At 61.7% G+C, this 45,174-nt stretch carries 35 protein-coding genes and 1 pseudogene (1 of these 36 running past the window's edge); 19 read left to right on the top strand and 17 right to left on the bottom strand.

Going from position 1 to position 45,174, the window contains the following annotated elements:
- The first annotated feature begins 213 nt into the window (after nt 1–213).
- From HNP33_RS05405 to HNP33_RS05395, 3 genes are all read left to right on the top strand, one after another.
- Nucleotides 214–3,123, top strand: coding sequence for an aconitate hydratase (locus HNP33_RS05405; protein WP_184706068.1), 2,910 nt, complete (start codon nt 214–216; stop codon nt 3,121–3,123).
- Nucleotides 3,124–3,348: 225 nt separating this feature from the next.
- Nucleotides 3,349–6,135 (top strand): putative bifunctional diguanylate cyclase/phosphodiesterase, encoded by a 2,787-nt coding sequence (locus HNP33_RS05400; RefSeq protein WP_184706066.1) that lies wholly within the window; start codon nt 3,349–3,351, stop codon nt 6,133–6,135.
- Nucleotides 6,136–6,229: 94 nt separating this feature from the next.
- Nucleotides 6,230–7,447, top strand: coding sequence for an FAD-dependent monooxygenase (locus HNP33_RS05395; protein WP_184706064.1), 1,218 nt, complete (start codon nt 6,230–6,232; stop codon nt 7,445–7,447).
- Nucleotides 7,448–7,593: 146 nt separating this feature from the next.
- Here HNP33_RS05395 and HNP33_RS05390 read toward each other — a convergent pair whose 3' ends face one another.
- Both HNP33_RS05390 and kynA read right to left on the bottom strand, forming a co-directional pair.
- Nucleotides 7,594–8,871 (bottom strand): MFS transporter, encoded by a 1,278-nt coding sequence (locus HNP33_RS05390; protein WP_233464397.1) that lies wholly within the window; start codon nt 8,869–8,871, stop codon nt 7,594–7,596.
- A 238-nt stretch (nt 8,872–9,109) separates the two neighbouring features.
- Nucleotides 9,110–9,970 (bottom strand): tryptophan 2,3-dioxygenase, encoded by an 861-nt coding sequence (kynA, locus tag HNP33_RS05385; RefSeq protein WP_184706062.1) that lies wholly within the window; start codon nt 9,968–9,970, stop codon nt 9,110–9,112.
- Between the two features lie 106 nt (nt 9,971–10,076).
- Here kynA and ada point away from each other — a divergent pair, with 106 nt between their 5' ends.
- The 3 genes from ada to HNP33_RS05370 all read left to right on the top strand — a co-directional run bounded on the left by ada (nt 10,077) and on the right by HNP33_RS05370 (nt 13,136).
- Nucleotides 10,077–11,204, top strand: a complete 1,128-nt coding sequence (ada, locus tag HNP33_RS05380) for a bifunctional DNA-binding transcriptional regulator/O6-methylguanine-DNA methyltransferase Ada (RefSeq protein WP_184706060.1) — start codon at nt 10,077–10,079, stop codon at nt 11,202–11,204.
- 100 nt (nt 11,205–11,304) lie between these two features.
- Nucleotides 11,305–12,030, top strand: coding sequence for a 2OG-Fe(II) oxygenase (locus tag HNP33_RS05375; protein WP_184706100.1), 726 nt, complete (start codon nt 11,305–11,307; stop codon nt 12,028–12,030).
- 131 nt (nt 12,031–12,161) lie between these two features.
- Nucleotides 12,162–13,136, top strand: coding sequence for a DNA-3-methyladenine glycosylase 2 (locus tag HNP33_RS05370; RefSeq protein WP_184706058.1), 975 nt, complete (start codon nt 12,162–12,164; stop codon nt 13,134–13,136).
- Nucleotides 13,137–13,214: 78 nt separating this feature from the next.
- Here the strand turns inward: HNP33_RS05370 and HNP33_RS05365 are convergent, their stop codons facing one another.
- Nucleotides 13,215–13,796: a helix-turn-helix domain-containing protein gene (locus HNP33_RS05365; protein ID WP_184706056.1), complete on the bottom strand. Its 582-nt coding sequence runs from the start codon at nt 13,794–13,796 to the stop codon at nt 13,215–13,217.
- 65 nt (nt 13,797–13,861) lie between these two features.
- Here HNP33_RS05365 and HNP33_RS05360 point away from each other — a divergent pair, with 65 nt between their 5' ends.
- Nucleotides 13,862–15,298, top strand: coding sequence for an L-lactate permease (locus HNP33_RS05360; protein WP_184706054.1), 1,437 nt, complete (start codon nt 13,862–13,864; stop codon nt 15,296–15,298).
- Here the strand turns inward: HNP33_RS05360 and HNP33_RS05355 are convergent.
- The 5 genes from HNP33_RS05355 to rtcR all read right to left on the bottom strand — a co-directional run bounded on the left by HNP33_RS05355 (nt 15,279) and on the right by rtcR (nt 21,552).
- Entirely contained in the window at nt 15,279–15,968 is a 690-nt protein-coding gene (locus HNP33_RS05355; protein ID WP_184706052.1) for a PolC-type DNA polymerase III, read from the bottom strand. The genes HNP33_RS05360 and HNP33_RS05355 overlap by 20 nt on opposite strands.
- A 21-nt stretch (nt 15,969–15,989) precedes the next feature.
- Nucleotides 15,990–17,306 (bottom strand): kynureninase, encoded by a 1,317-nt coding sequence (gene kynU, locus HNP33_RS05350; protein ID WP_184706050.1) that lies wholly within the window; start codon nt 17,304–17,306, stop codon nt 15,990–15,992.
- Between the two features lie 71 nt (nt 17,307–17,377).
- Nucleotides 17,378–18,055 carry an arylformamidase gene (gene kynB / locus HNP33_RS05345; RefSeq protein WP_184706048.1) on the bottom strand — a complete coding sequence of 226 codons (678 nt, stop codon included), beginning with the start codon at nt 18,053–18,055 and terminating at the stop codon, nt 17,378–17,380.
- A gap of 14 nt (nt 18,056–18,069) precedes the next feature.
- Nucleotides 18,070–19,437 (bottom strand): amino acid permease, encoded by a 1,368-nt coding sequence (locus HNP33_RS05340; protein WP_184706046.1) that lies wholly within the window; start codon nt 19,435–19,437, stop codon nt 18,070–18,072.
- A 498-nt stretch (nt 19,438–19,935) separates the two neighbouring features.
- The gene (gene rtcR / locus HNP33_RS05335) at nt 19,936–21,552 is read right to left on the bottom strand and encodes an RNA repair transcriptional activator RtcR (RefSeq protein ID WP_184706044.1); all 1,617 of its coding nucleotides are present in this window, start codon (nt 21,550–21,552) and stop codon (nt 19,936–19,938) included.
- A gap of 284 nt (nt 21,553–21,836) precedes the next feature.
- Between rtcR and HNP33_RS05330 the strand changes: the two genes are divergently transcribed.
- The 4 genes from HNP33_RS05330 to rtcA are packed head-to-tail and all read left to right on the top strand — an operon-like array spanning nt 21,837 to nt 25,736.
- The gene (locus tag HNP33_RS05330; protein WP_184706042.1) at nt 21,837–23,054 is read left to right on the top strand and encodes an RtcB family protein; all 1,218 of its coding nucleotides are present in this window, start codon (nt 21,837–21,839) and stop codon (nt 23,052–23,054) included.
- 57 nt (nt 23,055–23,111) lie between these two features.
- Entirely contained in the window at nt 23,112–23,747 is a 636-nt protein-coding gene (locus tag HNP33_RS05325; protein WP_184706040.1) for a zinc-ribbon domain containing protein, read from the top strand.
- Nucleotides 23,748–23,778: 31 nt separating this feature from the next.
- The gene (locus HNP33_RS05320) at nt 23,779–24,609 is read left to right on the top strand and encodes a hypothetical protein (protein ID WP_184706038.1); all 831 of its coding nucleotides are present in this window, start codon (nt 23,779–23,781) and stop codon (nt 24,607–24,609) included.
- A gap of 41 nt (nt 24,610–24,650) precedes the next feature.
- Entirely contained in the window at nt 24,651–25,736 is a 1,086-nt protein-coding gene (gene rtcA, locus HNP33_RS05315; protein WP_184706036.1) for an RNA 3'-terminal phosphate cyclase, read from the top strand.
- Between the two features lie 36 nt (nt 25,737–25,772).
- On the opposite strand, the gene HNP33_RS05310 is transcribed toward rtcA, so the two are convergent.
- The 7 genes and pseudogenes from HNP33_RS05310 to HNP33_RS05280 form a co-directional block, all read right to left on the bottom strand.
- Nucleotides 25,773–26,093 carry a YkgJ family cysteine cluster protein gene (locus HNP33_RS05310; protein WP_184706034.1) on the bottom strand — a complete coding sequence of 107 codons (321 nt, stop codon included), beginning with the start codon at nt 26,091–26,093 and terminating at the stop codon, nt 25,773–25,775.
- A 96-nt stretch (nt 26,094–26,189) separates the two neighbouring features.
- Nucleotides 26,190–27,150, bottom strand: a pseudogene (gene proX / locus HNP33_RS05305) (glycine betaine/L-proline ABC transporter substrate-binding protein ProX).
- 168 nt (nt 27,151–27,318) lie between these two features.
- Entirely contained in the window at nt 27,319–28,362 is a 1,044-nt protein-coding gene (gene proX / locus HNP33_RS05300) for a glycine betaine/L-proline ABC transporter substrate-binding protein ProX (RefSeq protein ID WP_184706032.1), read from the bottom strand.
- 79 nt (nt 28,363–28,441) lie between these two features.
- Complete coding sequence (gene proW, locus HNP33_RS05295) at nt 28,442–29,704, bottom strand: glycine betaine/L-proline ABC transporter permease ProW (RefSeq protein WP_184706030.1); 1,263 nt, start codon at nt 29,702–29,704, stop codon at nt 28,442–28,444.
- Nucleotides 29,701–30,993, bottom strand: a complete 1,293-nt coding sequence (gene proV, locus HNP33_RS05290) for a glycine betaine/L-proline ABC transporter ATP-binding protein ProV (RefSeq protein WP_184706028.1) — start codon at nt 30,991–30,993, stop codon at nt 29,701–29,703. Before proV ends, proW begins: the two co-directional genes overlap by 4 nt.
- Nucleotides 30,994–31,621: 628 nt before the next feature.
- Entirely contained in the window at nt 31,622–31,945 is a 324-nt protein-coding gene (locus tag HNP33_RS05285) for a hypothetical protein (RefSeq protein WP_184706026.1), read from the bottom strand.
- 39 nt (nt 31,946–31,984) lie between these two features.
- Nucleotides 31,985–32,596 (bottom strand): TIGR00645 family protein, encoded by a 612-nt coding sequence (locus HNP33_RS05280; RefSeq protein ID WP_184706024.1) that lies wholly within the window; start codon nt 32,594–32,596, stop codon nt 31,985–31,987.
- Between the two features lie 459 nt (nt 32,597–33,055).
- Between HNP33_RS05280 and acs the strand changes: the two genes are divergently transcribed.
- Nucleotides 33,056–35,056 (top strand): acetate--CoA ligase, encoded by a 2,001-nt coding sequence (gene acs / locus HNP33_RS05275; protein ID WP_184706022.1) that lies wholly within the window; start codon nt 33,056–33,058, stop codon nt 35,054–35,056.
- 559 nt (nt 35,057–35,615) lie between these two features.
- Nucleotides 35,616–36,083: a LapA family protein gene (locus HNP33_RS05270; protein WP_184706020.1), complete on the top strand. Its 468-nt coding sequence runs from the start codon at nt 35,616–35,618 to the stop codon at nt 36,081–36,083.
- A 181-nt stretch (nt 36,084–36,264) separates the two neighbouring features.
- Here the strand turns inward: HNP33_RS05270 and HNP33_RS05265 are convergent, their stop codons facing one another.
- Nucleotides 36,265–36,570: a c-type cytochrome gene (locus HNP33_RS05265; protein WP_184706018.1), complete on the bottom strand. Its 306-nt coding sequence runs from the start codon at nt 36,568–36,570 to the stop codon at nt 36,265–36,267.
- Nucleotides 36,571–36,666: 96 nt separating this feature from the next.
- On the opposite strand from HNP33_RS05265, the gene HNP33_RS05260 reads away from it, so the two are divergent.
- The gene (locus tag HNP33_RS05260; RefSeq protein WP_184706016.1) at nt 36,667–36,906 is read left to right on the top strand and encodes a TIGR04438 family Trp-rich protein; all 240 of its coding nucleotides are present in this window, start codon (nt 36,667–36,669) and stop codon (nt 36,904–36,906) included.
- A gap of 274 nt (nt 36,907–37,180) precedes the next feature.
- Complete coding sequence (gene ilvD / locus HNP33_RS05255) at nt 37,181–39,046, top strand: dihydroxy-acid dehydratase (RefSeq protein WP_184706014.1); 1,866 nt, start codon at nt 37,181–37,183, stop codon at nt 39,044–39,046.
- Nucleotides 39,047–39,189: 143 nt separating this feature from the next.
- On the opposite strand, the gene HNP33_RS05250 is transcribed toward ilvD, so the two are convergent.
- Nucleotides 39,190–40,197, bottom strand: a complete 1,008-nt coding sequence (locus tag HNP33_RS05250; protein WP_184706012.1) for a zinc-dependent alcohol dehydrogenase family protein — start codon at nt 40,195–40,197, stop codon at nt 39,190–39,192.
- Between the two features lie 187 nt (nt 40,198–40,384).
- Here HNP33_RS05250 and HNP33_RS05245 point away from each other — a divergent pair, with 187 nt between their 5' ends.
- The 4 genes from HNP33_RS05245 to mgtA form a co-directional block, all read left to right on the top strand.
- Nucleotides 40,385–40,762 carry a winged helix-turn-helix transcriptional regulator gene (locus HNP33_RS05245; protein ID WP_184706010.1) on the top strand — a complete coding sequence of 126 codons (378 nt, stop codon included), beginning with the start codon at nt 40,385–40,387 and terminating at the stop codon, nt 40,760–40,762.
- Nucleotides 40,763–40,898: 136 nt separating this feature from the next.
- Entirely contained in the window at nt 40,899–41,921 is a 1,023-nt protein-coding gene (locus HNP33_RS05240) for a Bug family tripartite tricarboxylate transporter substrate binding protein (protein ID WP_233464396.1), read from the top strand.
- A gap of 341 nt (nt 41,922–42,262) precedes the next feature.
- Complete coding sequence (locus HNP33_RS05235) at nt 42,263–42,466, top strand: hypothetical protein (protein ID WP_184706008.1); 204 nt, start codon at nt 42,263–42,265, stop codon at nt 42,464–42,466.
- A gap of 212 nt (nt 42,467–42,678) precedes the next feature.
- Nucleotides 42,679–45,174 carry the 5' portion of a magnesium-translocating P-type ATPase gene (gene mgtA / locus HNP33_RS05230; protein WP_184706006.1) on the top strand. Its footprint extends 249 nt past the window's final position, so only the first 2,496 of its 2,745 coding nucleotides appear in the window; it begins with the start codon at nt 42,679–42,681; its stop codon lies off the right edge, out of view.

Below are 45,174 nucleotides of genomic sequence, written 5' to 3'. Positions count from 1 at the left end.
TCACCGAGCTGGGCACGCCCCAAACGGTGGCCGTGGCATAACTACGTCTGGGGTTTGGGGAGACTCAGTCTCAAACCGATTTATGCAACAAAGCCGTTGGATAGCGGCAATGCCATGTCACATATTGGGGCGACATGCAGATGTTGCCACTCACGAGTAGACTGTTCATTTGAGAATAGTCTGTGGCATCGCCAAAGCAAAACAGGAGCAACGATGAAGTCGAGCAACCCTCAGCCAGGCAAACATGCATTTGCCTCCACTTTGAAGCCTCTGTCGCTGGGCAAGGCCGGCAAGGGCAGTTTCTATTCGCTGCCGGCACTTGCCAAGCAGTATCCCAACATCAAACGGTTGCCAGTTTCGCTGCGCATCGTGCTGGAGTCGGTGCTGCGCAACTGCGACGGGCAGCGTGTGCTGCCAGAGCATGTGGAGCAACTGGCCAACTGGATGCCTCGAGCGAACCGCACCGAGGAAATTCCCTTCGTCGTGGCGCGTGTGGTGCTGCAGGACTTTACGGGCGTGCCACTGCTGGCAGACCTCGCAGCCATGCGCAGCACCGCGGATCGCCTGGGCAGAAAGCCCAAGGCCATCGAGCCCCTGGTGCCTGTAGACCTGGTAGTGGATCACTCGATCATGGTGGACTACTATGGCAACAAGAATGCCCTTGACCTGAACATGAAGCTGGAATTCCAGCGCAACAATGAGCGCTACCAGTTCATGAAGTGGGGAATGCAGGCTTTCGATACGTTTGGCGTGGTGCCACCAGGCTTTGGTATCGTGCACCAGGTCAATCTGGAGTATCTGGCGCGGGGCGTGCATCATACGAAGGATGGTGTGTACTACGCCGATTCGCTGGTCGGCACCGACAGCCACACCACGATGATCAATGGTATTGGTGTGGTGGCCTGGGGTGTGGGTGGTATTGAGGCCGAAGCGGCCATGCTGGGTCAGCCGGTATACTTTTTGACGCCCGATGTCGTGGGCTTTGAGCTTACCGGAAAGCTGCGCGAGGGGGTGACGGCGACCGATCTGGTGCTGACTGTGACCGAGATCCTGCGGCGCGAAAAGGTCGTGGGCAAGTTCGTCGAGTTTTTTGGCGAGGGCACGCGCAGTCTGTCGGTTCCCGATCGCGCCACCATTGGCAACATGGCACCCGAATATGGTGCAACCATGGGCTTCTTCCCGGTCGACAACAAGACCCTTGATTATTTTGAGGGCACGGGCCGCACCAAAGCCGAGATCGAAGCATTCGAGGCCTATTTCAAGGCGCAAGGCCTCTTTGGTGTGCCCAAGGCTGGAGAAATCGACTATTCCCAGGTCGTCAGGCTCGATCTGGCCACAGTCGCTCCCAGCCTGGCTGGGCCCAAGCGTCCACAGGATCGCATCGAGATCGGGCATGTGGCGGACAGGTTTCAGGAACTGTTTACTGCGCCGATTGCACAGAATGGCTTCAACCTGCCTGCGGACAAGCTGGCGCAGCGCGTCAGGGTGCATATCAATGGCGAGGGTGAAACCGCCGAGCCAGAGGCCAAGCCTGTACCTGCCGGTGCCCCGCGCAACGTCGTGGAGATGGTGGCCAACACCCCCAATGTGGAAGATGCACCGGGCAGCCTGCGCACCGATGAGGCGCAGGTGGAAGCACAGGAGCGCGGAGGGATCGATCTGCACAATGGCGATGTGCTGATTGCGGCCATCACCAGCTGTACCAATACCTCCAACCCCAGCGTCATGCTGGCCGCAGGCTTGTTGGCCAAAAAAGCCGTGCAGGCGGGGCTTTCCGTCAAGCCGCATGTCAAGACGTCGTTGGCGCCGGGCTCGCGTCTTGTGACGCTGTACCTCACGGAGTCGGGTCTGTTGCCTTATCTGGAAAAGCTGGGTTTTGCGATAGCAGGCTATGGCTGCACTACCTGTATTGGCAACGCGGGCGATCTGCTGCCCGAGTTCAATGCCGCCATTCAGCAAAACGACCTGGTATGCGCTGCGGTACTGTCCGGCAACCGCAACTTCGAGGCCCGTATCCATCCCAACATCCGCGCCAATTTCCTGGCGAGCCCGCCTCTGGTCGTGGCATATGCCATTGCTGGCAATGTGCGCAAGGACCTGATGACCGAGCCGGTCGGCAAAGGCAAGGATGGACGCGATGTGTATCTGGGCGACATCTGGCCAAGCACCGATGAGGTGCACAAGCTGATGAAGTACGCCATGAACGGCAAGGCCTTCCGAGCCAACTACGAGAAGGTCACCAGCGAGCCTGGCAAGCTCTGGCAAAAAATCAAGGGAGTGACGGGTGCCACCTATACCTGGCCCCAAAGCACCTATATTGCCGAGCCTCCGTTTTTCAAGAGCTTTCAGCTTGAAGCGCAGCGTGAGGATGCGCAGAACCCCGACCGATACGCCATACACAGCGCCCGCATCATGGCATTGTTTGGCGACTCCATCACAACCGACCATATCTCGCCTGCTGGCTCCATCAAGGAGACATCGCCCGCTGGGCAGTGGCTGCTTGCCAATGGCGTCAAGAAGGTTGATTTCAACAGCTATGGCTCGCGCCGCGGTAACCATGAAGTGATGATGCGGGGTACCTTTGCCAATGTACGCATCAAAAACCAGATGCTGCCGGTCAAAGCCGATGGCTCGCGGGAAGAAGGAGGCCTCACCATCTACCAGAACTCTGGTGAGGACCATGGCCAGAAGCTGTTCATCTACGACGCAGCCATGCGCTACATTGCGGCCAATACGCCTACCGTGGTATTTGCTGGCGAAGAGTATGGCACCGGATCAAGCCGCGATTGGGCGGCCAAGGGTACGCAATTGCTGGGCATCAAGGCGGTCGTGGCGCGCAGCTTTGAACGCATCCACCGCTCCAACCTAGTGGGCATGGGTGTATTGCCGTTGCAATTCCTGCCAGGAGAGAGCTGGGAGACCTTGCAGCTGCGTGGCGATGAGCAGATCGACATCCTTGCGGACCCATCCCTTGCACCACGCAGCAAGGCCACATTGGTAGTGCGCCGCGCCGATGGCACCAAGACCGAGACGGAACTGGTGTTGCGAATCGATACGCCTATTGAGGTGGAGTACTACAAAGAGGGGGGTATACTTCCTTTTGTGTTGCGGCAGCTACTGTAAGTAACTGCTTGCAAAATAACCTAACCGGGCCCGTTCTAGCAGGGCCCGTTTGCGTTTGATAGCAATTGCTGGTCAAATGCCGCTATTTACTTTACCTTTATTTACCCTCCTCGGTAACCGATGGCACGTCCTTACACCCCCTTATCGCTTGGTCGGCGCCTGTGGGATACACATACGCGTGTCATGCTATGCCTGCTGGCTGGGGGTGTTTTATTGGCCGGTTTGATGGCTTCGGATACCCAGGGCATCAGTTTTGCCGCCGCTCTGGGTACCTGGATACAGCTGCTGGCGCTTCTCGCGGCGTTGGCCACCATAGGCTGGGGAGCGCGTCTTCTCTGGCAAGGCGCTTCTGGCGGGGCGCCTATCGGGCGACCATTGTGGGTGTGCAGCGCAGTGGTTCTTGCCGTCTATACGGTATTTGCAGCACTCCCTGTCAGCCAGACAGAAGCCATAGAACACGCCCAATCCTGGTCGGTCATTGCGGTCAATCTACTATTGCCTATAACTCTATTGATTATTTCAATAGACGTCAGGCATCCTGCGGGGCAAGAAGGGCCGGCGGCCAGTACCGAGCGCTCGGGCAGCCTTCAATTGCGCAGCAATGCCGGTGTGCTGGTCATGCTGGCGGGGCTGGCGCTGGTGGTTGCCATTGCTTCGCGTCTGCTGGTCGTCGTCAGTTGGGTGCAAGCCTATGTATTGCCTGCGTGCATGTTGCTGTGCTGTGCCAAGGCCTGGGTGGATTCACGCAATCTGGTGGGACGATCCAGCCGCTGGCCGGTGCGCAGCATGACGGCTGCCGTGGTTCTGGCCGCGTTGGCGCAGGGTGCGCATTCCCATGCGCCTCTGGCGTTGTCATTCATGGAGGCTGCGTGGTGTTACGCGCTGTCGGTGATGGCCCTGGTTTTGCTCATGGCGTCGGTGCGGCATACCCTGGTGGGCTGGGCATCTGCCCATCCCGAGCGCCTGCAGGGGGCCGAGTGGCTGGAGCAGGCGCCCATAGGCATGGTGCGTGTCGATGGCGCAGGCATCATCGTGCATGCCAATCAGACGCAGCTGGAATGGCTGGGAGTCAAAAGCTTGTCCGGCCAGCCTTGGGTGCAGGCACTGACCCCTCCGCTGCGCGACCAGGCTCCGGAATGGATGGAGCGCCTGCGCGCTGGCGAATCGCTGGCCTTTGAGCAGAGTATTGAAACGCCGCATGGCGTGCGCCACCTGCAAACGGATTTGATGGTGGCCCCGCAGGGGTTTGATGACAACGCGTTTCTGCTGCTGTCGCACGATGTATCGATGCAAAAGCTGATGGCAGGCCGCATGCAGGAGCAGCAGTCGCAACTGGTGTCTCTGGTCAGTGCCATCCCGGATCTGGTGGTGCTCAAAGGTGTGGATGGCCGCTTTCTGCATTGCAACCAGGCTTTTGAGCGCCTGGTGGGTCTCAAGCACTCGCAGATCATTGGCAGAACCACCACGGATCTGGCGCTCGACGCCTACCTGCCCTCGGAGGTGGAGACCGACCTGCAGGCGCGCCACTCCCTCTCACCCGTGGTGTATGAAGAGACCCTGCGTTTTGCAGATGGTGGTTACCAGGGGCGTTTCGAGATCACCAAGTCTGCGATCCGCTCGGCCAGCGGTGAGGTCACCGGCTTGCTGTGCATCTGCCGTGATCTGGCCGAACGCAGCCATGCGCGCAAGGAAATCGAGCGGCTGGAGTTCTTTGATGTGCTCACGGGCCTGCCCAATCGCCGCATGCTGATGGAGCGGCTGGAATGGTCGATTCGGGCGTGCAAGTTGCGGGCCAGTTTTGCTGCGCTGTTGTTCATTGACCTGGACAATTTCAAGGATCTGAACGATTCGCTGGGCCACCAGCAGGGGGACCGCCTGCTGTGCGAAGTGGGCAAGCGCCTGATTGCCAGTGTGCGCAGCGGCGATGTGGTGGCCCGTTTTGGTGGTGACGAGTTTGTCGTGCTGGTGGAGCACCTGGGAGGCGTGCGCGAGCAGGCCGAGAACCATGTGCGTGGTGTGGTCGAACACCTGATCAGCCGCTTCAATCAGCCCTTCAGCCTGGATGGCAGTGCCCACTACAGCACGCCCAGCATTGGCGTAACGGTGTTTGGTGACAACGATGTGCACAGTGCCGAAGAGTTGCTCAAGCGTGCGGACATGGCCATGTACCAGGCCAAGTCGGCAGGGCGCAATACCCAGCGGTTTTTTGATCCTCAAATGCAGGCGCAGGTCAATGCCCGTGCGCATCTCGAATCAGACTTGCGCCATGCCATTCACGATGGCGAGTTGCAGGTGTACTACCAGCCAGTGATGAATGGCCATGGCCAGCTGCTGGGCGCAGAGGCTCTGGTGCGCTGGCGCCATCCGGGGCGGGGCCTGGTCATGCCGATCGAATTCATCGATCTGGCCGAGCAGACTGGGCTCATTGTGGATTTGGGCACCTTCGTCATGCGCACAGCTTGTGAGCAGTTGGCGGCGTGGGCGGCCAATCCTTCAACCCAATGCCTCACGATCGCGGTCAATGTGAGCCCGCGTCAATTCCGCAACGCGGGTTTTGTGGATGAAGTGCTGGCAATTGTCGACGAAACTGGCGCCGACCCCTCCAAGCTCAAGCTGGAGCTGACCGAGAATCTGCTGCTGGGCGATGTGAACGAAACCGTCTGCCGCATGCGCGAGCTCAAGGAGCGCGGCGTTGGCTTCTCGCTGGATGATTTCGGCGTCGGCTATTCATCGTTGGCCTACCTCAAGCGCCTGCCCCTGGATCAGCTCAAGATCGACCGCAGCTTTGTCAACGATGTGCTGAGCGACGTGAACGACGCGGTCATCGTGCGCACCATCCTGGCCCTGGCCCACAATCTGGAACTCGAAGTGGTGGCCGAAGGCGTGGAGAACGCAGGCCAGGTGGATTTCCTCGTCAGCAATGGCTGCGAGCGCTTTCAGGGTTACCACTTTGGCAGACCAGTGCCGATCAGCGAATTCGAGCGCCTGCACGGCTTTGCACCCTGCGCATAAACGCCTGCCGGTCTTTCATCCGCTCCTTTGAGCAATTTGCTGCGTCTTCAGGCTGGCTCAAATGCTTGGGGCCTGATCCCGGCACAATGGGGGCATGCAAGAACAGATTCTGATTGCGGGTGGGGGTATCGGCGGGTTGGCGGCAGCGTTGGCGGCGAGCCTGGCCGGTACGGAAGTCCGGCTGTATGAACGTGCCCCTGTCTTCGGCGAAGTAGGGGCTGGTGTGCAACTGGGGCCCAATGTGGTGCGCCGCCTGCAGGCCTGGGGTCTGCAGAAGGCTCTGCAGGCAACGGCTGCTTTCCCGCAGGCGCTGGTGTCGCGCCACGCGGTCAGTGGCGAGGTGCTCGCGCGGCTGGATCTTGGGGCTGATGCCATCGCTCGCTACGGCGCTGCCTATGCCACCATTCACCGCGCCGATCTGCATCAGCTGCTGCTTGATGCCGTGCAAGCGCGCGACGGCGTGCACCTCAACCTGGACAACCCCGTCGATTACCACGAAGACAATGGCGAGGTTGTCACCATCACCACCAAGAGCGGCAAGAAGATCGAGGGTGACGCGCTGGTGGGGGCTGATGGCGTCTGGAGCCGTACCCGCTTGCGCATGCTGCACGATCAGCCGCCACGCCAGACCGGGCATCTCGCCTACCGCGCCATGGTGCGGCAGGCCGATCTGCCGTCTGGGCTGCGTACGCAGGATATCACCGCATGGATGGGGCCACGCTTTCATGCGGTGCAGTACCCGGTACGTGCTGGCGAGCTGCAGAACCTTGTCATTATTACCGAAGGCGCGCCACCTGATGACCTGGAAACCTGGGAGCATGCGGCCAATGCAGCGGATCTGCAGCGCAGTCTGGCTGGCGCGCACCGGCAGTTGCAGGAACTCGTGCAGGCCGCGGTTGCCGCAAGTGAAAACCAGTCGCCGTGGCGCCTGTGGCCGCTGGTAGAGCGTGCCCCCGTTGCTGGCCCGCATGAGATGGCACAAGGCCTGGTGGCGCTGCTGGGCGATGCAGCGCACCCCATGCGGCCCTACCTGGCGCAGGGCGCAGCCATGGCGATCGAAGACGCTGCCGAACTGCAGCGTGCGCTCACCATGCACGACCTGGAGTTGCCCCTGCGACTGCGCCGCTATGCGCTCAATCGGTGGGAGCGCAATGCCAGAGTGCAGGCGCGTGCCATCCGCAATGGAGAAATCTTCCATGCCCGCGGCCTTGTGGCCCTCGGCCGTGACACGGCTCTGCGTGCCCTGGGCGCGCGGCTGATGGATGTTCCCTGGCTGTACCGGGGCGATGGCTCGTCAGCGACGATGCTCTGACGGGTGTCTGCCTTTCGGGACGCATGCCTTTGCTTTAGAAATCATAGCTATAGGCGCTCACATCTATTGAATTTCAAAGGCGCATGGCTTTGAGGCGCACTATTTGCAGGCGCGCATAGCTATCTTTTCGGCAAGCGGTGCTCCGCCTATTTGCCGCCTTGCTGCGCCAGCAGGGGTGATTTGGGCAGAAAGCGGAAGCACAGGCAGCCCAGCATGAGCATGGCGGCCACAAAAAGCATCACATATTCATAGGTTTCCGCCTGGTGGTGCTCGGCCCAGGCTGCGACCTTGCCCGATCCCCATTGCATCAGCGCCACGCCCAGAAACATGGCCATGGTGTAGACCGAGAGGGCGCGGCCCGTGGTCTCCTTGGGGTAGGACGAGCGCACATCGGCATACTGCAGCACCGAGTAGCCCGATGCCAGGCCCATCAGCAGGATCAGGGCTACCGTGGCGATTGGATGGTGCACAAAGGCCAGGGCACAAAAAATGCTGGCCATCACGGTCGCGCCGATGATGATGCGGCGGCGGCGCTTGGCGGGGCCCGGGTCAAAGCGGCCAAAGATGGAGGGCACGAACAGCGATATCACCGACACCACCAGCGCCACGTTGCCTGTAGCAACCAGGCTGAGGCCGTAACGGTCGATCAGCATCGGGCTCAGCCACAGGCCGCGCACGGTCAGAAACGATGCATAGCCGACCATGCCCATCAGTGCAATCGCCCAGGTGTGAGGCACCTTCAAAAGGCCGCCAAAGCCTTTGACGGCATTGATCCAACTGGGTTTGGGCAGATCATCGCTGGGCAGCCGCGGCTCGTGCACGCGCCAGAAGATCGCCAGCCACGACAGCGCGCACAGCACTGCCAGCAGCCCGAAGCCAAAGCGCCAGCCCTGGTGCTGCACCAGCCAGGCCAGCGGCGTGCCGGTGAACAGCAGGCCCAGGCCGCCAACCCCCATGCCCACGCCCGACATAAAGGCAAAGCGATCACTGGGAAAGTGGCGCGAGATGAACATGGTGCAGGCCAAAAACGCGGGCGAACAGCCAATGCCGATCAGCAGTTGCCCCAGCATCAGCCAGTGGTAGCTGGGTGCTGCGGCAGAAATGGCCGAGCCCGCAATCGCCAGCGGAAAGGCCGTGAGCACGGTTTTGCGCAACCCGTACAGATCCATTCCCACGCCCATGAACAGTTGCGTGACGCCAAAGGACAAGCCAAACAAGCCGGCAAATGCGCCCAGCGACTCGGCGGACAGCCCGAAATCCGTTCGCAAGCCGTCGGCAATGATGGAGGTGACGGTGCGGAACGCCTGGCTCAGCGCAAAAGCCGATAGCAGCGTGAGCAGCATGGCCCACAGCACGGTGGGGGATGCGGGCGGCTGGGCGGCTGCGGACGCAGCGTGGGATGGGAGTTGGTTGTTGTCAGGCATGGCACAGGCAGGCATTGGCGTGGCAGCGGCGTCGCCAAACGCACTTTGCTATGTAAAAAATAGCAATTGGTGCTTATCAGGCGGTTGCTGGAGGCTGGAAATGCTGCAATCGCACATGCATACTATAGGCCAGACCCGCTGGGTTTGCAGCCCGCGCATGTCACATGCGGCAATCCTGGCAGGAGCGGATGCGGGCGCGAGGCAATGAGCAAAGGCTGCACGCAGCGCCGCAGGGAGCTCACAAATCCGTGCGCAGGCTCCAGATTTCGGGGAACAGCACGACATCGAGCATCTTCTTGAGGTAACTCACGCCACCCGTGCCGCCTGTGCCGCGCTTGAAGCCGATCACCCGCTCCACAGTCGTGAGGTGGCGGAAGCGCCACTGGCGGAAAGCATCTTCGATATCGGCCAGCTTTTCACCCAGCTGGTACAGATCCCAGTACTGGTGTGGATCGCGGTAGACGGTGATCCAGGCCTGTTTGACGCCTTCGCTCTCTGTGTAGGGCTGGGTCCAGTCGCGCTGCAGGGCTTGCTGCGGCACGGCAATGCCTTCGCGCGCCAGCAATTGCAGGGCAATGTCGTACAGCGACGGCGATTCGTAGGCCCGTTGTACCTGCTCCAGCAGATCGGGGCGGTGCGCATGGGGCCTGAGCATGGCTGCATTCTTGTTGCCCAGCGAAAACTCGATGCAGCGGTACTGTGCGCTCTGAAAGCCGCTCGAATTGGCCAGATAGGGCCGCATGGCGGTGTACTCTGGCGGCGTCATCGTCGAGAGCACGGTCCACGCACCCACCAACTGCTCCATGATGCGCGAAACGCGCGCCAGCATTTTGAAGGCCTCGGGTTTGGTATTGACCGACGGATTGGCAATTGCCTGCATGGCGGCGCGCAGCTCGTGCAGCATCAGCTTCATCCACAGCTCGCTCGTCTGGTGCTGCACGATGAACAGCATTTCGTCGTGCGCGGGCGACAGCGGGTGCTGGGCGTTCAGGATCTCGTCCAGGTGCAGGTAGTCGCCATAGCTCATGTCTTTGCTGAAATCGAGCTGGGCGCGCTCTTCATGCACAATGGATTCGGGCTTGCTGGTGGTGTCTCGCATGGTGTGTGTGGCAATGAAGCGGCTTGAATTACAGCGCAAGAATGGCACTGCATCAGAGAGCCGCAAGGCCTAAAGTGGCTGCATCGATTGTACTGAGGTGATTCGCATGAAACCGTCTGCCATTCTCACTTCCGCCTCTGAGCGGGCACAGCAAACCCAGGCTGATCCGCGCTGGGCCGATGTGTGCGCCCGCAATGCCGGTGCCGATGGCCGCTTTGTCTATGCTGTGCGCAGTACCGGCGTGTTCTGCAGGCCCTCGTGCAGCTCGCGCCAGGCCAAACCCGAAAATGTCAGCTTTTTCGACTCTCCTGCACTGGCCCAGGCAGCGGGCTACCGCGCCTGCAAACGCTGCCAGCCCGACGCTCCGTCCAAACCCGGGCATGCGGCGCTGATGGCCCAGCTGTGCCACTGGATTGCCACGGCCGAGGAGGAGCCCAACCTGGCCGATCTGGCCGAGCGCGCGGGCATGAGCCCCTTCCATCTGCAGCGGGTTTTCAAGGCGGCGGTGGGCGTATCGCCCAAGGCTTACGCCAAGGCCCAGCGCCGCGAGCGCCTGCAAGCGGCGCTGGGCGACGCGCAGGAGGCGCCGCGTGTCATCGATGCCATCTTCGATGCCGGTTTTGCCAGCACCGCGCAGCTCTACCGCGACAGCCAGGCCGTGCTTGGCATGACGCCGCGCCAGTACCGCACCGGCGGCGCGGCCCAGCACATTCGCTTTGGCGTGGGCGAATGCAGCCTGGGGCCCATTCTGGTGGCTGCCACGGAGCAGGGCATTTGTGCCATCTTGCTGGGTGACGATGCCGATGCGCTGGTGCAGGAGCTGCAGCAACGCTTTCCCAAGGCGCAACTGGCAGGGGGCGATGCGGCGTTCGAGCGCTGGATGGCGCAGGTCATCGGCTTTGTGGACGAGCCCACGCGCGGGCTGGCGCTGCCGCTGGATGTGCGGGGCACGGCCTTTCAGCAGCAGGTGTGGCAGGCGCTGCGCCGCATACCGGTGGGCAGCACCGTCAGCTACAGCGAACTGGCGCGCACGCTGGGCATGCCGCAGGCCAGCCGCGCGGTGGCGGGCGCGTGCGCCGCCAATGCGATTGCGGTGGCCATTCCTTGCCACCGCGTAGTGCGCAGCGATGGCGAGATCTCCGGCTACCGCTGGGGCGTGGATCGCAAACGCGCGTTGCTGCGGCACGAGGCAGAACTTGCTCCCCAGGCCCTGCGGGTGGCGCGCCATGGCTAAGCGGGCGGCCAGCGCTGGCCAGGCTGCCTTGCCTCTGGGTGATGAGGAGGTATTTGAAGAAAAAATGCCTCCCACGCCCATCCATAAAGCGCCGGTTGCCATGAATTTTGAAGTGGGCGAGTTGGCCCGCCGCCTTGCCCACTACGACTGGCCCGGAATTTGCGCGCAGGTGGACAGCCAGGGCTGGGGCCTGCTGCCGGGTTTGCTGGATGCAGGGCAGTGCGCCCAGCTGGCCGGAATGTATGACGAAGCGGCGCATTTTCGCAGCCGCATTACCATGCAGCACCATGCTTTTGGCCGGGGCGAGTACCAGTACTTTGCCTACCCGCTGCCAGCACAGGTACAGGCCATGCGGGGCGCGCTGTATGCCCGCCTGCAGCCGCTGGCCGAGCGCTGGCGCCAGTTGCTGCAGCTACAAGCCACCCCCTGGCCTGCTACGCACGAGGCCTTCATCGCCCAATGCCATGCGGCGGGCCAGGTGCGGCCCACGCCATTGCTGCTGCGCTATGGTGCGGGCGATTACAACTGCCTGCACCAGGATTTGTATGGCGAGCTGGTGTTTCCGCTGCAGGTGATCGTGCTGCTGTCGCAGCCAGGACATGATTTTGAAGGGGGCGAGCTCGTGCTGACCGAGCAGCGCCCTCGCATGCAATCGCGTGTGCAGGTGCTGCCACTCCAGCGTGGCGATGCGGCCATCATCGCAGTGCGGGAGCGGCCGGTGCAGGGTGCCCGCGGCAGCTACCGGGTGCAGCACCGGCATGGCGTCTCCACCATATTGCGCGGCGCGCGCCACACCCTGGGGGTGGTGTTTCACGATGCGGAGTGAAAACTGCCCATGACACAATTGAAATGCGCGCTATTTGCTATCAAAATGAAAGCAAATCAGCCGATCCACGGTCGTCGCCTATAGTGACCCTCGTATCTGCGCTCTCTTTGCCGCCTTCTGACTGTCCGTCCATGCCCCTGATTCTGGAAACTTTTGCCACGCTGCCTGCCAACTACCGCCCGCAGGATGTGCTGGCCCTGCATGCGCGAGACACCCAGCAGCGCTCGGAGAAAGTGGAGGGTTTGCACATCACCAAAGGCCTGACCTGGCAAGGCCGCCCGGCGCTGCTGCAATTGCAGATACGGCCCGGCCAGGAGAGGCCAGGCCTGGAAAGGCCCGGCAAGGAAGAGGCTGGCCAGGTGCAGGCGCGCCTGTCGATCGACGGGCTGCGCAAGAACAGTCCCGCCGCTGCCAACCTACCGCAACCGGCCCTGCACGGCATGGTGACGCGCATGCTGGGGCTGGGCGATGGAGCTGATCAACTGGAGCGTCAGCATACAAGGCACCCGGTGCTGGGCCCCTTGCTGCGCAACCAGGCAGGCTTGCGGGTACCGGCCAGCAGTACGCCATTTGAAGCGCTGGTATGGGCCATTACCGGCCAGCAGATCAGTGTGGCAGCCGCCATTGCGCTGCGGCGCCGCCTGATAGAAGCGGCTGGCGTGCAGCACAGCAGTGGCATGCTCTGCCACCCCGATGCAGCGGCACTCGCTGCGCTGACGCCGGAGCAACTGCGTGCAGCGGGCTTCTCTGTCAGCAAAATTGCCACGCTGGAGCGTGTTTGTGCTGCAGTTGAGGACGGTTCCCTGCCGCTCGATACCTGGGCTGCACAACCCTTGCAGCCCGACACTGTTCAAGCGCTGGAGGCCGCGCTGCTCGCCATCAAGGGCATTGGCCCGTGGACGGTGCACTATGCCTTGCTGCGCGGCTTTGGCTGGCTCGATGGCAGCCTGCATGGCGATGTGGCGGTGCGCAACGCCTTGGCGCGCCTCCTGGATGTGCCCAGCGTCTCGCAGCGCGAGGCCGAGCAATGGCTGGGCGCATTCTCTCCCTGGCGAGCCTTGGTGGCTGCGCACCTGTGGGCCAGCCTGTCGGCCAAAAGCTATTGACGCCTGGGGGCGTGCCCGCGCGCTCCTCGCAGGCGGGGCAGGCTGCTGGGCCGTTGATCCAACCCCCGCGCAAACCTGTCACGTACCGTGCACCGGCGCAGCCACCAGCAGGATGAAGCGCGCGGCAGCGTCGCCTTCGTTGGCAAAGTGGTGCTCGGTGTCCATGACCAGCTGCGCACTGTCACCTGCCTGCAGCAGCACCGAATCCGCTCCAGTCCAGACCCGGAGCGTGCCGCTTTCGACATAGAACACCTCGCGCGTGCCGGGACGGTGTGGCGCAAAGTGGCTGGAGACCTGGCCGGGCGGCACCTCGTAGTGCAGCAGCTCCAGCCCAGGCAAGGGGCGGGCAAGCGCCAGCCGCACGATGCCGGTGTCCTCGTGCACAAAGCGCGGGTGCTCGCCTGCGCGGGTGATCTGTGCGGCAGCGGGGCTTTGGATCAGATCGCTCAATTCACAGCCCAGGCCACGTGCGATCGCCATGGCATTGCGCAGGCTTACGCTGAGCAGCCCGCGCTCCACCCGCGACAGCGCTCCCGATGTCACGCCGCTCGCCTGGGCCAACTGATCCAGCGTAATGGCCAGTTGCGCGCGGCGGGCGCGTACGGCCAGGCCGAACTGCAGGTCGGAGTCGGAACCGGAAGAAGGGGTTTCAGTCTGCATGGATTGACAAATTTCGTGTAGGAAATATTATTTACCTATATGCAATTTAAACAAGGTCACTACCAATGTACCTGCTATTGAGTGCTTTGCCGGTCCTCGCTGTCATCGCTGGGCTGCTGCTGGGGCTGCGTTCGCTGTTTGCGGCGCTGCTCGGTGTGGTGCTGGCGTTGGCTGGCTGCGTGCTGGCATTTCCGCTGACCGCACAGGCGGCGTTGCAAGCAGTAACGGGCTGGACGCCTGTGCTGGTGGAAGTGCTGCTCATCGTAGGTGGCGGCCTGTTGCTCTCGGAGGTATTGCGCGCTGCGGGCGCACAGAAGGCCCTGGCGCAATGGGTGATGGGGCGTACCGGCGAGGGTGTGGGCGCGGTGCTGCTGGTAGTGCATGGGGTCACGCCCTTTGCCGAGTCGCTGACGGGATTTGGCATCGGAATCACCATCGGGATTCCGCTGCTGGCGCACAGCGGCCTGCCTGCGCGCAAGATTGCCGTGATTGGTCTGCTTGGTTTATGCGCGGTGCCATGGGGGTCGATGGGCCCGGGTACCCTGATTGCGGCCACGATGTCGGGGCTTTCGTTTGACGCCCTGGGCGTGGCATCTGCGTGGATCAGCGTGGTTCCCATGGTGGTGGTGGGTGTAGCTGCGGCATGGCTTGCCAGCGATAGTGGTCGGCGGGGCGCTGCAATGCTGCAAGGGGCATTGTCGGGACTGCTGCTGGCTGCGTCTATTGGCCTCGGCAATATGCTGGCAGGCACATCCGCTGCCGGGGCATTGGGCGCATTGGTGATGACCGTGCTTTGGCTGTGGCTTGGCAGACTGGGCGCGGGGAGCTCTATCCAGGCGGCTGCCCCCTTGAATGCCCTGGGCTGGCGTGCGCTGGCCGCCTATGGCCTGCTGCTGCTCGGGGTGCTGGTGGCAGGGGTGGCGGTACGGGCCATGCAGTGGAGTGGCGCGTGGCATTTGCTAGCATCGCCTGCGGTATGGTTGTTTGTGGCTGCGGCGTGGTTTGCCAAGGGCCTGCCAGCCACCAGCAGCGTGCAGCGGGTGTGGCATTCGTGGCGGCAGGTGGCTCCAGTGACGGGACTCTTCATTGTGTTGGGGGTGGTGATGGCCGTATCGGGCATGGCGGCGCAGCTGGCACACGCCTTGGCGCAAGGCGGCAGCGCCTATGTGTTTGCCGCCCCGTTTGTGGGCGCTCTGGGCGGCTTTGTGACTGGCTCCAACACTGGCGCCAACGCCATGTTTGCGGCCACGCAGGCCGAGATTGCTCAGGCCTTGGGCGTGGCGGTGCTGCCGTTCATGGCGGTTCACAATGTCAGCGCGGCGCTGCTGCTGATGGCATCGCCCGGCAAGGTGGAAATGGCTTGCCAGCTGGTGCCGGGGGGAGCGCCCGGTGAGGCGCAGGCGCAGCGCCCGTGGGTGCAGTCCACCGTGTTGCTGATTACCATGGCAGCGGTGCTGCTGATGGCGGTGCTGAACGTTGTGCTCAGTATGGCTTTGCCCTGACCGGCGCCATGCTGGCGAGCTCTGGCAGCTGCGGCTGGGTCTGGCGGGCCGATGTAGTACTGAGCCAGCGGCCCAGGTGCTTGCGCTGGCAGGTCTGCAATTCGCTCAGCAGCGCGTGGCTGGGGTCTGGAATATGCCAGCGGCTGCGCAGATCGGCTTGCATGCGCAGCAGCAAGTGGGCCGTCATTTCAGCGTCGGCCAGGGCGCGGTGGGCCTTGTCAGCCGGTGGCAATTGCAGGTGACGCACGATCTTGCCCAGCGAATGGCTAGGGGCCTCGGGGTAGAGGCGGCGCGACAGCAATACCGTGCATGCAAACAGGCCTGTACCAAGCTCTTGTGAGGCCGGGCGGCCGGCGCGCTCCAGCTCGTCGCGCCAGAACTTGCTGTCGAACGATGCGTTGTGCGCCACCAGCGGCGCGCTGCCGACAAAAGCGGCCGCCTCGCGCATGACCTCTTCGGCCGGTGCTGCCGCCTGCAGCATGGCGGTGGTGATGCCGGTCAGCTGCGTGATGAAACTGGGCATGTGCTGGCCAGCGTTCATCAGGCTTTGGTAGCGATCGACAATGCGGCCATCCTCGATCATCACGATGCCCACTTCGGCAGCGCGCGCGCCATGCGCCGGGCTCATGCCCGTGGTTTCAAAGTCGAGGATGGCGATGCGTTCGGACATGCAGTGTCTGGCGGGCAGAGGTCAGGTAACCGCGTTGATGCGGTTGAACTCCGCACGCTTCCATTCGCCCGATTCCAGCACCTGGCGCAGGTGTTCCACCGCGTTCCACACGTCTTCAAACCGGGTGTACAGCGGCGTGAAGCCAAAGCGCAGAATGTCCTTGTGCGGGCCCTTGCCGTTGTCGCCCTTGCGGAAATCGCCAATCACGCCACGAGCAATCAATGCCTGCATGATGGCATAGGCGCCGCTGCCCTGGCCGTCGACACCAGCGCCTTCATCGCGCGTCAGGCACACCTGCGAGCCGCGTGCAAAGATGTCGCGCGGCGTGGCCAGACCCAGGCCGTAGCCAGCGCAGCGGGTCTCCACCAGCTCGATGAACAGATCGGTAAGCGCTACCGATTTGCGGCGCAGTGCCGTCATGCCGCCATATTTTTCGGCCTCGGTATACACATCCAGCCCGCATTGCAGGGCGCTCAGGGCAATCATGGGCTGGGTGCCGCACATGTAGCGGCGAATCCCCGCCGCAGGCTGGTAATCGCTGGTGAATGCAAATTGCTCTGCATGGCCGAACCAGCCCGACAGCGGTTGCCAGAACTTGTCGGTGTGGCGTGCATTGACCCAGACAAAGGCCGGTGCGCCCGGGCCGCCGTTGAGGTATTTGTAGCTGCAGCCCACGGCGTAATCGGCATTGGCGCCGTTCAGGTCGACGGGTACCGCGCCTGCGGCATGGCACAGGTCCCAGATTGTCAGAATGCCCTGGGCATGGGCGTCGCGCGTTACCTGGGCCATGTCGTGCATGTGGCCGGTGCGGTAGTTGACGTGGCTGAGCAGCAGCACGGCCACGTCACCCGTCAGGCAGGCGGGCAGCTCTTCGGGCTCGATCAGCACCAGCTCCAGGTTGTGCTGCTTGCACAGTGATTCGGCAATGTACAGATCGGTGGGGAAGTTGCTGCGCTCGCTCACGACCTTGGTGCGCGGGATAGGGTCGGAGAATTCTTGCTGAGACAGGCGAATGGCAGCACTCAGCACCTTGTACAGGTTGACCGAGGTGGTGTCGGTGAACACCACTTCGCCCGGGCGCGCGCCAATCCATGGCGCAAACTGGTCGCCCAGGCGCTGGGGCAGGTCGATCCAGCCAGCGTCGTTCCAGCTGCGGATCAGGCCCTGGCCCCATTCGCGCTGCACTACATCGGCCACACGGGCCGCGGTACCCCTGGGCAGGGGCCCGAGCGAGTTGCCGTCGAGATAGATCACGCCGTCTGGCAGGTCGAACAGATCGCGCAGCGGCGCGAGCGGCTCTTGCAGATCGACTTCGCGGCAGGCTTCCAAGGTGGTCATGGCAATGTCTCTTTGAAAAATAGGCTGTTGACGCACATCTACCCAGCGCCGACAGCTATTGAATTTGTAGTTCAGGAATTCCGGTGATTGTAGGCGCCGGGCAAGGCGCGCAGCACGGCGCGCACCGGCGAGGCGTCGGCCTGCACCAGCTTGAGCGGCAGTGCAATCAGTTCATAGTCGCCCTCGGGTACGGCGTCGAGCACCAGGTTTTCGAGCACGCGCATGTCGTGGCGGCGAATCGTCTGGTGGCTGGGCAGTGCCTTGCTGTCTGCAGGGTCGATGCTGGCCGTGTCGATACCGATCAACCGCACTCCGCGTGCAGCCAGGCGTTCGACGGTATCGGCAGCGTAGCCGGCGAGTGCGGCGTCCCACTGGGTTTGCGGCATCTGCTGGTAGGTTCGCACCAGCACGCGCTCGGGCAGGTCGTTGCTGATGGCGTGCTCCAGATGGCGCCACTCGATCAGCGCGCCGCAATTTATCGCGTGGATCACCCGGCAGCGGCCCAGGTAAGGCGCCAGATCCACATGGCCGATGGTGGCGCCATCAGGAGCGTAATGCAAGGGCGCATCGGCATGGGCTCCCGCGTGGGGTGTGCTGGTGATGCTTGCCACATTGACCGGGCAACCCGGCCCGATGGTGGCCACCCATTCTTGCTGGTAGGGCGTGTCGCCGGGGAAAACCGGCATGCCCACATAGACGGGCGGCGAGATGTCCCATAGCTGCAGTGCGGTGTCGGGTGTGTTTGGCATAGGTATGCAATGTATCAGCGCTGGCGGTACCAGATCTGGTAGACGGCAGCCAGCACCAGCAGCATGGGCACGCCGATCACCGCCGTCATATGGAATACATCGGTGAAATAGGTGGTGACGATGACGGCCAGCATCAATACGGCGCCGAGCAGCGTCAATACCGGAAAGCCCCACATGTGGAACTGCAGGCGCTCGCCCGGGTGTTCGCGCTGCCAGCGCGAGCGGAAGAACAGGTGCGTGACGAACACCATGAACCACGCAAACATGGCGCCGAACATCGAGATGGACATCATCAGCGTGAGCGATTCCTCTGGCTTGAGCACATTGAGCACCATGGCCACCGCCATGCCCAGGCAGGAGACAGCAATCGCACCCATCGGCACGCCGCGGCTGTTGACGCGGCCGAGCGCCGCTGGCGCATAACCGCCGCGCGAGAGGCTGAACATCATGCGCGAGGTGACGTAGAGTTGTGCATTCATTGCCGACAGGCTGGCCACCAGCACCACAAAATTGAGCACGCTGGGTGCGCCCGGGATTCCGACGATCTCCATCACCTTGACGAAGGGACTCTTGTCGGTGCTGGCATGGCTCCACGGCACGATGGCCAGCATCAGTGCCAGCGACAGCAGGTAGAAAAGAACCAGGCGCAGCACGGTGGTCTTGAAGGCCGAGGTCACGGCCTGACGCGGATTCTGAGCCTCGCCTGCGGCAATGGCAATTGATTCCAGGCTGAGGTAGCTGAAGATGGCAACGATCACCCCTACCCAGGTGCCCCACCAGCCATTGGGAAAGAAGCCGCCATCTGCCGTGTAGTTGGAAAACCCGACACCTGTCGGGCGCGAGCCAAACACCACGTAGGCGCCGATGAGGATGAAGGCAACGATGGCCACCACCTTGACCATCGAGAACACATACTCCATCTGCCCGAACGCCTTGACACTGGTGGCATTGACCGCCGCCAGGGCGACCGAGAACAGCGCCACCCACACCCACTGCTCGACATCGGGAAACCAGTACTTCATGTACTTGCCGACTGCGGTTACCTCCATGCCCACGGCCAGCACCACGGCAGCCCAGTAGGCATAGCGCACCACAAAGCCAGCCATGGGGCTGATGTAGTGCTCGGCATAGGCGCCAAAGGAGCCGCTTGTGGGGTGCGCCACGGTCATCTCGGCGAGGCACCCCATCAAAAGCAGGCCGATGAGGGCGCCAATCGCGTAGCTGATGAGAACACTGGGCCCGGCAAAGCCGATGGCGAAGGCGCTGCCCATGAAGAGGCCGGTACCGATGGCACCGCCGATGGCGATCATGGTCATCTGGGCGGCGGTGAGCTGCTGCAAAAGCCCGCGCTCGCGGCGGGCAATGGATTCAAAAGGAGACACGGGAGTGGGCCTGAGTGAGGGTGCCGGGGCGGCCTGGGTAGCCGCTGGCGGATAGGGAAAGCGGCGATTTTAGTTTTTGTGGGAAATCCATGTTGGCTGTTTGCTGCTGGCCGGGTTTTGCCCCGCCGGGCGAGGTACTTTCTTGTCTCGCAACAAGAAAGTACCCAAAGAAATGCGCCCTGTGCTCCTCGGCGCAGGCAGAAGGGGTGAGAGCCGAGCGCAGCGATGGCCCGCGTGGATGTTTGGCTGTCGGGTTGGTCCCTTTTGCATGCGCCTGTGGCGCAGTGAGTTATGCGGCATACCCCGCAAATGCCGCGACACAGGTTGCCCGAAGGCGAAGCCGCAGGGACGCAGGCAGCAGGGCGGCCTTCTTTTGGGTACTTTTCTTGGCCGACAAGAAAAGTGCCTCGCCCGCCGGGGCGAAACCCGGCCAGCAACATGCAACTCAGCCATAGCTTAAAAGCAGGCTATAAGTTCCAAAGCCCAAAGCTCAAAGCCTCAGCGCACCCCCACAATCACATCCCAACTGAGCCCAAATTTCTGCAAATACTTGCGCAGCCGATCCGCATCATTCACCACGCTCCGTTGTGCCCGCGACGCCTGAAACAGCTGGCGCCCCGCATCCGACAAGCTGCTGGCAGCGTGGCATACACGGATCACTGACGCCAGCTGCATCCGGTCAAACAAATCCATCGCAGCAATTGCATCGGCGGGCAACACATCCTCCAGTGCCAGCTCTGCAGGGCCATCGGTCGATGGCTGCAGCGCATCGGGCCGCTGCCACAACCACTGCAACCGGCCAATCTCGGCCTCAACCTGATCCTCGGTAATGCGGCCGCTGTGAGACAAGGTGGCCAGGCGTGTCACGCTGGCGTGCAGGTCGCGGAAGTTGCCGCTCCACAAGGCGGCGGGGCCTTGCGCAAACTGCAGATAGCGCTTGCGTGCCTCGGCGTTGAAGCGCTCGGTGCGGTGGGTCTGCTGGGCGTGCAGCGCAAGCAGGTGGTCGATGTTGGGTTCGATGTCTTCAGTGCGCTGGGTCAGGCCGGGCAGGTTGTAGGTCCACAGGTTGATGCGGGCAAACAGGTCTTCACGAAAGCGACCGGCGCTCACCTCCAGCCGCAGATCGCGGTTGGTGCCGGCAATCAGCTGAAAGTCGCTGCTCACCTCACGGTCCGATCCCATCGGGTAGAAGCGCTTCTCCTCAATGGCCATCAGCAGCATCGCCTGCTCGTCCGCGCCCAGCTCGCCGATTTCGTCGAGAAAGAGAACGCCCCGGTCGGCAGTGCGCAGCAGGCCGGCGCGCTCCGTGGCGGCACCGGTGAAGGCGCCTTTTTTGTGGCCAAACAGCGTGCTGGCGGCGCTGTCGCCGCGCAAGGTAGCGCAGTTCACTTCCACAAAGGCGCCGCTTACCTGGTGGCGCGCCTTCTTCAGTTCATACATGCGCCGTGCAAGAAACGACTTGCCCGCGCCGGTGGGCCCCACCAGCAGCATGGGCGCCTGCGAGCGGCCTGCCACCTGCTCAATCTCTTCGATCAGCCGGTTGAAGCGCGTGTTTCGCGTGGCGATATGGCTTTTGAGAAAGGCCACGCCGTCTTCGCTGGCACGTGCGTGGCGCGTGGCAATGGCGTCGTAGCGCGACAGGTCCAGATCGATCAGCGTGTAGTTGCCCGCAGCGCCATCCATCTGGCGCTTGGGAGGCGAGGCCTGCAGGATGACGCCCGGCATGGCGCGCGATTCGGCCAGCAGGAACAGGCAGATCTGCGCCACATGCGTACCGGTAGTGATGTTGAGCCAGTATTGTGTGGAATCACCATCAAACGGATAGCCGCTCGCCCAGTCATAAAGGGCGCCATACACCTGCTGAAAATCCCAGGGGTCATGAATGGGCAGCTCCACCAGATGGACTTCAGTCTCCGGGCTTACGGCCGCGATATCGGTTTGTATCAACCGGGCCAGGTCGATATGTGATCGCGTATACAGCAGCTCCATCCGTGCAACCACCATGTCTTCATGCTGTGTGATGGCAACTGATGGGCGCCATTTGCTCCAGCGGCCGGCGCCCCGCCCGCTGTCTAGCTGGGTGCCCAGAAAGCCGATGACCGTGATGGATTTCATGCTGCGATGGGGTTTTAATGATGATATTTAATTCTAAGGTAACTATCTAAATAGATAAATTTCTATGGTTGGGAAAACGATGTTTTGAAGCATTGAAAAGTAAATTTCTTTAAAAATCATTTTGTTATGATTTTCAGTGGCAATGGTTCAAAAGCTGGCACGCTTCTAGCAATAAGAATGGCAAGCGCTGTGTGGCGTGAGTCGGGGAAAGCAGGGCGGGGTCCTTGCTTTCCCGCCGGGCCAGAGCCCGCAATGAACCAGACAAACAAGAAAAAGGAAACACCATGACCTACCAACAAATGCAAGTGCCCAACGGCGTGCCGATCAAGATGTGGACCAACGGCGTGCCGGTGGAGCCCGAGGCGCAAAATCAGCTGGCCAACATCTCGCGTCTGCCCGTCGTGTTCAAGCACGTAGCGGTGATGCCCGATGTGCATCTGGGTATCGGCGCCACCATTGGCTCGGTGGTGCCCACCATCAAAGCCATCATCCCAGCGGCCGTGGGCGTGGATCTGGGATGCGGAATGATGGCCTGCAAAACCACGCTCACTGCGAGTGACCTGCCGGACAACCTGGCTCCGATCCGCGCTGCCATCGAGCGTGCGGTGCCTGTGGGTATGACGCCCAAGCGCTACGGTCGCGACAAGGGGAGCTGGGAGACGCCGCCCGAGGAGACCGATGCCGCCTGGACGGGTCTTGTCAAAGAGTTCGAGGAAATCTGCGAGGCGCACCCGCGCATCAAGAACACCAACAACTACAAGCACCTGGGAACGCTCGGCACCGGAAACCACTTCATTGAAGTGTGCCTGGACGAAAACCAGTCGGTGTGGATCATGCTGCACTCGGGTTCGCGCGGAGTGGGTAACGCCATCGGTACCCACTTCATTGAACTGGCGAAAAAAGATGCCGAACTGCACCAGCGCAACCTGCCTGACCAGGACTTGGCTTACTTTGAAGAAGGCGCCGCCTACTTTGGCGACTACGTGAAGGCGGTCGGTTGGGCGCAGAAGTTTGCGCGCGCCAACCGTGAGGTGATGATGATCCGTGTGATCCATGCGCTCAAGAAAGTGATCACCAAGCCGTTCGAGACGCACCTGGAAGCGGTGAACTGCCACCACAACTACGTGCAACGCGAAACGCACTTTGGTGAAGAGGTGTTTGTGACCCGCAAGGGCGCGGTGAGTGCGCGGGCCGGTGAGCTGGGCATCATCCCCGGAAGCATGGGCGCCAAGAGCTTCATCGTGCGCGGAAAGGGTAACCCCGAAAGCTTCAACAGCTGCAGTCATGGTGCGGGCCGCACCATGAGCCGTAACAAGGCCAAGAAGCTATTCACCGTGGAAGACCAGGTGCGTGCCACCGAAGGCGTGGAATGCCGAAAGGACGCCGATGTGATCGACGAGATCCCGATGGCCTACAAGGACATCGACGCGGTGATGGCTGCACAGAACGATCTGGTGGAAGTGGTGTACACGCTCAAACAGGTGGTGTGTGTGAAGGGGTGATGGCCAGGGCCCTTTCCTTCTACACAGGCTTAATAGCGCAAGGCAAAGGAAAAGACCATGAAAAGTAACAAACAGCGCAAGTCGGAGATCCAGCTGCGCCGCTGGAAGCGGATGGAAGCACAGCGTGAAGTAGCGTCGTGCGTACGGATGCCTGCGGGCGTGTTGGCAGCCGACATGGGGCGCCTAGCGCTGATCCATGGCCCGCATTTCTGGCATCCGGGGTACTACAAAGATTGCGCTTATCGATGCCGTGATTGCGGCGCCAATGGTGTTTGGAGCGCGTGTGACCAGAAGTGGTGGTACGAGCAAGTGCAAGGTAGTCTTGATTCCCGGGCTAGTCGATGCCAATCCTGTCGCGCTCGGTACCGTAACTGGCGCCAATCGCACTGCAATGCGTCAGAGATGGCGGCTTTGCGAGAGCTGTGGCGTGATCGACCAGATCGCGCAGCACGCGACCGGGTGGAGCAGGGATTGGTGGCGAAAGATCCTGCGCTACGCAGTCTGGCAGCACAGGCGTTGGCTTGGTGGTGGTACCAATTCGATGACGAGGCCTCGCAAGAGCGACTGGAAGATATGGAACTGGAGAAATCCTGGGCTCCGCGTATCCACCGCATTCTCAAGGGCGAACTGGAACTGCGCCCTGGCGTGCAGCGGGTTTGCCGCGTTGAGCGTCTACAGCAGGCTTGCTTCTGAGTGCAAGCATGTCCTGTATCGGAATCAGAAGATGAGCAAACGTAAAAATAATTATCTGCCTGATGTCAGCGCCTTCCCGGTTGGTGTGCCCACTGAAGTGATTGATGCGGTGAGAGCTTTGTACGAAGCCTGTGCCACGCGCCGTGCGGTCTGGCCTTTGAATGCGTGCATCAGTTGTTGCATGGATGCGAAGATGGCGCGCGAGATGTGCGATGGGGATTTACGTTCCCTGACCGCAAGGCATATCTACGAGTACCAGGATGCAGCGCATGCTGCCGAACAGGATGCAGATGAGTACTTGCATTTTTTGCCCAAGGTTGCAGAGCTGATTTCGCAGGGCGATACCGACATAGTGCGGCATTCAACCGAAATTGCACTTCAACGGCTCGGTGGCTTTGACCACTCCATGCTCAGCTTTGCGGAAAAGCAGGCCATAGAGCGTTGGGCCCTGGCATTGTGGCAATGGTGGCTTGATGCTGCAGGTAATAGCCAGGGGCGATTTTCCTTGATGCACGAATCGGCTGATAGCCTGCTGGTGATGTTTGCCAATGCGGGATTGACGATAGAGCCATTTTTGGCGCTATGGCAACGCAGCGAGAGTGCCTGGGCGGCTGTGCAGTTTGGCACCATGCTTGCACATATGGTGCCAAATGGAAGCGGTATTACCCCATTTGCCAAAGACACTCCTCAATTGGAGCCCAGTATCCGCACTTGGGCTTTTAAGACCGAGGTGTATATGCACTTTGCTGCTATTTGGGCGCAACTTACCGACAGTGATGCCTTAGGCCTTTGCAATGGACACCTGGCGATGGAAGCCTCGGTCTGTGCCACTCTGGGGCCTAGAGTGAGTGCACTGGATTAATGGCGCCCGGCAATAGGTTAAATAAGAGAAGTACAAGAGTCATGCAAACGATAACTACACAAGGCAGAGAGACTCAGTGCCTGCCGACCACAGTCGAAATTGACGGCTCGCAAGGCGAAGGCGGTGGCCAGATTCTGCGCACAGCGCTGGCGTTGTCGGTGATCACGCAAAAGCCGCTGGCGGTGCACAACATCCGCGCAAAGCGCCCCAAGCCTGGCCTGATGCGCCAGCACCTGGCCTGCGTGCATGCGGCGCAGGCCATCAGCGATGCCCAGGTGTCACCCGTGGCAGTGGGGGCAACCGAGCTGCATTTTGCGCCTCGCGCGCTCCGGGCGGGCCAGTACGAGTTTCCTATTTCGGGTGCGGGCAGCTCCATGCTGGTGCTGCAGACGGTATTGCCCGCGCTGTTGCTGGCGCAGGGCGAGAGCGTGGTGCGCTTGTCGGGCGGTACGCATAACCCAATGGCGCCGAATTACCACTTCATAAAGCGTGCATTTGCGCCGCTCGTGGCACGGCTGGGCGCGCGGGTTGATATGGAGTTGCGCCGCTTTGGCTTCTATCCGGCGGGTGGTGGGGAGGTGCTGGCGCATATCGCACCTGCAACTGGCGCGATGCAGCCATTTGATCTGCTGGTGCGGGGTGATCTGCAGAGCGTGGTGGCGGAGGCCGTGTGCGCTGCAGTGCCCAAGGCGGTTGCCACGCGCGAGCTGGATGAGCTGGCACGGCTGACGGGCTGGGATCGCAGCGCCATGCAGCAACTGCCAGCCCGCCAGGATGAAGGTCCCGGCAACATTCTGCTGGCTACCCTGCATTACACGCATGTCACAGAGCTGTTCAGCTGTCTGGGTGCGCATGGCGTGTCGTCGGAGGCGGTGGCGCGCAATCTGTGCCAGCAGATGCGCGATTACCAGAAGAAGCCCGAGGCGGCCGTGGGCGCACACCTGGCTGACCAATTGGTGTTGCTGCTGGCGCTGGCGGTATGGCAAAGCGGAAAGCGCGCGTCTTTCAGCTGCAGTGAGGTGACGGAGCACCTGCGCAGCAACATGGCGGTGATCCAGCAGTTCTTGCCGCTGCGCATTTCCATCGAAACGGCATCGGCTCCGGTGGCGCATATCGCGCCGGTGTAGTGCCTTTGCAGGAGCGGCAGCGATAAAAAAAGCGGTCTAGTACAGACCGCTTTCCAGTTCCGGAATACCATGCCTTTGGCGCGCCCGGTTGCAGGCTTCGCTGCCCGCTGCAAATTCGCGGCAGGGTGAAGGCCGCCATTCGTAGATACCGCAGGCCGCTTGCACGCCGACGGTGCCTGTCAGCGCCGCGCAGCGCGGCCGCGCATAGTCGGTGCCACGCATGCGGCAGGTGAAATCGTTGATCTCGTCTGCAAGGCCTGCGGGCACACGGCCGCCATTGGCATCTGATTCATAGACCGAGAAATCGACGCGGAAACTGGCGCAGCAGGCGCCGCAGGTAAGGCAGGGGTGGGGCATGGTGAGTGGGTAAATTATAGATTTTTGCCTCCCTCTCCGTTGCAAACGCCCCCTGTGTGACCTGCAACCTTGTTGCAACCTGCATCGCGCCCTTGGTCAGCGCTTGGCTGCTGCCATGGCCTCTTTCACCCAGCCATCAAATCTGGCCTGGTTCTTCTTGATCCAGCTGTCCACATGACGGTTGATGTCGGCGGTCTTGTTCTCGCCATTGCGCATCAGCAGGTTCTGGGCAGTGATGTCTTCAATGGGGACTTGTATGGTGGCAAACAGCTTGGCTGCTGCGGGGTTGGCATCGGTCCACTTCCTGTTGGCCAGTATGTACTGGTTGTTCACCTTGAAGCCATAGTTCTTGCCGTTGGGCAGACGGGTATCGTCATCGCCCAGGGCTTTGGGAATGTTGGGCACTTGCAGCCAGACTACATCCTTGCCCGGCTGGAGCACGCCGTTGACCCAGTAGGGCGTCCATACATAGTAGAGCACCGGCTTGCCAGACTGGTAGCGCGCAATGGTGTCAGCGATCAGGGCTGCGTAGTTGCCCTGCCTGTGGGTGATACTGCCTTCCAGGCCCAGGCCCTTGAGGTGTTTGTTGATGGCAAGTTCGCAGCCCCAGCCGGGGTTGCAGCCAGTCAGGTCCGCCTTGCCATCGCTCGGTGTCAAACAGCTTGGCGATCTTGGGGTCCTTGAGCTGCATGATGTCGGTGATCTTGTACTTGTCAGCGGTAGCCTTGTCGATCAGGTAGCCCTGCGCGGCATTGGTGGAGAACACGCCTTCGCGGTAGAACACTTTGGCACCACCATTGCGTTCATAAAAGCTCTGGTGCAGCGGAATCCAGTGGTTGGCCATGAAGGTGGCGTCGCCCTGGGCCACCACCACATGTTCTGTGCCGTTTTCGAGCCCCTTGGGGGCTTTGACGCTGTAACCCAGCTTTTCGAGCGCGCGCGAAACGATCAGCGTCTGGAACATTTCTTCATCGACGGTGCCCAGGAGTGGGAGTACGTCAATGCCCTTGCCCGGCAGATCGGGGGGCTGGGCATGGGCGGCGGTGCTCAGCAGCATGGCGGTGAGAATGCCTGTGAGCGCGGCGCGGCGGGTGTTGTGTTGGTTCATGGTTCTCCTTGGATGAATGCTGCCCTTGGCGCGCAGGTGCGGGCCATTCGAGCCCAGCGGCCTGGACCCGGCGGGCATGAAAAAGCGGCACACACGGTGCCGCTCGGAAGCGAAGAATTATTTGGAGGCGACTGTTGCCTTGGCCTGCTCGATCCAGCCATCAAAGAGCTGCTGGTGGGCCTTGATCCAGCCGTCGGCGTGGCGCTCGATGTCGGCAGGTTTGTTCTGACCGTCCTTCATCGCCAGGTTCTGCGCGTTGATGTCGGCAACAGGCAGTTTCATGATGGCGAACAGCTTGGCCGCTGCGGGGTTGGCATCGGTAAAGCGTTTGTTCGCCACGATCTTTTGCGTGTTCAGCGGAAAGCCGTAGTTCTTGCCATTGGGCAGCGCTGTTTTCGTTTGTGCCTGATCGCCTGGCAGCGCGGTAAACGGCACCTGCAACCAGACCACGTCGCGGCCGGGGCGCAGCTCTGCGCTTACCCAGTATGGTGTCCATGTGTAGTAGAGGATGGGTTTGCCTGCCTTGTAGCGTGTGATGGTGTCGGCCATCAGTGCCGCATAGGCGCCTTGCACATGGGTGACGGTATCGCGCAGCTTGTAGGCAGAGAGCTGATGCTCGATGGCTCCTTCACAGCCCCAGCCGGGTGTGCAGCCGGTCAGATCGGCCTTGCCATCGCCGTTGGTGTCGAACAGCGCAGCAATCTTTGGGTCCTTGAGCTGTTCGATATTGGTGATGTTGTGGGCGTCGGCGGTCTTCTTGTCGATCAGGTAGCCCTGCACGGCGCTGGTGGAGTATTCGCCTTCACGGTAGAGCTTGGCCGCGCCGCCTGCGTTTTTGTAGAACTCGGCATGGAGCGGGTCCCAGTGATCGGCCATGAAGGTGGCGTCGCCGTTGGCGATGGCGACGTGGGCGGTGGCGTACTCCACTTCGCGGATCGGCTGCACGTCGTAACCCAGCTTCTGGAGGGCCTTGCTCACCAGCAGGGTTTGAAAGGTCTCTTCGGCAATCGAGCTTTGCAACGGCTGCACCTGAACGCCTTTGCCTGGCGATTCCTGTGCCTGAGCACCGGTGCCTGCGGCCAGGCCCACGGCAAGCAGGCTGCTGGTGAGGACGGTGCGGGTGTTGCGCAGCGCTGTAGTAAGGGGAGAAGTTTGAAACATGTTGCTCCTTTTTTAATAGCTGCCTGCGCTTGGTAGAAAAACGCAGGCGTTGGTTTTTATGAATGAGTGGAATGGGTGCTCAGTGCGCAGCCGCAGGCCGGGGCTGGTGTGCGCCTTGTGCAGCGTTTGCAGTGGCAGTTGGCGCTACGGGTTCCGGCTTGCGCAGGCTGCGGGCCACGAGGCCCACGGGGCCGGTTTGCCACCAATGGCGCACGCCACGGCGGGGCTGGCCCATGGCCTGGGTGATGCGGTCCAGCAGGATGGCCAGCAGCACGATGCCCAGGCCGCCCACGGTGGCCAGGCCCATGTCCAGTCGGCCAATGCCGCGCAGCACCATCTGGCCCAGGCCCCCCACGGCAATCATCGAAGCGATCACCACCATCGACAGCGACAGCATCAGCGCCTGGTTGATACCGGCCATGATCGAGGGCATGGCAAGCGGCAGCTGTACCTTCCACAGCAATTGCAGGGGCGAGGCGCCATAGGCGCGGCTGGCTTCGATCAGATCGGGCCGCACCTGGCGGATACCGAGGTTGGTCAGGCGTACCAGCGGCGGCAGCGCAAACACGATAGTGACGACCACACCAGGCACGTTGCCAATGCCAAACAGCATCACCACGGGCACCAGGTAAACGAAGGCGGGCGTGGTCTGCATGGCGTCCAGCACGGGGCGAAAGAACTTCTGCGCACGGTCGCTGCTTGCCAGCAGAATGCCCAGCGGCAGGCCAATGATGATGCAGAAGGCAAGCGAGGTCAGAACCAGTGACAGGGTAACCATCGCCTCATGCCAGATACCCAGCATGCCGACGATCAGCAGCGACACGATGGCACCGATGGCCAAGGCACCCCCGGCGAACTGCCACGCCACCAGGGACAGGATGACGACCATCGCAACCATGGGAATGGCGGTGAGCAGGTGTTCCACGCCATTGAGTGTGCCGTCAATCGGTACGCGCACGGCCTGGAAGAAGGGGCGGAAATGCGCAACCACCCAGGTCAGACCGCTGTTGATCCAGTCCTGCACGGGCAGGCTGCCGTCCCACAGCTGGTGCAGCGAGAAGCCGCTGTCATGCACCTGCTGCGCCGCTTGTGCCGCGTGCGATGGGTCGGCCGCCTGCGCGACGGCGTCGGGGCCGCCCAGCCAGTCGGTGTTGCCGGAAACGTCGCCTACGGCGACCCAGGGATCCGTGCTGGCGGTGCTGGCCGTGGAGGCTGCGCCAGCGGTATCGGCAGTAGGGCCGCCGGTGCCCGTCCAGGGGGCTGCGGCGTCGGTGCTGGGCATGGTGTCTGCCCAAGGGTCGCTGGCAGTGTTCTGGGCGATGGTGGTGGCGGTTTTACTCATGCGGCAATCCTGTTCTCGTTGTTGTGGGGTTCAGCGGTTGTGGCGGTGGCTGCTTGCGCGGCAAGCACAGCTGGGTCGGTGGGCGGCACCGGAGGGGTGTCCCGGTCCAGGAAGCGCAGCAGGGTGTTCTTGCTGATCACGCCTGCAAACCGGCCATCGGCTTGCAAGACGGGCAGTGGGCAGGGGGCTTGCGCTACCTGGCCGAACAGATTGGCGACCAGCGCATCGGCGGCAATCGGCTCCACCTTTTTCAGGTAGGCGTTCTGCAGGCCCAGCGGGCCGACATGGCCGTGCAGTGCGCTGCGCAATGAATCGGCCGACACAGTGCCCAGGTACTGCTTGCGCGGCGAGACGATGTAGGCGAAGTCGCGGTCTTCGTCCTGCAGCAGCTGCAATGCGGCGCGGGCGCCGCGCTGATCGCTTTCCTTGACGATGGTGATCGCACGGCGCGCAATATCGCCAGCCTTGAACACGGCTGCCGCATCCACGCCCTGAATGAAGGCCCGCACATAGTCGTTGGCGGGGTTGCGCAGAATCTCGTCGGGCGTGCCCACCTGCTGCACCTGGCCGTCCTTCATGATGGCAATGCGATCGCCAATGCGCATGGCTTCGTCCAGGTCGTGCGAGATGAATACGATGGTGCGACGCTTGACCTCTTGCAGCCGCATCAGCTCGGACTGCATTTCGGTGCGGATGATGGGGTCGAGCGCGGAGAACGCCTCGTCCATCAGCAGGATGGCGGGATCGGAGGCCAACGCCCGGGCCAGGCCTACGCGCTGCTGCATGCCGCCCGAGAGCTCATCCGGGTAGCTCGCGCCCCAGCCGGCGAGACCCACCTGCTCCAGTGCCTGCTCGGCGGCGGCAAGGCGCTCTTGGCGGCCCACGCCAGCCAGCTCCAGGCCGAAGGCGGTGTTGTCCAGCACGGTCAGGTGCGGCATCAGCGCAAAGCTCTGGAACACCATGCTGATGTCCTTGCGGCGCAGCGCACGCAGTTCGCGGTCGCCCAGTTTGTTGATGTCGTGGCCGTCCACCACGATGGCGCCGCTGGTGGGCTCGATCAGGCGGTTGAGCATGCGCACCAGCGTGGATTTGCCCGAGCCCGACAGGCCCATGACGACAAAGGTCTCACCGGCTTCGATGGTGAAGTTGGCGTCAAACACGCCAATCGACTGGCCGGTCTGCTCCATCACTTCTTGCTTGCTGGCGCCTTTGCGCACCAGGTCGAGCGCAAGTTTGGGGGAATCACCGAACACTTTGAACACATGCTCGATACGGATTTGTTTGGCCATAGAGGCACCTCCCTTGTCAGAAGCTGCTTGCGCCAGATTGCGCCACCGCAGGGGCCTCTTGAGGGCGAGGGCGGTGGTGAAACAAAAGCAAATCCGTGATCTGCGATCTTTGAAAAGGCGTAAGCGGCTTGTATGAAGTTGCACATCACCGGGCGCGCACAGTGGTGCGCGAACCCGGAACGGGACCGTGAAAGCCAAACCCTGATGCCGACAGCTCCGCCTGCCGGCGCAGGAGGCGCCAGCCGGGCAAGCCCTCGTGGTGAGGGGCGGGACACATAGTGACCAACAATTTCTGCCTGTACCGGGCGTGCATGCCAGAAGCCAAAAGGCGCCAGTTGCGCTGCTTCAGGGTCGAGCCCGGGGTACAGGGTCTCTCGTGCGCATTGAAAGAGGTCCGGTCAGGAGGACTTTCAATCACGCAAGCGTGGCGGGCACTGTACAAAGGCCACCACGCCGGGGCATCAGGGCCGGAAGCATTCCGGCCGATAGACGGACTTCGGCATGGCGCCAAAGACCCGACGGAGACGATCCGCGCAGACGTTGTGCAGCACGGATTACCTGCATTGCAGGTTGTAAAACATCGTTTTAGTATACGGATTTGAGATAAAAAAATCAAAGGATGATGGTTTCATCCGGGGTAATTAGGGCTGTTTTTGCGGCTGATGTGGATGCTGCCTGACCGGGGTTTGCTATCGTTTTTGTAGTTCTTTTCGACGCTATATGGTTGTATCAGCGGATGCCGGTTGCTGTTGAATTTGTAACAATTAAAGAATAATTTTGTTACAAAAAATCCAGATGCATGGCCGTTAATAGCCATGATTTTGGCAATTTGGCAGCTGATGGCATGGCTTGCTGGATCGATGTGGCCTTTTGCTGCAAATAGCCAGCGCGTTATCGCATTCTTGGGCGTGGCAGTGTTTCTTGTCCTGTGGGAAGCAAAAAGCCCCGGCATGCGGGGCTCTCTGTGGCAGGGAAGTTGCGGCTCGTGCGTTCAGTGTTCGTCTTTGTGTCCATTGGCGTGGCCAGCTGGAGGATGCAGGATGCGGTCCGTCCAAGCGATGGCGATGGCCGAGAGTAGGAACACCACATGGATGATGGTCTGCCACATCAGCACCTTCTCGCTGTAGTTGGCGGCATTGATGAAGGTCTTGAGCAGATGGATGGAGCTGATGCCGATGATGGACAGGCCCAGTTTCACCTTGAGCACCGAAGCATTCACATGGCCCAGCCATTCGGGCTGATCCGGGTGGCGGTAGAGGTGCATGCGGCTTACAAAGGTTTCGTAGCCACCCACAATCACCATGATGAGCAGGTTGGAGATCATCACCACGTCGATCAGGCCCAGTACCACCAGCATGATCACGGTTTCGTTGAGCGAGGTGATCTGCACATCGGGCGAGTAGCCGACGGAGGTGACCAGGATGCGCAGGGCCTCCTGGTTGCCGAAGGCGGCCTCCACCAGATGGAGCAGCTCGACGAGGAAATGCCAGACATAGACCAGCTGGGCAACGATCAAGCCCAGGTATAGCGGCAGCTGCAACCAGCGGCTGGCAAAAATAATCGCTGGCAAAGGGCGCAGGGGAGCGTTTTCAGGATGAGACATGGAGCGGTGGATAGAAGTTGCGAAAAACTTCCTTCGCCTGCCTGAACGGTGAAATGAATGGTTATGGCAGCAGGCGGCGCACAAGGCGCCAGTCTCGTGGCCTGGTGCCACCAGACCGTGCCCGCTGGGACATGCAGCAAAAGAGGGTCGCGCATTGTAGCGAGCGTGCCAGGGTCGGCGTCAAGAAATTTCTGCTCGCCCGTTCAAGCGCAGCGAGACCGGTGTTTGCGCATTGCAGAAGGTACAGATAAGAACGGGTAATAAATGCCGAATTTGCGCAACATGGCAGAGCGCTACTAGCTATGAAAATATGAGTAAAAGAGTTGTGGTTAAAGCCTGCAGCGGGTGCGGTGAAAGCCAAACTCCGGTATGAGCCCTGCTTGTCAGATGCTTGTAAGTGCGAGGGTCCACAGTAGCGGCCAGTTTCATACCTACAATGGTTGCAAAGGAGACAAAGCAATGACCGCAAATTCCCAAGGCACGATTGAATCTGTATTGGTAGAAAACCGTGTGTTCCCCCCACCTGCTTCGGTGTCAGCCACGGCCCGCATTGGCAGCATGGACGCATACCGTGCGCTGTGTCAGGAGGCCGAGCAGGATTTTGAAGGCTTCTGGGCCAAGCGCGCCAAGGAGCATGTGCAGTGGACCAAGCCCTTTACCCAGGTGCTGGACCAGAGCAACCCGCCGTTCTTCAAGTGGTTCCATGATGGCGAGTTGAACGTCAGCGCCAACTGCCTGGACAAGCACGTGGGCACGCCGGTCGAGCAAAAGACCGCCATCATTTTCGAGGCCGACGACGGCGCGGTCACCAAGGTCACCTACAAGGAGCTGCTGGCGCGCGTGGGCGCGTTTGCCAACGCGCTCAAGGCCCAGGGCGTAAAAAAGGGCGACCGGGTGCTGATCTACATGCCGATGACGGTGGAGGGCATTGTGGCCATGCAAGCCTGTGCCCGCATTGGTGCCACGCACTCGGTGGTGTTTGGCGGCTTCTCGGCCAAGGCGGTGAATGAGCGCGTGATCGACGCGGGCGCCGTGGTCATCGTGACGGCCAACTACCAGATGCGTGGCGGCAAGGAATTGCCGCTCAAGGCGATTGTGGACGATGCACTCGCCATGGGCGGCTGCGAATCGGTGAAAAAGGTGCTGGTATTTGAGCGCACCGCCTCGGCCTGGAACAAGGTGGAAGGCCGCGATGTGACCTTTGCCGAGGCGCTGGCCGGCCAGAGCAGCGATTGCGCGCCGGTACCGGTGAATGCCGAGCATCCGCTCTTCATTCTGTACACCAGTGGCTCCACCGGCAAGCCCAAGGGCGTGCAGCATGGCTCGGGCGGCTACGTGCTGTGGGCCAAGATGACGATGGAGTGGACGTTCGACCTCAAGCCGTCTGACGTTTTCTGGTGCACGGCCGACATCGGCTGGATCACCGGCCACACCTATATCGCCTACGGCCCGCTTGCAGCGGGCGCGACACAAGTGGTGTTCGAGGGTGTGCCCACTTACCCGGACGCAGGACGCTTCTGGCAGATGATCGAGCGCCATGGCGTCAGCATTTTCTACACGGCGCCCACGGCCATTCGCTCGCTGATCAAGGCTGCCGACTCGGATGCAAAGGTACACCCCAGAAACTGGAACCTGGCTAGCCTGCGCATTCTGGGCTCGGTGGGCGAGCCCATCAACCCCGAAGCCTGGATGTGGTACTACAAGAACGTGGGTGGCGAGCGCTGCCCCATCGTCGATACCTTCTGGCAGACCGAAAACGGCGGTCATGTCATCACCCCGCTGCCGGGTGCAACCCCGCTGGTACCTGGCAGCTGCACCTTGCCGCTGCCCGGCATCATGGCCAAGATCGTGGATGAGACCGGCAAGGAACTGCCCAACGGCACGGGCGGCATTCTCGTCATCGCCAAGCCCTGGCCGTCGATGATCCGCACGATCTGGAACGACCCGGAGCGCTTCAAGAAAGCCTATTTCCCCGAAGAAATGGGCGGCAGCATCTATCTGGCGGGGGACGGCGCCGTGCGCGATGCCAAGACCGGCTACTTCCGCATCACCGGCCGTATCGACGATGTGCTGAACGTATCGGGCCACCGCATGGGCACCATGGAGATCGAATCGGCGCTGGTCGCCAAGACCGACTTGGTGGCCGAGGCCGCCGTGGTAGGTCGCCCTGACGACATGACTGGCGAGGCCATCTGCGCCTTCGTGGTGCTCAAGCGCGCCCGCCCTACCGGCGACGAAGCCAGGCAGATTGCCAAGGAGCTGCGCGACTGGGTGGCCAAGGAGATCGGCCCCATCGCCAAGCCCAAGGACATCCGCTTTGGCGACAACCTGCCCAAGACCCGCAGTGGCAAGATCATGCGCCGCCTGCTGCGCTCCATCGCCAAGGGCGAGGCCATTACCCAGGACACCAGCACCCTGGAGAACCCAGCCATTCTGGACCAGTTGTCGGAGAACAACTGATCAGGGCAAGAACGTGTTTACGATCTCTACGCAGCCGCGTTGGAGTGCAATCGGGATGAGTTCGAAGCGATGGGCCGCAGCTTGCACCGGGGTGCAAGCAAGGGCCAGCCCACAGAAATCGCCCGATTTCACTCCAACCCAGAGGGGCAGTGGGTTTGGGGACGCCCGGTCAGGGGCGGTCTGCGTCGTTGCAGCGCTTGCCAATAGCACGCTATTGGCTGCGCACCCCGCCTCGCATCCCATCCCTAGCCGGGCGCCCCGCAAAGCCACTGTCGCGGCGCGAGGAGATCGTAAACACGTTCTAAGGCAAGGAAGTGGCGAAAAGGCCTCCTCTTGGAAGAGGCCCCGCCACCCGCTCACCCCCAGCCCGGCTTTGCCGGGTTTTTTGTATCTGTGCATGAGAAATCGGGCTAAATTGGCCGCTAGTGTCCGTCCGTAAAGCACTTTATAGGCAAAAACAATAGCAAACATCCGCTTGCAAACCGCTCCCTTGGCTGACATGACGATAGTGCCCGCTGCGTGGTAAGGTTGGTGCATTGCACAACAACGATGTTCTGTCATGCGAACCATACTTCTTCTCATCATTGCCGTGCTGATCGGCGGTCTGGCAGTGCTCAATTGGGAGACACTGTCCACTCCTTCCGAGGTCAATCTGGGCCTGTCTGTCATCCATGCGCCGCTGGGCGTGCTGATGCTGGGGCTGACGGTGCTGCTGTGCGTGCTGTTCGTGGCCTATGTGCTGTCGATGCAGGGCTCGGTACTGCTGGAGGCGCGTCGCCACAACAAGGAAATGGCTGCCCAGCGCGAGCTGGCCGACCGGGCAGAAGCGTCGCGGTTCACAGAACTGCGCCAGGTGCTGGAGCGTCAGCATGCCGATGGCCAGACTGCCGTGATGGTGCGCCTTGCAGAGCTGGAATCGCACCTGATTGCCCGTGCGCAGGAGTCTGACAACAGCAATGCGGCCTATATGGGCCAGCTGGAAGACCGCATGCGCCACGCTGACACGGGGCCACGCAGCGTCTTGTAACGTGGTTTTGCCACCAGCCCATTTCAAGCATTTCTCTGGCTTTGTGCCAGAGGCATGTAAAAAGCCACCGAAGACGGTGGCTTTGTTTTTGGCATCCGGCGCTTGAAGGATAAACGCCAAAAGCTATTTATTGAATAGCAAGGGGGCTTTGGCAATGCAATCCTTGCATTGAAGGCCCGGTTTATTTGAGCGACAGCACCCAGTTGGCCAAGGTCTTGGCTTCTGCTTCGCTCACCTGAGTGTTGGCGGGCATGGGTACGGGGCCCCAGACGCCGGAGCTGCCTTTCATGATCTTCTGCGCCAGCATGTCGGCTGCACCTGCCTGTCCGCCAAACTTCTTGGCTACGTCCTTGAAGGCCGGGCCAACCACCTTTTTATCCACCGAGTGACAGGCCATGCAGTTCTTGGACTGGGCCAGCGCCTGATCTGCCCACGCAGGGGCACTGGCGCTCAGGGCCAGTGCCGTGGCAATCAGAATACGTTTCATCGTGCAATCTCCTTGGTATGGGGTACATTTCATTCTAATGCTCCCAGCGCTGGAGCATGCCCGCTGTGGGCAATTGCACACGTAGGAGGGATTGCAATGTATTTTTTGATTCTGGGAGTCATACTTCTGTTGCTGAAGTACCTGGAAGTCGGCCCGGTGGCTGCCTGGTCGTGGACTGTGGTGCTGGCGCCTTTTGCCTTGACTGTTCTGTGGTGGGCCTGGGCCGACTGGTCTGGTTATACCAAGCGCAAGGAGATGGAGAAGGAAGACCAGAGAAAGGTCAACCGCATTGCCAAGGCCAAGGAAGCCATGGGGCAGGGGCCCCGCCGCCGCTAGGCCCATTTCGCCATACATTTTCACCATGTGGAACCGCCTTCGGGCGGTTTTTTGTTACATATCGCTTGGCAGGGCGTGTGTTTTGGGGCGGGCGTTCGAGCAACCCGAGCGTCATACAGATACTCGGTAGTGCGCCATAATCTCAGAAACAGCACTGGCGCGCACTCAAGAGGTTCACGCCGACTTGCTCCGCTGGCTGCGGGCCTATCGCCGCAGGCAGCTCCTCGCAAGACAGGCCTATTCTCACTGTTCATCTGTTTTCCCGAGTACCACGATGCCCGCATACCGTTCCAAAACCTCTACCGCCGGCCGCAATATGGCTGGCGCCCGCTCGCTGTGGCGCGCCACCGGCATGAAGGATGGCGACTTCTCCAAGCCCATCATCGCCGTCGTCAATTCGTTCACCCAGTTCGTTCCCGGCCATGTGCACCTGAAGGATCTGGGCCAGCTCGTGGCCCGCGAGATCGAGGCTGCAGGCGGCGTTGCCAAGGAGTTCAACACCATTGCCGTGGATGACGGCATTGCCATGGGGCACGACGGCATGCTGTATTCGCTGCCCAGCCGCGAAGTCATCGCCGATTCGGTCGAATACATGGTCAACGCCCACTGTGCCGATGCCATGGTGTGCATCTCCAACTGCGACAAGATCACCCCTGGCATGCTGATGGCCGCCATGCGCCTGAACATTCCGGTCGTGTTCGTCTCCGGCGGCCCCATGGAGGCGGGCAAGGTGCGTCTGGCAGTGCCTGCTGCAGACGGCAGCAAGACGATCCAGATCAAGAAGCTCGACCTGGTCGATGCCATGGTGATGGCAGCGGACAGCAACGTGAGCGACGCGGATGTGGCCGAAGTCGAGCGCTCGGCTTGCCCCACCTGCGGCTCCTGCTCCGGCATGTTCACCGCCAATTCCATGAACTGCCTGGCCGAAGCCCTCGGCCTGGCATTGCCCGGCAACGGCACGGTGGTGGCAACCCACTCCGACCGGGAGCAGCTCTTCAAGCGCGCAGGTCGTCTGGCGGTGGAACTGTGCCAGCGCTACTACGAGCAGGAAGACGAGACCGTGCTGCCGCGCTCGGTGGGTTTCAAGGCATTCGAGAACGCCATGACGCTGGACATCGCAATGGGGGGCTCGACCAATACCATCCTGCACCTGCTGGCGATTGCGCAGGAGGCGGGTATCGATTTCACGATGACTGACATCGACCGCATGTCGCGTACCGTGCCGCAGCTGTGCAAGGTGGCGCCCAATACCAACAAATACCACATCGAAGACGTGCATCGCGCAGGGGGCATCATGGCCATCCTCGGCGAGCTCGATCGTGCCGGCAAGTTGCACACCGATGTACCCACGGTGCATGCCAAGACCATGAAGGATGCCCTGGATCAGTGGGACATCGTTCGCACGCAGGACGAAGCTGTGCGGACCTTCTACATGGCAGGCCCCGCAGGCATTCCCACGCAGGTGGCCTTCAGCCAGAGCACGCGCTGGCCAAGCCTGGATCTGGACCGCGCCGAGGGCTGCATCCGCTCGTACGACCATGCCTTCTCCAAAGAAGGGGGGCTGGCTGTGCTGCGTGGCAATATCGCGCTGGATGGCTGCGTGGTGAAGACCGCAGGTGTCGACGAATCCATTCTGGTGTTCGAGGGTTCGGCGCACGTCGTCGAGTCGCAGGACGAGGCCGTCGAGAACATCCTGAGCGACAAGGTCAAGGCAGGCGATGTGGTGGTTGTGCGCTATGAAGGCCCCAAGGGCGGCCCTGGCATGCAGGAGATGCTCTACCCCACCAGCTACATCAAGTCCAAGGGCCTGGGCAAAGCCTGCGCGCTGCTGACCGATGGCCGCTTCTCAGGCGGCACCTCGGGCCTGTCCATCGGTCACTGCTCGCCAGAAGCAGCAGCTGGCGGCGCCATCGGCCTGGTGCAGAACGGCGACAAGATCCGCATCGACATTCCCAACCGCACCATCAATGTGCTGGTGAGCGATGAAGAGCTGGCCAAGCGCCGTGAAGCACAGAATGCGCTGGGCTGGAAACCTGCCAAGCCGCGTCCTCGCCAGGTGTCAACCGCCCTCAAGGCCTACGCCAAGCTGGTCACGTCTGCAGACAAGGGAGCCGTGCGCGATATCTCGCTGCTGGACTGAGAGCCCCTTCGCTCCCGATGAAAAGCCGCCCCGGGCACAGGCCTGGGGCGGCTTTTATACATCAGTACATCTGCGTGATTCTGGCGGCCTGGAGACTTAGGCAGTTTTGGTACAAGCCTGCCAGCCGTGCGCCTGTCGCCCTGTTACCAATGCAGGCAGATCTTGCCAAAGTGTTGTGCGCTGATCTGGTGGGCAAAGGCGTCAGCCATCTGCGCCAGTGGGTAGCTGCTGTCGATCACAGGGCGCAGAGGTAGGTGGTCCAGTGCGCGCACGAGATCCTGCTGGTGCTCTCGGCTGCCGACGATCAGGCCTTGTAGGGTTTGCTGCTTGCACATCAGCTCCACGGTGGGCACATCGCCGGCAAAGCCCGTCAGCACGCCTATCAGCGCGATATGGCCGCCCGGTGCGCAGGCTCGGATGGACTGCGGCAAGGTGCCGGGGCCACCCACTTCGACCACAATGTCCGCGCCGCGACCGCCAGTGGCGGCGAGCACGGCATCGCCCCATTGGGGTTGATCGCGGTAGTTGATGACTTCATGGGCACCCAAGGCGCGCAGGCGCTCTGCCTTGGCGGCGCTGGAGGTGGTTGCAATCACCCGCGCACCCATGGCATGGGCCAGTTGCAGTGCAAAAATCGACACCCCGCCGGTGCCCAGTACCAGCACGGTTTGACCAGCTTCGAGGCGGCCATCCACCACCAGGGCGCGCCAGGCGGTGAGGCCTGCCGTGGTCAGCGTTGCAGCCTCTTCATGCGTATAGCCTTTGGGTGCATGGGTAAAGGCGGTGGCAGCCATGGTGACTTGTTCGCGTGCAAACCCGTCCACGCCATCACCAGGCACGGTGACAAAGGTCGATGGCACCTGCTTGCCCGATTGCCACAGCGGAAAAAAGCAGGAAACCACCGCATCGCCCACGGCAAATTCTGACACCCCTTCGCCCACGGCGGTAACGACGCCTGCGCCATCGGCCATGGGAATGCGGCCATCGGCAGTGGGAGAGCGTCCGGCGACGATGGCCAAGTCGTGGTAATTGAGTGAGCTGGCGTGCAGGCGTACCTGAATCTCTCCGGCGCGAGGCGCCGCAGGAGCGGGCAGATCGACCAGTTGCAGGCGATCAAGGCCACCAGGGGCCGCAAGTTGCATGGCTTTCATGGAATTCCTCTTTGTCAGTTTGGATAGCTGGGGCTGCACAACACAGCCGCCCGGCCATCATGCAAGCCATGGCCTCACAATGCCAGAACCAACATATTTGTGGTCTAGTATTAAAAATGTAAGTAATGCATGTCCATTGACTTGCAGCTAGTATCGGGCGATTACGATGCAACAGAGTGGAGCAGTGATGAAACGGTTGAACAGCAAAAGCGGTTGCGCAGTAGAGGTAACGCTCTCTGTCATGGGGGGCACCTGGAAGCCTATTGTGCTGTTTCACCTGCTGCATGGCACCAAGCGCTTCAGTGAACTCGCGCGCGCCATCCCCAACGTCACGCAGCGCATGCTCACCTTGCAACTGCGCGAGCTGGAAGAGGCTGGCATCGTGGCACGTACCGTATACGCTGAAGTGCCCCCGCGCGTGGACTATGCGCTGACCGACATGGGGCGCAGCCTGGAGCCTGTGTTGACCGCCATGCGCGACTGGGGCCTGGGCTATTCCCAGACCCAGGGGGAAGAGCAGGAGCGATTGCAGGTGCAGAGCGTGCAGGCGCGTTGCGTGGCTTGAGATGTCCTGAAAAACGGCGTTGGTACTTTCTTATGGACACCATGAGCTATTAAAAATATAGCAAATGATGGGAAATCGCCGCAGGCCGGTTTGGCGATAATGCCCGCGTTGCATGCCTCCACCGGAGCTTTTTTCCATGATGTTCCGCTTTTCCCCTCTCTCCCCGGCCCGGCGCCAGCTCCTTTGCCGTACTGTCCTGCTGTCCCTTCTGGCGGGAGGATTCACCAGCGGCGCACTGGCGCAGGACAAATCCGCCTATCCGCGCCAGCCCATCAAACTGGTGGTGCCGTTTGCGCCCGGCGGGTCAACGGACATCGTGGCCCGCCTTATCGCCGACGCCATGCATGGCCCGCTGGGGCAGCCCGTGGTAGTAGAAAACAAGGCAGGCGCTGCCGGCCTGATTGGTGCAGAAGCTGTGGCGCGCGCGCAGCCCGACGGCTACACCATTGGCGTGGGAACCATCAGTACCTTGGCCGTCAACACCGTGGTGCTGAAAAGCGCCCGCCATGATCCGCTGCGCGACTTTGCACCCATCACCACACTGGCCCAGATTCCTTCCGTGTTCTCCACCCATCCGAGCCTGGGTGTGGGCGATCTGCAGGGTTTCATCACCACCATGCGCGCCCGGCCGGATCACTACACGATAGGTTCTGCCGGGGTGGGCTCCATCGGTCACTTGATTGCAGAGTCGATGAATGCAGAGTTGGGCATTCACATGCGCCACATCCCCTACAAGGGCCAAGGGCCGGTGGTGAACAGTGCCCTGGCAGGCGAGACGCAGGTGCTGAGTGACCAATACCCGTCTTCCAGCAGCCTGGTGCAATCGGGCAGGCTCGTGCCCTTTGCAGTGGCGGCACCGCAGCGTCTGCCGGCCCTGCCGCAGGTGCCTACGCTGGCAGAAGCTGGCTACCCCGCACTCAATCGGCTGGCCATCACCTGGTTTGGCCTGGTGGCACCTGCGGGCACTCCGCAAAGCGTGGTCGAGACGCTGAACCAGGCCGCGCGTGATGCCTTGAAAACCCCCGCGGTGCGCGAGCGCCTCGCGCAGCTCGGCGTGCAGCCGCTTGGGGGAACGCCTGCACAATTTGCCCGCTTGATTGCCCAGACGCGCAGCCAGGTGGAGCAATTGGTGGAGCAGCGCAGGATTCCGATGGAGTGACCGCGCGGCATCTGTGCCAGGCCCGTTCATGAAGATTTGGTAATGTAGGTACAAACCCCTGGTCATTTGCCTCATCGCGGCCTACAATCCGCGCCGAACCAGTTGAAAAGGAGTTGTCCTGTGGACGTACCAAGTTGTTGGCCAGCCGCCAACGCACCACAGGCAAGGTAACCGCAAACGCCTCAGCTTTGCGCGCTGCCTTGCCAATCAGGCGGGCAGCCTGCGAATCCCTGTAGCTACCCCTGTGTAGCGCACAGGTTTCGCTTGCTCCCATTGAAGAAAACACGATCCAGCAACAGGCAGGGCGCAGCGTTGCCGTGCGCTGGACAGGGGAGCGAACCATGCAAAAACGCACGTTGTTGCGCGCTTGCCGTCGTCTTTTTGCGCCGCAGCCCATCAGGCTCGCGCAGCGACTGCGTCTTGTGCGCCTGCCGCGCGGCGCGGCGCGCCCTGGGCATCGCGGTATCTGCCGCAAGCCGCTGCATGCGCTGGCAGCGGCGCTGGATCCTTTCAGTACGCCATCCCGTTCCCGGATCGGACATTGATGACGGGCGCGGCAGGGCCATAGCGTCTTGCCAACCGTCGCCAACGCAGGGGCTTTGTCCTCGCTTGCCCCGCTGATCTGGGAATGGAATCACCCCTTCTCTTCGCGCGCCCCGTGCGGCTGCATGCCGCTTGCTTGCGCGCTTCATGACTGAGCTTGCCTTGGGCGCGGCTGCGCCTTGCCTGGCATCAAAACGCTTGAAGGAGGGTGGCCATGTTGACCACACTGAAAAATGGATTCGTGAACTTTCTGCGCTCGCGCCACTGGGCAGAGCACTTCCGCCGCATTCCCATGCTCGATCAACTGGCCAAGGCGCCAGCCGATCTGCGCGTGCCTGCTGCTTTGGGCGACCGCCTGCGCAGCGCCGCTCTCGCGGCTGAGGCGGAACTGCTGCAGGGCCTGAACAGCGCGGCTGATGGGCTGGATGCGGCCCAGGTGGATGCCGCGCGTGCCGAGGCGGGCTGGAACACCATCGCGCAGGACAAGCCCATGTCGGCGGGCGAGCACCTGTGGCTGTGCTTTCGCACGCCGTTCAATATTCTGCTGACCTTGCTCGCCGTCGTGTCCTGGGTGACGGACGATTTCAAAGGCACGGTCGTCATCGGCAGCATGGTATTGCTCTCCACGGTGCTGCGCTTTTGGCAGGAAGGCCGGGCCAACAAGGCGGCGGCCTCGCTACAGGCCATGGTGTCCAACACGGCGACTGTGCTGCGCCGCAGGGTATTGGATGAGGGCGAGCCCTCCGATCTGCGCCCAACAGGCTTTCCCACCGTGCCTGCCTCTTTGGAGCTGCCAGTGCGCGAGCTGGTGCCGGGGGACATCATCAAACTCTCTGCGGGCGATATGGTACCCGCCGATTGCCGCCTGCTGCAGGCCAAGGATCTGTTTCTGGCCCAGTCGGCGATGACGGGTGAATCAATGCCGGTGGAAAAATTCGCTCAGCTGCAAGGCGCAGATCAGAGCAACCCCGTGGATCTGGACAACATCGTCTTCATGGGCACGAACGTGGTCTCGGGCGCGGGTACGGCGCTGGTGGTGGCCACGGGCAACATCACCTATCTGGGAGCGCTGGCAGGGCGCGCCACGGCAATGGACCGAGCGCCAACCGCGTTTCAGACTGGTGTCAACAAGGTCAGCTGGGTGCTGATCCGTTTCATGCTCGTGATGGTGCCGCTGGTGTTTGCCATCAACGGCTTCACCAAGGGCGACTGGACCGAGGCGCTGTTGTTTGCGCTGTCGGTGGCGGTAGGCCTTACGCCCGAGATGCTGCCAATGATCGTGACCGCCACGCTCGCCAAGGGCGCGGTGTTTCTGTCGCGCAAGCAGGTCATCGTCAAACGGCTGGACGCCATCCAGAACTTCGGCGCCATGGATGTGCTGTGCACCGACAAGACCGGAACGCTGACGCAAGACAAGATTTTTCTGGCTCGCCATCTGGACGCCTGGGGCGATGAGTCGCACCACGTGCTGGACATGGCCTACCTCAACAGCTACTACCAGACCGGCCTGAAAAACCTGCTGGACGTTGCCGTGCTGGAGCACGCCGAGTTGCTGGAGGTGGTGCGCAACTATGCCAAGGTGGACGAGATTCCCTTCGACTTTGTGCGCCGACGCATGTCGGTGGTGGTGAGCGACGGTGGCGGCCATCACATTCTCATCACCAAGGGGGCGGTAGATGAAATCCTGCAGGTGTGCACCTCGGTGCATGCGGCGGGCGCGGTGATGCCACTTGATGACAGCCTGCGCAGCCGCATTGTGGCTGTGACGGAGGAGTTGAACAACCAGGGCCTGCGTGTGGTGGCCGTGGCCACGCGAGAAAGCGCCGCCAGCCAGCAAAGCTATGGTGTAGCCGACGAGGCAGGCATGGAGCTGTGCGGCTTTGTCGCCTTCATCGATCCACCCAAGGAGAGTACGGCTCCGGCCTTGCAGGCGTTGACGCAGCATGGTGTGCACATCAAGGTGCTGACGGGCGACAATGCGGCCGTCACGGCCAAGGTCTGCAAGGAAGTGGGTATCACCGAACAGGCCATGATGCTGGGCGGCGATGTGGAGCGCATGGATGACGCAGAGCTGGCCCGGGCCGTAGAGACCCACAACATTTTTGCCAAGCTGAGCCCGGCCCACAAGGAGCGCATCGTGCGCATGCTCAAGGCCAATGGCCATGTGGTGGGGTTTCTGGGGGATGGCATCAACGACGCGGCAGCGCTGCGTGCGGCCGACATCGGCATCTCGGTCGATACGGCCGTGGATGTGGCCAAGGAGGCGGCCGACATCATTCTTCTGGAGAAGAGCCTGATGGTGCTGGAGCAGGGCGTGCAGGAGGGCAGGCGCACCTTTGCCAACATGCTCAAGTACATCAAGATGACGGCAAGCTCCAACTTCGGCAATGTGTTCTCGGTACTGGTGGCCAGCGCCTTCATTCCGTTCCTGCCCATGCTGCCGCTGCAGCTGCTGGTGCAGAACCTGGTGTATGACCTGTCGCAGACCGCCATTCCCTTCGACCATGTGGATGAAGAGCTGATTGCCCGCCCACAGCGCTGGAACCCTGCGGACATTGGCCGCTTCATGGTGTTCTTTGGCCCCATCAGCTCGGTGTTTGACATCCTGACCTTTGTGCTGATGTGGAAGGTGTTCGATGCCAATACGCCAGAGAAGCAGACCCTGTTCCAGTCGGGCTGGTTTGTTGTGGGGTTGCTCACCCAGTCGCTG

It is taken from the genome of Comamonas odontotermitis (assembly GCF_014207855.1).
Classification (GTDB): Bacteria; Pseudomonadota; Gammaproteobacteria; order Burkholderiales; family Burkholderiaceae_C; genus Comamonas; species Comamonas odontotermitis_A.
The sequence above is the reverse complement of the archived record's forward strand: the minus strand, read 5'-3'. Positions and strand labels throughout refer to the sequence as shown.

Bases quoted from the DNA above. Each gene is read 5' to 3' on its own strand.
- kynU (WP_184706050.1), bottom strand. From the start codon at position 17,306: ATGACCACCTTGGAAGCCTGCCGCGAAGTCGATCTGCAAGAGCCGCTC.
- HNP33_RS05285 (WP_184706026.1), bottom strand. From the start codon at position 31,945: ATGCCGGGGCTTTTTGCTTCCCACAGGACAAGAAACACTGCCACGCCC.
- rtcR (WP_184706044.1), bottom strand. From the start codon at position 21,552: ATGAAATCCATCACGGTCATCGGCTTTCTGGGCACCCAGCTAGACAGC.
- HNP33_RS05330 (WP_184706042.1), top strand. From the start codon at position 21,837: ATGACCTACCAACAAATGCAAGTGCCCAACGGCGTGCCGATCAAGATG.
- HNP33_RS05320 (WP_184706038.1), top strand. From the start codon at position 23,779: ATGAGCAAACGTAAAAATAATTATCTGCCTGATGTCAGCGCCTTCCCG.
- rtcA (WP_184706036.1), top strand. From the start codon at position 24,651: ATGCAAACGATAACTACACAAGGCAGAGAGACTCAGTGCCTGCCGACC.
- HNP33_RS05325 (WP_184706040.1), top strand. From the start codon at position 23,112: ATGAAAAGTAACAAACAGCGCAAGTCGGAGATCCAGCTGCGCCGCTGG.
- ilvD (WP_184706014.1), top strand. From the start codon at position 37,181: ATGCCCGCATACCGTTCCAAAACCTCTACCGCCGGCCGCAATATGGCT.
- proX (WP_184706032.1), bottom strand. From the start codon at position 28,362: ATGTTTCAAACTTCTCCCCTTACTACAGCGCTGCGCAACACCCGCACC.
- HNP33_RS05375 (WP_184706100.1), top strand. From the start codon at position 11,305: ATGAATTTTGAAGTGGGCGAGTTGGCCCGCCGCCTTGCCCACTACGAC.
- HNP33_RS05370 (WP_184706058.1), top strand. From the start codon at position 12,162: ATGCCCCTGATTCTGGAAACTTTTGCCACGCTGCCTGCCAACTACCGC.
- HNP33_RS05360 (WP_184706054.1), top strand. From the start codon at position 13,862: ATGTACCTGCTATTGAGTGCTTTGCCGGTCCTCGCTGTCATCGCTGGG.
- HNP33_RS05355 (WP_184706052.1), bottom strand. From the start codon at position 15,968: ATGTCCGAACGCATCGCCATCCTCGACTTTGAAACCACGGGCATGAGC.
- HNP33_RS05240 (WP_233464396.1), top strand. From the start codon at position 40,899: ATGATGTTCCGCTTTTCCCCTCTCTCCCCGGCCCGGCGCCAGCTCCTT.
- HNP33_RS05250 (WP_184706012.1), bottom strand. From the start codon at position 40,197: ATGAAAGCCATGCAACTTGCGGCCCCTGGTGGCCTTGATCGCCTGCAA.
- HNP33_RS05265 (WP_184706018.1), bottom strand. From the start codon at position 36,570: ATGAAACGTATTCTGATTGCCACGGCACTGGCCCTGAGCGCCAGTGCC.
- kynA (WP_184706062.1), bottom strand. From the start codon at position 9,970: ATGCGAGACACCACCAGCAAGCCCGAATCCATTGTGCATGAAGAGCGC.
- proW (WP_184706030.1), bottom strand. From the start codon at position 29,704: ATGAGTAAAACCGCCACCACCATCGCCCAGAACACTGCCAGCGACCCT.
- HNP33_RS05310 (WP_184706034.1), bottom strand. From the start codon at position 26,093: ATGCCCCACCCCTGCCTTACCTGCGGCGCCTGCTGCGCCAGTTTCCGC.
- ada (WP_184706060.1), top strand. From the start codon at position 10,077: ATGAAACCGTCTGCCATTCTCACTTCCGCCTCTGAGCGGGCACAGCAA.
- proV (WP_184706028.1), bottom strand. From the start codon at position 30,993: ATGGCCAAACAAATCCGTATCGAGCATGTGTTCAAAGTGTTCGGTGAT.
- HNP33_RS05400 (WP_184706066.1), top strand. From the start codon at position 3,349: ATGGCTTCGGATACCCAGGGCATCAGTTTTGCCGCCGCTCTGGGTACC.
- HNP33_RS05390 (WP_233464397.1), bottom strand. From the start codon at position 8,871: ATGCCTGACAACAACCAACTCCCATCCCACGCTGCGTCCGCAGCCGCC.
- acs (WP_184706022.1), top strand. From the start codon at position 33,056: ATGACCGCAAATTCCCAAGGCACGATTGAATCTGTATTGGTAGAAAAC.
- HNP33_RS05280 (WP_184706024.1), bottom strand. From the start codon at position 32,596: ATGTCTCATCCTGAAAACGCTCCCCTGCGCCCTTTGCCAGCGATTATT.
- HNP33_RS05260 (WP_184706016.1), top strand. From the start codon at position 36,667: ATGTATTTTTTGATTCTGGGAGTCATACTTCTGTTGCTGAAGTACCTG.
- kynB (WP_184706048.1), bottom strand. From the start codon at position 18,055: ATGCCAAACACACCCGACACCGCACTGCAGCTATGGGACATCTCGCCG.
- HNP33_RS05245 (WP_184706010.1), top strand. From the start codon at position 40,385: ATGAAACGGTTGAACAGCAAAAGCGGTTGCGCAGTAGAGGTAACGCTC.
- HNP33_RS05405 (WP_184706068.1), top strand. From the start codon at position 214: ATGAAGTCGAGCAACCCTCAGCCAGGCAAACATGCATTTGCCTCCACT.
- HNP33_RS05395 (WP_184706064.1), top strand. From the start codon at position 6,230: ATGCAAGAACAGATTCTGATTGCGGGTGGGGGTATCGGCGGGTTGGCG.
- HNP33_RS05235 (WP_184706008.1), top strand. From the start codon at position 42,263: ATGCAAAAACGCACGTTGTTGCGCGCTTGCCGTCGTCTTTTTGCGCCG.
- HNP33_RS05365 (WP_184706056.1), bottom strand. From the start codon at position 13,796: ATGCAGACTGAAACCCCTTCTTCCGGTTCCGACTCCGACCTGCAGTTC.
- HNP33_RS05270 (WP_184706020.1), top strand. From the start codon at position 35,616: ATGCGAACCATACTTCTTCTCATCATTGCCGTGCTGATCGGCGGTCTG.